48 protein-coding genes (2 of these 48 running past the window's edge) are annotated in these 56438 nt (G+C 70.9%); 25 read left to right on the forward strand and 23 right to left on the reverse strand.

The features are described 5' to 3' along the window. Nucleotides 1-454: the 5' portion of a universal stress protein gene (locus tag KZJ41_RS06425; RefSeq protein WP_029541725.1), read on the reverse strand. 446 nt of this gene lie to the left of the window's left edge; the window shows 454 of its 900 coding nt (coding positions 1-454); its start codon is at nt 452-454; its stop codon lies beyond the left edge, outside the window. 129 nt (nt 455-583) lie between these two features. Between KZJ41_RS06425 and KZJ41_RS06430 the strand changes: the two genes are divergently transcribed. Both KZJ41_RS06430 and KZJ41_RS06435 read left to right on the forward strand, forming a co-directional pair. Further along, on the forward strand, nt 584-1585 hold the full coding sequence (locus KZJ41_RS06430; protein WP_174824773.1) for an alpha/beta hydrolase family protein: 1002 nt from the start codon (nt 584-586) through the stop codon (nt 1583-1585). Then, a complete protein-coding gene (locus KZJ41_RS06435; RefSeq protein WP_006946928.1) occupies nt 1578-2456 on the forward strand; it encodes an oxidoreductase in 879 nt (292 codons plus the stop codon). Before KZJ41_RS06430 ends, KZJ41_RS06435 begins: the two co-directional genes overlap by 8 nt. On the opposite strand, the gene KZJ41_RS06440 is transcribed toward KZJ41_RS06435, so the two are convergent. The 3 genes from KZJ41_RS06440 to KZJ41_RS06450 all read right to left on the reverse strand — a co-directional run bounded on the left by KZJ41_RS06440 (nt 2431) and on the right by KZJ41_RS06450 (nt 5622). Continuing rightward, nucleotides 2431-3177: an aspartate/glutamate racemase family protein gene (locus tag KZJ41_RS06440; protein WP_029541727.1), complete on the reverse strand. Its 747-nt coding sequence runs from the start codon at nt 3175-3177 to the stop codon at nt 2431-2433. The genes KZJ41_RS06435 and KZJ41_RS06440 overlap by 26 nt on opposite strands. A 5-nt stretch (nt 3178-3182) precedes the next feature. Beyond that, the gene (locus KZJ41_RS06445) at nt 3183-4754 is read right to left on the reverse strand and encodes an NCS1 family nucleobase:cation symporter-1 (protein WP_029541729.1); all 1572 of its coding nucleotides are present in this window, start codon (nt 4752-4754) and stop codon (nt 3183-3185) included. A gap of 127 nt (nt 4755-4881) precedes the next feature. Further along, nucleotides 4882-5622, reverse strand: a complete 741-nt coding sequence (locus KZJ41_RS06450) for a GntR family transcriptional regulator (protein ID WP_029541731.1) — start codon at nt 5620-5622, stop codon at nt 4882-4884. Between the two features lie 167 nt (nt 5623-5789). Between KZJ41_RS06450 and KZJ41_RS06455 the strand changes: the two genes are divergently transcribed. Further along, a complete protein-coding gene (locus KZJ41_RS06455; protein ID WP_006946917.1) occupies nt 5790-6659 on the forward strand; it encodes an oxidoreductase in 870 nt (289 codons plus the stop codon). 64 nt (nt 6660-6723) lie between these two features. Here the strand turns inward: KZJ41_RS06455 and KZJ41_RS06460 are convergent, their stop codons facing one another. The 4 genes from KZJ41_RS06460 to gvpJ form a co-directional block, all read right to left on the reverse strand. Continuing rightward, the gene (locus KZJ41_RS06460; protein WP_006946916.1) at nt 6724-7794 is read right to left on the reverse strand and encodes a TrkA family potassium uptake protein; all 1071 of its coding nucleotides are present in this window, start codon (nt 7792-7794) and stop codon (nt 6724-6726) included. 96 nt (nt 7795-7890) lie between these two features. After that, complete coding sequence (locus tag KZJ41_RS06465) at nt 7891-8529, reverse strand: TrkA family potassium uptake protein (RefSeq protein WP_029541736.1); 639 nt, start codon at nt 8527-8529, stop codon at nt 7891-7893. Nucleotides 8530-8548: 19 nt separating this feature from the next. After that, a complete protein-coding gene (locus KZJ41_RS06470; protein WP_065923529.1) occupies nt 8549-9880 on the reverse strand; it encodes a TrkH family potassium uptake protein in 1332 nt (443 codons plus the stop codon). A gap of 159 nt (nt 9881-10039) precedes the next feature. After that, nucleotides 10040-10459: a gas vesicle protein GvpJ gene (gene gvpJ / locus KZJ41_RS06475; protein ID WP_006946912.1), complete on the reverse strand. Its 420-nt coding sequence runs from the start codon at nt 10457-10459 to the stop codon at nt 10040-10042. A gap of 395 nt (nt 10460-10854) precedes the next feature. On the opposite strand from gvpJ, the gene KZJ41_RS06480 reads away from it, so the two are divergent. Beyond that, a complete protein-coding gene (locus tag KZJ41_RS06480) occupies nt 10855-12240 on the forward strand; it encodes a wax ester/triacylglycerol synthase family O-acyltransferase (RefSeq protein WP_043799852.1) in 1386 nt (461 codons plus the stop codon). Here the strand turns inward: KZJ41_RS06480 and KZJ41_RS06485 are convergent. The 3 genes from KZJ41_RS06485 to KZJ41_RS06495 all read right to left on the reverse strand — a co-directional run bounded on the left by KZJ41_RS06485 (nt 12200) and on the right by KZJ41_RS06495 (nt 15548). After that, nucleotides 12200-14515, reverse strand: a complete 2316-nt coding sequence (locus KZJ41_RS06485) for an RNA helicase (protein WP_006946907.1) — start codon at nt 14513-14515, stop codon at nt 12200-12202. The genes KZJ41_RS06480 and KZJ41_RS06485 overlap by 41 nt on opposite strands. 122 nt (nt 14516-14637) lie before the next feature. Then, the gene (locus KZJ41_RS06490; RefSeq protein WP_050034692.1) at nt 14638-15060 is read right to left on the reverse strand and encodes an organic hydroperoxide resistance protein; all 423 of its coding nucleotides are present in this window, start codon (nt 15058-15060) and stop codon (nt 14638-14640) included. Further along, nucleotides 15057-15548: a MarR family winged helix-turn-helix transcriptional regulator gene (locus KZJ41_RS06495; protein WP_006946904.1), complete on the reverse strand. Its 492-nt coding sequence runs from the start codon at nt 15546-15548 to the stop codon at nt 15057-15059. Before KZJ41_RS06495 ends, KZJ41_RS06490 begins: the two co-directional genes overlap by 4 nt. A gap of 149 nt (nt 15549-15697) precedes the next feature. Here KZJ41_RS06495 and KZJ41_RS06500 point away from each other — a divergent pair, with 149 nt between their 5' ends. From KZJ41_RS06500 to KZJ41_RS06525, 6 genes are all read left to right on the forward strand, one after another. Beyond that, a complete protein-coding gene (locus KZJ41_RS06500; RefSeq protein ID WP_029541747.1) occupies nt 15698-18124 on the forward strand; it encodes an ATP-dependent Clp protease ATP-binding subunit in 2427 nt (808 codons plus the stop codon). Nucleotides 18125-18443: 319 nt separating this feature from the next. After that, the gene (locus KZJ41_RS06505; RefSeq protein WP_006946898.1) at nt 18444-19439 is read left to right on the forward strand and encodes an MCE family protein; all 996 of its coding nucleotides are present in this window, start codon (nt 18444-18446) and stop codon (nt 19437-19439) included. Between the two features lie 364 nt (nt 19440-19803). Further along, nucleotides 19804-20943, forward strand: a complete 1140-nt coding sequence (locus tag KZJ41_RS06510; protein WP_232334103.1) for a type III polyketide synthase — start codon at nt 19804-19806, stop codon at nt 20941-20943. A gap of 10 nt (nt 20944-20953) precedes the next feature. Continuing rightward, nucleotides 20954-21469 (forward strand): isoprenylcysteine carboxyl methyltransferase family protein, encoded by a 516-nt coding sequence (locus KZJ41_RS06515; protein ID WP_006946895.1) that lies wholly within the window; start codon nt 20954-20956, stop codon nt 21467-21469. Beyond that, the gene (locus KZJ41_RS06520) at nt 21462-22478 is read left to right on the forward strand and encodes an NAD(P)/FAD-dependent oxidoreductase (protein ID WP_029541754.1); all 1017 of its coding nucleotides are present in this window, start codon (nt 21462-21464) and stop codon (nt 22476-22478) included. The genes KZJ41_RS06515 and KZJ41_RS06520 overlap by 8 nt, the downstream gene beginning before the upstream one ends. Before the next feature lie 37 nt (nt 22479-22515). Further along, nucleotides 22516-24894 carry an MMPL family transporter gene (locus tag KZJ41_RS06525; RefSeq protein WP_065922951.1) on the forward strand — a complete coding sequence of 793 codons (2379 nt, stop codon included), beginning with the start codon at nt 22516-22518 and terminating at the stop codon, nt 24892-24894. On the opposite strand, the gene KZJ41_RS06530 is transcribed toward KZJ41_RS06525, so the two are convergent. Both KZJ41_RS06530 and treS read right to left on the reverse strand, forming a co-directional pair. Then, on the reverse strand, nt 24860-26257 hold the full coding sequence (locus tag KZJ41_RS06530; protein ID WP_065922950.1) for a hypothetical protein: 1398 nt from the start codon (nt 26255-26257) through the stop codon (nt 24860-24862). The two genes, KZJ41_RS06525 and KZJ41_RS06530, sit on opposite strands and share 35 nt — an antisense overlap. After that, entirely contained in the window at nt 26254-28092 is a 1839-nt protein-coding gene (treS, locus tag KZJ41_RS06535; RefSeq protein ID WP_006946891.1) for a maltose alpha-D-glucosyltransferase, read from the reverse strand. Before treS ends, KZJ41_RS06530 begins: the two co-directional genes overlap by 4 nt. Nucleotides 28093-28397: 305 nt before the next feature. Between treS and KZJ41_RS06540 the strand changes: the two genes are divergently transcribed. Both KZJ41_RS06540 and KZJ41_RS06545 read left to right on the forward strand, forming a co-directional pair. After that, nucleotides 28398-29480, forward strand: coding sequence for a 3-deoxy-7-phosphoheptulonate synthase (locus KZJ41_RS06540; protein WP_029541763.1), 1083 nt, complete (start codon nt 28398-28400; stop codon nt 29478-29480). A 142-nt stretch (nt 29481-29622) separates the two neighbouring features. Further along, nucleotides 29623-30504, forward strand: a complete 882-nt coding sequence (locus KZJ41_RS06545; RefSeq protein ID WP_065922948.1) for a glycosyltransferase family 2 protein — start codon at nt 29623-29625, stop codon at nt 30502-30504. Between the two features lie 75 nt (nt 30505-30579). Here the strand turns inward: KZJ41_RS06545 and thpD are convergent, their stop codons facing one another. Continuing rightward, nucleotides 30580-31467, reverse strand: a complete 888-nt coding sequence (gene thpD, locus KZJ41_RS06550; RefSeq protein WP_029541769.1) for an ectoine hydroxylase — start codon at nt 31465-31467, stop codon at nt 30580-30582. Between the two features lie 168 nt (nt 31468-31635). Here thpD and KZJ41_RS06555 point away from each other — a divergent pair, with 168 nt between their 5' ends. Next, complete coding sequence (locus KZJ41_RS06555; protein WP_006931096.1) at nt 31636-32679, forward strand: zinc-binding dehydrogenase; 1044 nt, start codon at nt 31636-31638, stop codon at nt 32677-32679. 30 nt (nt 32680-32709) lie between these two features. Then, nucleotides 32710-33135 (forward strand): VOC family protein, encoded by a 426-nt coding sequence (locus KZJ41_RS06560; RefSeq protein WP_029541773.1) that lies wholly within the window; start codon nt 32710-32712, stop codon nt 33133-33135. 10 nt (nt 33136-33145) lie between these two features. On the opposite strand, the gene KZJ41_RS06565 is transcribed toward KZJ41_RS06560, so the two are convergent. Continuing rightward, the gene (locus KZJ41_RS06565) at nt 33146-34144 is read right to left on the reverse strand and encodes an AraC family transcriptional regulator (RefSeq protein WP_006931106.1); all 999 of its coding nucleotides are present in this window, start codon (nt 34142-34144) and stop codon (nt 33146-33148) included. Nucleotides 34145-34146: 2 nt separating this feature from the next. Continuing rightward, nucleotides 34147-35340, reverse strand: a complete 1194-nt coding sequence (locus KZJ41_RS06570; RefSeq protein ID WP_080688542.1) for a pyridoxal phosphate-dependent aminotransferase — start codon at nt 35338-35340, stop codon at nt 34147-34149. A 117-nt stretch (nt 35341-35457) separates the two neighbouring features. Between KZJ41_RS06570 and KZJ41_RS06575 the strand changes: the two genes are divergently transcribed. Next, nucleotides 35458-36060, forward strand: a complete 603-nt coding sequence (locus KZJ41_RS06575; protein WP_006931110.1) for a carboxymuconolactone decarboxylase family protein — start codon at nt 35458-35460, stop codon at nt 36058-36060. Here the strand turns inward: KZJ41_RS06575 and KZJ41_RS06580 are convergent. Next, the gene (locus tag KZJ41_RS06580; RefSeq protein WP_006931112.1) at nt 36042-36455 is read right to left on the reverse strand and encodes a VOC family protein; all 414 of its coding nucleotides are present in this window, start codon (nt 36453-36455) and stop codon (nt 36042-36044) included. The genes KZJ41_RS06575 and KZJ41_RS06580 overlap by 19 nt on opposite strands. Before the next feature lie 113 nt (nt 36456-36568). Between KZJ41_RS06580 and KZJ41_RS06585 the strand changes: the two genes are divergently transcribed. Further along, entirely contained in the window at nt 36569-38914 is a 2346-nt protein-coding gene (locus KZJ41_RS06585; protein ID WP_065922947.1) for a galactose oxidase-like domain-containing protein, read from the forward strand. Nucleotides 38915-38955: 41 nt separating this feature from the next. On the opposite strand, the gene KZJ41_RS06590 is transcribed toward KZJ41_RS06585, so the two are convergent. Further along, a complete protein-coding gene (locus KZJ41_RS06590; protein ID WP_065922946.1) occupies nt 38956-39885 on the reverse strand; it encodes a sigma-70 family RNA polymerase sigma factor in 930 nt (309 codons plus the stop codon). A gap of 358 nt (nt 39886-40243) precedes the next feature. Between KZJ41_RS06590 and KZJ41_RS06595 the strand changes: the two genes are divergently transcribed. The 6 genes from KZJ41_RS06595 to KZJ41_RS06620 all read left to right on the forward strand — a co-directional run bounded on the left by KZJ41_RS06595 (nt 40244) and on the right by KZJ41_RS06620 (nt 46014). Beyond that, nucleotides 40244-41332: an ABC transporter substrate-binding protein gene (locus tag KZJ41_RS06595; RefSeq protein WP_050034701.1), complete on the forward strand. Its 1089-nt coding sequence runs from the start codon at nt 40244-40246 to the stop codon at nt 41330-41332. Further along, nucleotides 41329-42153, forward strand: coding sequence for an ABC transporter ATP-binding protein (locus KZJ41_RS06600; RefSeq protein ID WP_029541783.1), 825 nt, complete (start codon nt 41329-41331; stop codon nt 42151-42153). The genes KZJ41_RS06595 and KZJ41_RS06600 overlap by 4 nt, the downstream gene beginning before the upstream one ends. Continuing rightward, nucleotides 42146-43018: an ABC transporter permease gene (locus KZJ41_RS06605; protein ID WP_006931126.1), complete on the forward strand. Its 873-nt coding sequence runs from the start codon at nt 42146-42148 to the stop codon at nt 43016-43018. The genes KZJ41_RS06600 and KZJ41_RS06605 overlap by 8 nt, the downstream gene beginning before the upstream one ends. A gap of 33 nt (nt 43019-43051) precedes the next feature. Then, complete coding sequence (locus KZJ41_RS06610; RefSeq protein WP_065922945.1) at nt 43052-44404, forward strand: LLM class flavin-dependent oxidoreductase; 1353 nt, start codon at nt 43052-43054, stop codon at nt 44402-44404. A 154-nt stretch (nt 44405-44558) separates the two neighbouring features. After that, the gene (locus KZJ41_RS06615) at nt 44559-45020 is read left to right on the forward strand and encodes an MFS transporter (RefSeq protein ID WP_373566477.1); all 462 of its coding nucleotides are present in this window, start codon (nt 44559-44561) and stop codon (nt 45018-45020) included. A 7-nt stretch (nt 45021-45027) separates the two neighbouring features. Continuing rightward, entirely contained in the window at nt 45028-46014 is a 987-nt protein-coding gene (locus KZJ41_RS06620; protein ID WP_006931130.1) for an LLM class F420-dependent oxidoreductase, read from the forward strand. Between the two features lie 25 nt (nt 46015-46039). Here the strand turns inward: KZJ41_RS06620 and KZJ41_RS06625 are convergent, their stop codons facing one another. The 3 genes from KZJ41_RS06625 to KZJ41_RS06635 all read right to left on the reverse strand — a co-directional run bounded on the left by KZJ41_RS06625 (nt 46040) and on the right by KZJ41_RS06635 (nt 47695). Next, nucleotides 46040-46603, reverse strand: a complete 564-nt coding sequence (locus KZJ41_RS06625; protein ID WP_006931131.1) for a GNAT family N-acetyltransferase — start codon at nt 46601-46603, stop codon at nt 46040-46042. A 2-nt stretch (nt 46604-46605) separates the two neighbouring features. Then, nucleotides 46606-47274: a DUF3239 domain-containing protein gene (locus tag KZJ41_RS06630; RefSeq protein WP_006931132.1), complete on the reverse strand. Its 669-nt coding sequence runs from the start codon at nt 47272-47274 to the stop codon at nt 46606-46608. Between the two features lie 136 nt (nt 47275-47410). Beyond that, entirely contained in the window at nt 47411-47695 is a 285-nt protein-coding gene (locus KZJ41_RS06635) for a hypothetical protein (RefSeq protein WP_232334102.1), read from the reverse strand. A 1010-nt stretch (nt 47696-48705) separates the two neighbouring features. Here KZJ41_RS06635 and KZJ41_RS06640 point away from each other — a divergent pair. The 3 genes from KZJ41_RS06640 to KZJ41_RS06650 all read left to right on the forward strand — a co-directional run bounded on the left by KZJ41_RS06640 (nt 48706) and on the right by KZJ41_RS06650 (nt 52497). Then, entirely contained in the window at nt 48706-50106 is a 1401-nt protein-coding gene (locus KZJ41_RS06640) for a CitMHS family transporter (protein ID WP_065922944.1), read from the forward strand. A 67-nt stretch (nt 50107-50173) separates the two neighbouring features. Next, nucleotides 50174-51847: a sensor histidine kinase gene (locus KZJ41_RS06645; RefSeq protein WP_006936181.1), complete on the forward strand. Its 1674-nt coding sequence runs from the start codon at nt 50174-50176 to the stop codon at nt 51845-51847. After that, entirely contained in the window at nt 51829-52497 is a 669-nt protein-coding gene (locus tag KZJ41_RS06650; protein ID WP_006936178.1) for a response regulator, read from the forward strand. Before KZJ41_RS06645 ends, KZJ41_RS06650 begins: the two co-directional genes overlap by 19 nt. A 12-nt stretch (nt 52498-52509) precedes the next feature. On the opposite strand, the gene KZJ41_RS06655 is transcribed toward KZJ41_RS06650, so the two are convergent. Continuing rightward, nucleotides 52510-54168 (reverse strand): DNA repair helicase XPB, encoded by a 1659-nt coding sequence (locus KZJ41_RS06655; RefSeq protein WP_006936177.1) that lies wholly within the window; start codon nt 54166-54168, stop codon nt 52510-52512. Nucleotides 54169-54244: 76 nt separating this feature from the next. Continuing rightward, nucleotides 54245-56438, reverse strand: the 3' portion of a protein-coding gene (locus KZJ41_RS06660; protein ID WP_251550387.1) for a helicase-associated domain-containing protein. 95 nt of this gene lie beyond the right edge of the window; the window shows 2194 of its 2289 coding nt (coding positions 96-2289); the start codon falls outside the window, past its right edge; the stop codon is at nt 54245-54247.

Raw genomic sequence — 56438 nt, forward strand, 5'->3', positions numbered from 1 at the left:
GGACCGGATCGCCCCGCCAGAGCACGACCGGGCAGGTGGACCGGTTGGCGACCCGCAGCGCGGTGGAGCCGGTGAGCAGCGAACCGAGCGCACCCGTGCCGGTGGCTCCGAGCACGAGCATCCGGCTGCGGTCGCCGTGTTCGAGCAGCGCCAGGTCGGGTGGGCCGTCATGGACGGTTGTGACCACCTCGAGATCCGGGTGCCGCCGGTGCAGCGCCGCCGCGGTGTCGTCGAGCAGTTCACGGCCGATTTCGGCGAGGCGCTGGGTGTATTCGGTCCGCGCGCGCAGCGCGGCGTCACTGAAATAATTCCGGGGGCCCGGCAGCGAATGGACGAGCTGCAGGTTCGTGCCGAGCCGCGCGGCGACGGCTGCGGACCAGGTCGCAGCCTGTTTCGCGGCGTCGGAGCCGTCGATTCCGACGGTGACCGGCCGCCTGCCGAGGTCGCTGCTCATTGCGCCTGCCTTTCGGTTCGGCTTTGCTCGATAACGATTATGTGCAAGCCTCGTACAGGCCGACGTGGACCTCTACCGTGTTGTTGCGTAACTGTCGGGGCCACAGTTGTTGTTGCTACAGATGTGCTGATGGAGCCTGGTGTGACTCATACTTCCAGAACCAAGGCCGGACGCCGGGGGGTTCGGGCGCTCGTCCGATTCCTGATCGCGGCGCTCGTGCTGCCGCTCGCGGTGGCCTTCGCCGGCGCGGGCACCGCCTCGGCGGACCCCTACTCCCGCCTGCGGGAACACTGGGTGCCGGCGCCGGGCGGGGTCGGCCAGATCAAGGTCCGCATCTGGCTGGCGAACAACGGCAGCAACAAGGCCATGTACCTGCTCGACGGCCTGCGCGCCACCAACGACGTGAGCGGCTGGGAGCACGAGACGAACGCCGCGTGGCTGTCGGATCACGGCGTCAACGTGGTGATGCCGGTCGGCGGCCAGTCCAGCTTCTACACGGACTGGTACGCGCCGAGCAACCTCAACGGCCAGCGCTACACCTACAAGTGGGAGTCCTTCCTCACCCAGAACCTGCCGGACTTCCTGGCCGGTACGTACGGCATCGACCGTTCCAGCAACGCGATCGTGGGCCTGTCGATGGGAGGCAACGCGGCGCTGATCCTCGCGGCCTACCACCGCGACCAGTTCCGCTTCGCCGGTTCCATGTCCGGTTACCTGAACCTGTCCGCGCCCGGTATGCGGGAGGCGATCCGCCTCGCGATGATCGACTCCGGCGGCTACAACGCCGACTCGATGTGGGGCCCGCCGTGGAACTCGGCGTGGCTGCGCAACGACCCGTTCGTCGCCGCGCCCAGCATGCGGGGGCTGCCGATGTGGATCTCCGCGGGCAGCGGCCTGCCCGGCCAGCACGACCGGCCGAACTCCGCGATCGGGGTGTTCAACACGGGTAACGCGATGGGACTCGAGGCGCTCGCCCTGGCGCAGAACCGCGCGTTCCAGGTGCGGTTGGCGACCCTGGGCATCAACTCCGCCCACTTCGACTTCCCGGCCGCCGGCACCCACACGTGGGGTTACTGGCAGGACCAGCTGTGGGCGATGCTGCCCATGATGAAGTCCTCCATCGGTGCCTGAACGGTTCTCCCCGCCGGCACCCGGCACCCTGCGGGGCCGCACCTTCGTGGTGACCGGCGCGAACAGCGGCCTCGGTGCGGCCACCGCCCGGGCGCTCGGTGCCGCCGGTGCCGACGTGGTGCTCGCGTGCCGGAACGTGGCCAGGGGCGAGGCGGTCGCGCGGGATATCGGCCCGCACGCGCAGGTGCGCCGGCTCGATCTCGCCGACCTGGCGTCGGTGCGGGAGTTCGCGTCGGGCATCGAGACCGTCGACGTGCTCGTCAACAACGCCGGCGTGATGGGTGTGCCGCTGAGCCGCACGGTGGACGGCTTCGAGATGCAGATGGGCACCAACCACCTCGGGCACTTCGCGCTGACCGGGCTGCTGCTCGATCGGCTCACCGACCGCGTGGTCACCGTCTCGAGCATGAGTCACCGGTTCGGGCGCATCCATCTCGACGACCTGAACTGGGAGCGCCGCCGGCACTACAGCCGCTCGCTGGCCTACGCGGAATCCAAGCTGGCGAACCTGATGTTCAGCCTCGAGCTCGGGCGCCGGCTGGCGGCCGCCGGATCGCCGCTGCGGGCGGTGGCCGCGCATCCGGGCTACGCGGCCACCGACGTCGGCACGCACACCGGAACGTGGTTCGACCAGTTGTTCCGCCTCGGGAAGAGAGTGCTCGAGCGCACCCCGGCCCAGGGCGCCGAATCCGTGGTGGTGGCCGCCGCCGATCCCGAGGTGACCGGCGGCTACATCGGGCCGGACCGCTTCTTCGAGCTGTACGGCCCGCCGACCGTGGCCGCCTACAGCCGCCGCGCCGGAGATCCGGACACCGCCCGGCAACTGTGGGAGCTGTCGGAGAAGCTCACGGGCGTGCGGTTCGAGCTCTAGCGAACGGCGCCAGCAGGCCCGCGTACGGCTTCGCCGGCGGGACGGCGAACTCGCCCCGTTTGCCGGTGCGCAGACCCAGCGTGACCAGGGACTGGACGAACAACGTCGCCGCGGCCACCCCGTCCACGACCGGGGCGCCGAGCTCCTCGGAGATGTGTGCGCACAGGTCGGCCATGCCGGCACACCCGAGCACGACGGCGTCGGAGCCGTCCGAGTCGAGCGCCTCGAAACAGGCCTCCGTGACGATCTTGCGGGCGTCGGGATCGGTCTCGAGGTCCAGCACCGGCAGCTCGCACGCGTGCACGCCGAGGCAGGACCGGCGCAGGCCGTACCGTTCGGCCAGATCCCACGTCCGGCCGGTGGTCCGGCCCAGCGTCGTGACGACGGAGAAGCCACGACCCAGGAGCGCGGCCGCGTGCATGGCGGCCTCCGCGATGCCGACGACGGGCCCGGCGGCGATCTCCCGCGCTGCGTCGAGCCCCGGGTCGCCGAAACAGGCGATGACGTATCCGTCGACGCCGGCCTCCTCGCCCGCGGCGATCTCGGCGAGCACACCCGGTACGGCGAGCGCCTCGTCGTAGTGGCTCTCGATCGAGGCGGGACCCATCGTGGGGCTGACCGCCTCGACATCGGTGCCCGGGCCGGCGACGGTCCGGGCACACGCCTCGATGGTGGCGGTCATCGACCGGGTGGTGTTCGGGTTAACGACCTTGATGCGCATTCCGATCAGCCCACGCTCACCGGTTCGGCGGAACCGTCGCCGACGCGGACCGCGAGGGCGGTGCGGGTGGCGAGGACGTAGTAGACGGCCAGGCCGAGGCCGCACCCGATGAACCAGCTGTACTGCGCGGCGGTGTGCATGCCGGGCGCGGACTTGACCAGCACCGGGATCACCGCGACGGCGGCGCCGACGACGGTGGCGATCACCGCGGCGGGGTTGTAGCCCTTGCGGTACCAGTACGCGCCGCGCTCGGACATGGTGAACAGATCGTCGACGATCACCTTCTGCCTCCGCACCAGGTAGTAGTCCGCGATCAGGATGCCGAACAGCGGACCGATGAACGCGCCGAGCGTCTCGAGGGTGTAGTGGATGACATCGGGGTTGTTGTACAGGTTCCACGGGGTGATCAGCACCGAGCCGACGGCGGCGATCATTCCGCCGGCGCGCCAGCTGATCCGCTGGGGGCTGACGTTGGAGAAGTCGAAGGCGGGGGAGATGAAGTTGGCGACGATGTTGATGCCGATGGTGGCGACGGTGAACGTCAGGGCACCGAGCACGATCGCGAAGGTCGAGTCGATGCGGGCGACCGTTTCGACGGGATCGGTGATCAGCTCGCCGTACACGGGCAGGGTCAGCGACGCGGTGATCACCACGAGCAGCGAGAACACCAGGAAGTTGACCGGCAGGCCGAGGAGGTTGCCCTTCTTCACCGCGGCGAAGGACTTTCCGTAGCGGGAGAAATCGCCGAAGTTCAGCATCGGTCCGGAGAAGTAGGACACCACCAGCGCAATCGCGCCCAGCATCACCGGAATCGCATCCAGGCCCGTGTAGGTCACCGAGCCGAGATTCAGATCGATTGCGCTCCAACCGGCCTGGGAGATCAGGTAGCCGCACAGCAGGAACATCACGACATAGACTGCGGGACCGCAGAAGTCGATGAACCTACGGATCGACTCCATGCCGCGCCAGAATACGCAGGCCTGCACGATCCACAGGGTCAGGAAGCTGCCCCAGCCCAGGGCGGAGAGTCCGGCGAAGCCGTAGTCCTCCACCACCGCGTACGGGGCCAGCGACGGGAACAGCTTGATCAGCACCACATCGAGCGCCGCCGAGGCGAGGAACGTCTGGATTCCGTACCAGGCCACCGCGATCAGGCCGCGGATGATCGCGGGTATGTTCGCGCCGAGCACCCCGAAGACGCTGCGGCAGATCACCGGATAGGGCACGCCGGTCACCTGACTGGGCTTGGCGACGAGGTTGCAGAAGAAGTAGACGATCGTGATGCCGGCGAGCAGGGCCACCAGCACCTGCCAGCTGGCCAGGCCGAGGGCGAAGAGGCTGCCGGCGGTGACGTAGCCCCCGACGCTGTGCACGTCGGACATCCAGAACGCGAAGATGTTGTACGAGCCCCAGCTCTGCTTCTTCAGCGGGGCGAGGTCCTCGTTGGTGAGCCGCGGGTCGTAGTCCGGCTCGACCAGCCCGCCGCCGACGGGGTGGCCCGCCGCTTCGACGAGGTCGTCGGCGCCGAGCACGGCGCCGCGCGGCAGATCACGGCGGGGAGAGATCAATTCGGTCATGGGTACTCCTGGACGTCGACGACCGGCGGGGCGCCGATCGGTTCGGCACGGCGCAGGTCCGCGAGGAAGGCAGTGGACCCGGAATCTCAGCGACGGTGGTGAATTCCGATGAGGAGAACGGTAACGATCAGGTGTTGCCGGTGGGTTTCCCGATCGGTATATCTTCCGGGGTCAGCAACCCGGCGTCGGCGGGCAGCGTCGCGATCACGGAATCGAGCCGATGGTTGTGGGCGTCGGCGGCGGCGAGGAGCCCCGCCGTGTCCCGGGCCAGGAACGCGGTCAGCATCCGCTCGTGCTCGGCATGCAGAACCGTCCGCTGCACCGCGGACACGTGCACCATCGGTTGCACGGGTTCGGTGATGTTCCAAGCCGATTCGAGCATGTGCAGCAGCCGGTGCATGCGCGACGGGCCGGCCAGCGCCAGGTGGAACTCGCGGCTCTCGCGGTGGTAGGTGTGCGGATCGTCGTCGGCGACGGCGCGTTCGAGGCGTGCGTGGACCCATGCGGCGTGGGCGTGATCGGCTTCGGTGGCCAGCGCCACCGCCGCCGTCAGTGCTGCCGTCTCGAGGGTTTCCCGCACGAGATACATCTCGCGGAGTTCGGCGGCGGTCAGCCGGGCGACGGTGTATCCGTGGTTCCGCCGGTGGTCGACGAGTCCCTCGCCGATGAGGGTTTTCAGCGATTCTCGGATCGGGATGCGGCTGACGCCGAACAGTTCCGCCACCTCGGGTACCGGGATGGGGGTTCCCGGCGGGACGGCGCCGGAGAGGATGACGCGGCGCAGTTCGTCGAGGATGGCCTGCTGGGGACGGCCGGGGGTCCCGGATTCGAGCCGGTCGAGCAGTATCGACCTGCGACGTGGCGGCACGGGACCCCTCCTACTGCTCCCTTCGGAATTCCGGCGCGACGGGCGACGGAAGCGAGGCGACCCTATCGCCGGCCTGTTTCGGGAACGTGTCGGCGACGTGTCGGCGCCGGGCGGGTGGCCGAGCGGGTTCCTTTCCCGGATGTCCCGTTCCCCGTAGGGTGGCCGACATGACGGCTTGGACCACACGCGACATCCCGAAGCAGGACGGCCGCACCTTCGTGGTGACGGGCGCCAACAGCGGCCTGGGCGAGGTGGCGGCCCGCGCACTCGGGGCCGCGGGGGCGCGGGTGGTGCTGGCGTGCCGGAACGTGGCCAAGGGCGAGGCCGTGGCCCGGGAGATCGGGCCCAACGCGCGGGTGCGGCGCCTCGATCTGGCCGACCTGGCATCGGTGCGTGAATTCGCCGGGGGCGTCGACGAGGTCGACGTGCTGGTCAACAACGCCGGCGTGATGGCAGTACCGCTGCGCCGCACCGTCGACGGATTCGAGATGCAGATCGGAACCAATCACCTCGGCCACTTCGCCCTCACCGCCCTGCTGGGCGAGCGCGTCACCGACCGCGTGGTGACGATGTCGAGCGGCATGCACCGGATCGGTCGCATCGATCTCGACGACCTGAACTGGGAGCACCGTCGCTACGACCGGTGGCTGGCGTACGGGCAGTCGAAGCTGGCCAACCTGCTGTTCACCCACGAGCTGCAGCGCCGGCTCACCGAGCAGCAGTCCCCGGTCGTGGCGGTGGCCGCGCACCCGGGATACTCCTCGACGAACCTGCAGTCACACACCGAGTCGATCCAGGACGTGTTCCTGGGCGTGGCGAACCGGCTGGTGGGGCAGTCCCCGCAGACCGGAGCGCTGCCGCTGCTGTACGCGGCCACCGCGCCCGGCGTCGAGCCCGGCGGGTACTACGGTCCCGGTGGCCTGTTCGAGCTGCGGGGCGCCCCCGAGCGTGTCGAATCCAATTCGCGCTCGCACGACGAGGCTGTCGCCCGCGGACTCTGGGAGCTGTCGGCGCGGCTGTGCGCCCCGGCCGGATAGCGGAACCCGGGACGGCAACCGCACGGTCGGTCCGAGACGCCCCGGCCGGTCCGGGACGTTCCGATCAGTCCGAGACGCGCCGGAGGTAGAGCAGCCGGTCGCCGGCCTCCACCGCCTCGACCTCCGGGGACCCGACACGCAGCAGGCGGCCGTTGCGTTCGACGCCCAGGACGATGTCGGGGAGGTGCCGCGGTGAGCCGCCGACCTCGCCGGGTTCGACCTCGCGTTCGGCGATCGCGAAGCCTTCCTCCGGGGTGAGCAGGTCCTCGATCATTTCCACGACGTTCGGGGTGATGGTGGCGGCTCCGAGCAACCGGCCCGCCGTCTCGGAGGAGATCACCACCGTGTCGGCGCCCGACTGGCGGAGCAGATGGGTGTTCTCCGATTCGCGGATGGCCACGACGATCTTGGCGGCGGGGGCGAGTTCACGGGCGGTGAGGGTGACGAGCACCGCGGTGTCGTCGCGGTTGGCGGCGACGACGATCGAGTCGCAGTGCGGCACCCCGGCCAGGCGCAGCACGTCGGACTTGGTCGCCGAGCCCTGGACGGTGACCAAGCCCTGGCCGCTGGCGGCGTCGAGCACCACGGGGTCGGTGTCGACGACGACGATGTCCGAGGGCGCGGCGCCGTCGCCGAGCATCGCCTCGACCGCGGTGCGGCCCTTGGTGCCGTAGCCGGCGACGACGGTGTGGTTGCGCACGCGGTGTCGCCAGCGTTGGATGCGGAAGGTTTGGCGGGAGCTCTCGGTCAGGGCGGAGAGGGTGGTGCCGACCAGGATGATGAGGAAGAAGATCCGCAGCGGGGTGATGACCAGGACGTTGACGAGGCGGGCCTGCGGTGTGATGGGGGTGATGTCGCCGTAGCCGGTGGTCGAGAGCGACACCGTCGCGTAGTAGAGGCAGTCCAGCAACGACAGTTCGTTGTCCTGGGCGTCGGAGTAGCCGTCGCGGTCGAGGTAGACGACGAGCACCACCAGGGCCAGGGCGATCAGGGCGTATCCGATCCGGCGCACGATCGCCCGGCCCGGGCTGGTCTGTAGCTGCGGCACCCGCAGGATGCCCACCAGCGCGAAGTCGGGTCGCTCGGTCAGGGCGTCGGAACGGCTGAACCGGGTCCTCAGCGTGCTACCGGGCACGACCGGTGCCGTTCGGTGCCGCGGCCGGGTGGGGGTCCGGTCGCTCCTGGTGCGCTGTCGGTGACATCGTCTGCAGCCTACGTCGTTCCGGTGCTGTCAGGTGAGTTCGCTGAATCGTTCGGTGTTCCGGACCCGCCCGGAGACGATGATGGTGTCCCCGGGGGCGAGGACGGTGTCGGCGGTGGCGTAGGTGAAGTCCTCGCCGGGACGTTTGATCGCCACGACGGTCACGCCGAAGTCGGAGCGGACGGCGGTGTCGCCGAGGCGCCGGCCGATCGCGAACGCCGGCGGGGTCGTCTTGACCATCGCGAAGCCGTCGTCGAACTCGATGTAGTCGATCATCCGGCCGCGCACCAGGTGGGCGACCCGCTTGCCCATGTCGTGCTCCGGCCGGACGACGTGGTGCACCCCGATCTGGGTGAGGATCTTCGCGTGCGCGTTGCTGATCGCCTTGGCCCAGATGTTGTGCACGCCCAGGTTGATCAGGGCGGAGGCGGTGAGCAGGCTGGCCTCGAGATCGGAACCGATTCCCACGACGGCGCGGCCGTACTCGTGCACCGACAGTTGCCGCAGCGATTCCTCGTCGGTGGTGTCGGCGACCACGGCGTGGGTCAGGCGGTGGGCGACCTTCTGCACCACGGCGTCGCTGGAGTCGATGCCGAGGACCTCGGTGCCCTGGCTCATCAGCTCGAGCGCGAGCGACTTGCCGAACCGCCCGAGCCCGAGCACGACCACCACGTCGGCGGCGGATTTCCTAGCCAATGAAGGGCCTTTCTTCCGGGAGTTCGTAGCGCCGGCCGCGATCGCGGGCGGCGAGAGCGCTCACGAGGGTGATCGATCCGATGCGGCCCAGATACATCAGGAGCACCAGGATCAGCTGCCCCCAGACGGGCAGCTGGGCCGTGATCCCGGTGGACAGGCCGACGGTGGCGAACGCGGAGGTGACCTCGAACAACAGGACGTTGAGGTCGAACGAGGTCCCCGCCAACAGGGCGATGGTCGGCACCATCACCAGGGCGACACCGATCAGGGCCACCGACAACGCCTGACGCTGGACCCGGGTGTCGATGCGCCGGTCGAAGACGCTCACCGAGCGCTCGCCGCGGGCCTCGGCGAGGATGACGAACAGCAGAAGGACGAAGGTGGTGACCTTGATTCCGCCGGCGGTGCCGCCGCTGCCGCCGCCGATGAACATGAGCACGTCCGTCACCAGGAGGGTGGCCGGGTCCATCTGGGCGTAGTCGACGCTGTTGAAGCCGGCGGTGCGGGGCATCACGCCCTGGAACGCGGCGACGAGCAGCTTCTGGCCGAAGTGGTAGTGCTGCAGGGTGCGGGTCCACTCGAGCACCAGCACCAGCACCGGTCCCACCACCAACAGCACCGCGGTGACGGTCACGGTCAGGCGGGTGTGCAGGCTCCAGCGGTGGCTGCGGCCGCGCAGGTGCCGGGTCACTTCGAACAGGACCGGGAACCCGATGCCGCCCAGGATCACCGCGAGCATCAGCGGCACGCAGATCCACGGATCGTCGGCGAAGCCGATGATGTTGTCGCTGTAGAGCGCGAAGCCGGCGTTGTTGAACGCCGAGACGGAATGGAACACTCCCAGCCACACCGCACGCAGGGGCGGCTCCTCGTAGCCGAGCGCAAACCGCAGGGCGAGCGCCACCGCGGTGACCGACTCGATGAACACGCTCATCCGCACGACGCCGACGACGACCGAGCGGACGTCGCCGAGCCCCGACGCACGCACCTCGGCCGCGGTATTCAATCGGGCCTTGAGGCCGATCCGGTTCGCGAGCAGCAGGCCGACGAGCGAGGCCATGGTCATGATCCCGAACCCGCCGGCCTGGATCAGGGCCAGGATGATGCCCTGGCCGAAGCCGGACCAGTGCGTGGGCGTGTCGACGACGACCAGGCCCGTCAGGCACATCGCCGAGGTCGCGGTGAACAGGGCGTCGACGAGGGAGGTCGCGGTACCGGGCAGGCTCGCCGCGGGCGTGAGGAGCAGGAGCGTGCCGACGGCGATCGCGGCGGCGAAGCTCAGCGCCACGACCCGGACAGGAGTGAGCGTCGCCCGCGCCGCCATGCGCCGCAGCAGGGACGGCGCGAACGCACCGGTGCGTGTCCTCACCCGGAGGAGACTAGACCCGCTCCGGGCCGCCGGGGAACCGGACGGCGGTGGCCGGAGTTCGGACCCATGCCGTGACGGCGGCGGGTGCGGGCCGCCGATCGGCGGAGGTGAACGTCACCGGTCTCTGCTGCGGGATCGGCGTGGCGCCGGCTCCCGTTCGTCCTCGTTGCCGGCGAGCAGGCCACGGACCCGTTCGCCGGCGGAGTCCAGTGCGCCCTTCGTCTTGTGCTCGGCGGCCTTCTCGACGACGTTCCCGGCCACGCCGCCGACGACGTCCGTCAGGCCCTTCGGCTCGGTCGTGGAGATCTCGAGCCTGTTGACTGCCTCGGCGAAACGCAGGTAGGTGTCGACGCTCGCCACCACGACCCGTGCGTCGATCGTGATGATCTCGATGCCCACGAGCGAGACGCGGACGAATGCGTCGATGACGAGTCCCTTGTCGAGGATGGTGTCGATGACGTCGGCGAGGCCGGACGAGTTCGGCCGTGCCATCGTGCCGCCGCCCCCACCTCCGCCTGCGGATTGGATGGTCATGGTCCGCGCTCCTGTCGCTCCAACGGTCCGCGAGCCGCCGCGCCGCGCGGGAGACCTCTCGTGGGGCGGTGCCCGTGTAAGGGCTATAGCCACGCGCTCCCGAGTCGAAACACGCCCGCGCGGAGAAATACGGGCGGGACCAGCTCCAAAGACATACCGTGCGACCGGTTTGTTGCTATCGTCGCTTCGGGCCGCGATCCCGGCAGGGAGGTCACTCCGCCTGGCATGCGAGCGGGGAGTCCCGGCCCCCTACGTCTCCGCGTCGTCCGGGACTGGACGAGGGGTAGTCCCCGCGGCGCGGAGACGTCACACCATTTCCGCGCGTCGCGGGCACGTCCCTGCGGAGATGGCCGGGTTACCGCACGCGCGGGCTGTTTCGGCGCCACGATGGGGGAATGCAGGTGATGAGCCTTCCCGAGGCGCTGTTCGTGCTGCTCGAAACCTCGTCGCGTCCACTGCACCTCGGGGCTCTCGCGTTGTTCGAGCCCCCGCCGGATGCCGGGGACGACCATGCCCGTCGCATGTACGAGACCCTGCTCGCCCACGACGAGGTGGCGGATGCGCTGCGCCGGCGTCCGGTGCGGACGCTGCGCGGGGCCGGCTACCCGTGGTGGTCGCGTCCCGAGGACGTCGACCTGCGGTTTCACGTACGTCACACCGCCGTGCCCGGATCCGGTTCGATGGCCGACCTGCTGGCCCTCGTCTCCCGGATCCACGGCTCCCCGCTCGACCCGCTCCACCCGATGTGGGAGGTGTACGTCATCGAGGGACTCGAGGACGGGCGCACCGCGATGTACGCGAAGATCCACCTGTCCCTCGCCGACGGCCCGGCCGGCCTGCGCCTGCTGCACCGGAGCATGTCCACCGACCCCGGCGCCCGCGACTGCCCCGCGCCGTGGAGCCCGGAGGTGGTGGCCCCCCGGGCTCGGCTGTCGCCCCTTCCCACCTCGTGGCTGCGCGCCGGGCTCCGGGTCGGCGCGGAGGTGTTCGCGATGACCCCGGAGATCGGCAGGCTGGTCACGGAGGGCGTGCGCCGGCACCAGGTGGCGCTGCCGTGGCAGACGCCGCCCACGATGTTCAACGTCGCAGTGGGGCGGGGCCGGACCCTCGCGGCGCGCTCCTGGCCGATCGAGCGGCTCCACTCGGTTGCGACGTCGGCGGACACCACGATCGACGCGGTCGTGCTGACGATGTGCGCCGGCGGCCTGCGCGCGTATCTGTCCGAGCGGTACGCGCTCCCGGAGGCACCGCTGACCGCGATGCTCCCGGTGCCGATGAACCTCGGTGGCGCCGCGGTCGGTCCCGGCGGCCGCGAACCCGGCGTCGGAGCGATGGTGATCGGCCTGGCCACCGACGAACCCGATCCCGCGGTGCGGCTCGCCCGGATCGCCGACTCGCTCGTCCACACCGACCGGGTGGTCACCGCGCTGAGCGGAACCCAGTTCCTGATGCTCAGCGCGTTGTCGCTGAGCCCGCTCGCGCTCGAGCCGGTGCGGCGGTTCGTCGACGAGATCCCGCCGCCGTTCAACGTGCTGATCTCCTACCTGCCGGGACCTTCCCGCACCCGGTACTGGAACGGTGCGCGGCTGACCGGCATCTACCCCGTGCCGGCCGTGCTGAACGGGCAGGCACTGAGCATCACCCTCACCGGGAACGACGGCCGGCTCGATCTCGGGGTGGTCGGCGACCGCCACGCGGTGCCCGCCCTCGACCGGCTGGTCGAGCTCCTCGAGGGCGCGCTCACCGAACTGGAGAGCGCTGTGGGTACCCGGCCGCGGTGAAGCCGGCCGGCTCCACCGGGCACTCGCCCCTGCCGATCTGCCCGAGCAGGTCGAGGGTGCGCAGGTAGCGCCGGACGAGATCGCCCGCCGACAGATCCGACTCCGCCGCCTCGCGCAGGGCCGCGGACACGCCGTCGCCACGGGCCCACCGGTGGATCGCGCGCATCGCCACCGGATCCGGTTCGGGGCCCGCGGGCAGGCCGTGCCGGCGCTCCGCGTCGGACAGTTCCCGCCACAGCCGGACCGTCGCGCGGTACGCGGCGTCGACACCGGCCGTGGGGGCTCCGCCGCCGGGCGCCGGCCGTCGCGATTCGCCGAGCACACTCGACACGACGGCGGCCAGCTCGGCCGGATCGAGGCCCGCCCACACGCCGGTTCTCAGGCACTCGGCAACGAGAAGGTCGCTGCCGCAATAAATCCGGCCCAGCATCCGGCCGTGGTCGGTGGCCACCGCCTCGCCGGTGTACGGGTCGGACAGGATGTACCCGCGTTCGTCGAGCAGCCCGAGGACACGGTCGAACGTCTCCACGAGCCGGCCGGTGGCGGCGGCGACCTGCCCGCGCAGCACCTCGGTGTCGGCGGCCAGCGCGCGACGGCGCTCGGCGACGGTGATCAGGCGTTCCCGATCGGCGTGCCGGTGCCCGGGGTGCGAACGCACGGCCCGCGCGAGAGCGGTCACCGCGTCGGCGGTGCCGCTGGTGCGCGCCGCGGCCAGCCGCTCGCGCAACTGCTGGTACTCGGCGAAACCCTCGGCGTCCCCGAGTTCGTCGTCGAGCCGGTGGAGCGTCGCCGCGTTCGTCGTCGCCGCGGTGGCCAGCGCGGCCACCGAATGCTCCGCCTGGAACTGGGCGAAGGACCGGCCGAGCAGGTCCCGGGCTCCGGCGACGCCGAGCCGGTCGACGAGGTTGACAGCGGTGTTGTAGCCCACCCGCAGGGAGCTGTTCAGCGGGTAGGTGCGGGTGGAGGCGAGCCCCGCGACGGTGGCCGGCTGCACCTCCGGGCTCCACAGCACGACCGCGTGGCCCTCCCGATCGATGCCGCGACGGCCGGCCCGTCCCGTCAACTGGGTGTACTCGCCGGCGGTGAGGCGGACCGGCCCGGCGGTGGTGTGCTTGACGAGGCGTTCGAGCACGACTGTCCGTGCGGGCATGTTGACGCCCACGGCGAGGGTCTCCGTGGCGAAGACGATCCGGACGAGGCCGAGGCCGAACAGCTCCTCCACGGCGTGCCGGAATACCGGCACCATGCCCGCGTGATGGGCGGCGAAGCCGCGTTCGAGTCCGTCGAGCCAGTCGGCGAATCCGAGCGCGTCGAGGTCGGCGGGGGAGAGGCCGGCGGTGTGCCGGTCGACGATGCGGCGGATGCGGGTGACGTCGGCGGCCTCGGTGAGCCGCAGCGACGAGCGCAGGCATTCGGCGACGGCCTCGTCGCAGCCGCTGCGGCTGAAGCGGAACCAGATCGCCGGCAGCAGCGACTCGGCCTCGAGCCGCGCGACGAGCTCGGGCCGGTCGACGCCGGCCGGGCCGGGCGTGGCCGTGCGGCGGCGCCGGCGACGCGACGGGACGGCGGGGGCGGCGTCGACGAGCTGGCGATGCGCGACGTACCGCACGAGGTTCTCGTCGATCGCACCGGTGGTGGGGGAGAACAGGTCGAACAGCCGGCCCCCGGCGAGCACGTGCTGGTGCAGCGGAACCGGCCGGGTCTCCTCGACGACGACGGTGGTCGCGCCGCGGACCCGGCCCAGCCAGGCACCGAACTCCTCGGCGTTGCTGACCGTCGCGGACAGGCTCACCAGGCGCACGGTGCCGGGTAGATAGAGGATGGCCTCCTCCCACACCGCGCCGCGCTCGCGGTCGGCGAGGTAGTGGACCTCGTCCATCACGACGTGGGTGAGCCCGTCGAGCAGGGGCGAGCGGCCGTGCAGCATGCTGCGCAGCACCTCGGTCGTCATGACGACCACGGGTGCGTGCGGGTCGACCGAGACGTCTCCGGTGAGCAGGCCGACCCGCTCGTCCCCGAGTTGCGCGGCGAGGTCGGCGTGCTTCTGGTTGCTCAGGGCCTTGATGGGCGTCGTGTAGAAGCACTTGCCGCCGGCGGCGAGCGCCAGGTGCACCGCGAACTCGCCGACGATCGTCTTGCCGGCGCCGGTGGGGGCACAGACGAGCACGTCCCGGCCCTCGTCGAGAGCGCGACAGGCGCGGACCTGGAAGTCGTCGAGCGTGAAGCCGAGTCCCGCGGTGAACTGCGCGAGCCGCGGCCCGTCCTGCCTGCACACGCAATCCACGCTACGCGTGCCTGGGGACGGACCGCGGCGAGCCGCGCGAGAGTGACCGCGGCGAGCCGCGCGAGAGTGACCGCGGCGAGCCGCGCGAGAGTGACCGCGGCGAGCCGCGCGGGTCAGTCCTCGGTGACCTCGAGGTCGACCTCGATGTTGCCGCGGGTGGCGTTCGAGTACGGGCACACCTGGTGGGCCTTCTCGGTCAGTTCGAGGGCTTGTGCGCGCGGCACGTGGGGCAGCGACACCTCGAGCGTGACCTTCAGGCCGAAGCCGCCGCCGTCGGTGCGGCCGATGCCGACGCGTGCTCCGACCGCCGAGTCGGCGACGTCGGCCTTGTCCTGCCGGGCGACGAGCTGCAGCGCCGAGTGGAAGCAGGCGGCGTATCCCGCGGCGAAGAGCTGCTCGGGATTGGTGCCCTCGCCGGTGCCGCCCATTTCGGTGGGGATGGCGAGGCCCAGGTCGAGCTTGCCGTCGGAGGTCCGGGCGCGGCCGTTGCGACCCTCTCCGGTGGCGAGTGCTTCGGCGGTGTAGAGCACGTTCATGGCTTCTCCTGTGGGGTGGCGGGATGGGGATCGGGTGTTTCGGGGCGGTGCAGCGCCTCGGTCATGCGGTGGAGCGTGTCGCGAAGGGCGGCCAGCTCGTCGGCCGCGAGGCCGCTCGCGCGGGCCATGCGCGCGGGGATGTCCTCGGCGCGGGCGCGCAGCTCGCGCCCGGCCTCGGTGAGGTGGATCTGCACGCGGCGCTCGTCGCTGCTCTGCCGCCGGCGTTCGAGCAGTCCGGCGCTCTCGAGCCGCTTGAGGAGCGGGGAGAGGGTGCCGGTGTCGAGGTCGAGGGCGTCGCACAGGTCGCGGACGCCGCGGCCGCTGTGGTCCCCGCGGCTTTCCTGTTCCCACAGGGCCAGGAGTACGAGGTACTGCGGGTAGGTGACGCCGAGCCGGTCGAGCATGCCGCGGTAGGCGGCGGTGGTGGCCCGGGAGGCGGAGTAGAGCGCGAAGCAGACCTGCCGGTCGAGCGCGAGATCGTCGGACACGAGAAATAAAGTAGCGCACCGCTATGTTGTGCACAACTGAAATTCGGGCCTCAAGGATATGGCGCACATCACACCATCTGTGGAATTGACAGGGGACCCGACACGTTAGTTGAGTGAGAAAGACTCAAGTCCGAGAGAGAGGCTTCGGAATGCCGGCATTCTTCGGGCCTGGTGGCCCTGGGCGTATCGACATCACCCGCTACCTGAGCCGTGGCACCCAGGAACTCATGGCCGCTGCGGCCCGATTCGCCGCCGAACGCGGCGACACGGACCTCGACGCGCTCCACGTCCTGCACGTGATGGCGGAACAGGACCCGGTCCGGTCGGTCATGACCCGCGCCGGGGCCGATCCCGCCGAGGTCCTGGCCGCGGTGGAGCAACGGCTCCCGCAGGAACAGACCCGCACCGCGGTCACCGCTCCCGCCCTCACCGGCGCGATCAAGACGGTGCTGCTCGAGGCGCACCAGCTCACGCGCGCCCTCGGCGCGACCTACATCGAACCCCAGCACCTGTTCGTGGCCCTCGCCGCCGACCAGGAACACGGGGTCGGAGGGCTGCTCGTCTCGGCCGGGATCACCGCTCAGTCGCTCCAGGCCGCCCTGCAGCCCGCCGCGCCCGCCGAGGCGGCGCAGGAGCAGTCCGCCACCCCCACCCTGGACAAGTACGGCGTAGACCTGACCGAGCGTGCCCGCGGCGGCGGCATCGACCCCGTCATCGGCCGTGCCGACGAGATCGAGCAGACCGTCGAGATCCTCTCCCGCCGCACCAAGAACAACCCGGTTCTGGTCGGTGAGGCCGGTGTCGGCAAGACCGCGATCGTCGAGGGTCTGGCCCAGCGCGTCGTCGACGGCGACGTCCCGGACAGCCTGCGCGGCAAGCGGATCGTGCAGCTCGACCTGACCGGTATGGTCGCCGGCACCCGGTACCGCGGCGACTTCGAGGAGCGGCTGACCAAGGTGCTCGACGAGATCGCCGCGCACTCGGACGAGCTGATCGTCTTCGTCGACGAGATCCACACCGTCGTCGGCGCGGGCGGCGGCAACGAAGGCGCGATGGATGCCGGCAACATTCTCAAGCCCAAGCTCGCCCGCGGGGAACTGCACATCGTCGGCGCCACCACGCTCGACGAGTACCGCAAGCACATCGAGAAGGATCCGGCGCTCGAGCGCCGCTTCCAGCCGGTCACCGTCGGCGAACCCGGCCACGACGACGCGGTCGCGATCCTGCGCGGCCTGCGGGACCGCTACGCCGAACACCACGGTGTGCGGTACACCGACGACGCGCTCGACGCCGCCGTGGACCTGTCGGTGCGGTACCTGCCGGACCGGCACCTGCCCGACAAGGCGATCGACCTGATCGACCAGGCCGGTGCCCGGCTGCGGCTGCGCTCACCGCGCGTCGACGAGAAGGCGTTGCGCGAGCAGCTGGCCCGGCTCGAGGCCGACAAGGACCGGGCCGTCGCGGCGGAACGCTACGAGCAGGCCTCGCGACTGCGCGACCAGATCACCGAGGTGCAGGCCCGTCTCGATGCCGGCGCCCCCGCCGGTGCCGAGGTGCCCGAGGTGACCGCGGAACTGATCGCCGAGGTCGTCTCCCGCGCCACCGGCATCCCGGCGACGCGGATGACCCAGGCGGAGAAGGAGCGGCTGCGCGGCCTCGAGGACGAACTGCACCGGCGCGTCGTCGGGCAGGACGAGGCCGTCCGGGCCGTGGCCCGGGCCGTGCGGCGCAGCCGCGCCGGCATGAGCGATCCGCATCGGCCGGTCGGCAGCTTCCTGTTCCTGGGTCCCACCGGCGTCGGCAAGACCGAGCTGGCGAAGGCGCTGGCGGAGGTGCTGTTCGGCGACGAACGCAAGATGCTGCGGGTGGACATGAGCGAGTTCGGCGAGCGGCACACCGTCAGCCGCCTCGTGGGGGCGCCCCCGGGCTACGTCGGCTACGGCGAGGCGGGTCAGCTCACCGAGCAGGTGCGGCGCAACCCGTACTCGGTCGTGCTGCTCGACGAGATCGAGAAGGCGCACCCGGACGTGTTCAACACCCTGCTGCAGGTGCTCGACGACGGCCGGCTCACCGACGGCCAGGGCCGCACGGTCGACTTCACCAACACCGTGGTGATCATGACCAGCAACCTCGGCTCGGACATCATCTCGAGCCGCGGCGGGGCGCTGGGCTTCAGCACCGGGGACGCCGAGGCGGCCGAGAAGCCGCTGCGGGACCGGGTGATGGGTCGTCTGCGCGAGTCGATGCGGCCGGAGTTCCTCAATCGCATCGACGAGATCGTGATCTTCCGCAGGCTCGACACCGAGCAGCTGCACCGGATCACCGACCTGCTGTTGGACGACAGCCGCAAGCGACTGCACGCCAAGGGAATCGAGATCGAGTTCACCGAGGCCGCCGTCGACTGGATTGCCGAGCACGGCCACCAGCCGGAGTTCGGGGCGCGGCCGTTGCGCCGGTCCATCCAGCGCGCCGTGGACGACCGCATCGCCGACCTGCTGCTCGACGACGTGCTCGTCGAGGGTGGGCAGGTCCGAGTCGACGTCGCCGACGACGAACTGGACCTGATGGTGCGCTGACGCTGCCACCGACGCGCAGGCACGCGGGGCGGTGACCGGAACCGGTCACCGCCCCGCGTGCTGTGCAACGGGTCCGCGGGTCGTCGTCGAGCCCGGCTCCGACCGGGCGTCGGCGACGCGGCCCTGTTCCACCGGCCCCTGCGGCATTTGTCCGTTGTCCGGGCGCGCAACTTGTCACCCGCAGTGACAGTGATCACACTGACTGGGCAGCGGTCTGCGATCCCGTGCGGGCCCGGGGTCGCAACGAAGGAGCCGCCCAGGTGGATGTGCAGCAGGGGGAGACGCGGATCGCGGTCGACGAGGAGGAGTTGCAGACGCCATGGCCGAACCTCGCAGCCCGGCCGCGGTGGGGGCCCTCGCCATCCTCGTGATGCTGTTGGCGACGCTGGCGGTCTTCTCCTTCGATTCGCTACCGCTCCTGGGAGCCGGCGCCCTCTACCGTGCCGAGTTCACCGAAGCAGCGGGCCTGAGACCTGGCAACGAAGTCCGGATCGCCGGTGTCAAGGTCGGCAAGGTCATGTCGGTCGAACTCGAAGGCGACCACGTCGAGGTGACGTTCGGAGCCAAGGACGCGTGGATCGGTGACAACACCTCCGCCTCCATACAGATCAAGACGATCCTGGGGCAGAAGTACCTGGCCCTCGACCCCCGTGGCTCCGAGGTCCTGAATCCGCGGGAGGTGATCCCACGCGACCGCACCACGTCTCCCTACGACGTGCTCGAGGCCTTCTCGGCGGCGGCACAGACCATCGGGGAGATCGACTCCACCCAACTCGCCCAGAGCCTGACGGTGTTGTCCCAGGCATTCGACAACACCTCCGACGACATCCGCGCCTCCCTCGACGGCGTCACCCGACTCTCACAGACCATCGCGAGCCGCGACCGAGAATTGCGCAGACTGCTCGACGCGACCGAGCACACCACAGGGGTGCTGGCCGACCGCAATGCCGAATTCACTCAACTGATCACCGACGCCGGACTGCTCATCGGGGAACTGAACAGCCGGCAGCAGGCGATCTCCCAGCTGCTCACCGGAACCCAGCGCCTGTCCCGGCAACTGACCGGACTCGTGCGCGACAACGAAGCCACCATCGGACCGGCACTCGAACAACTCCGCGGCGTCGTGCAGATCCTCGACGCCCGCAACGACGACCTGAACCGGGCGCTGGAGCTGTACTACCCCTTCATCCGCATGTACACGAACATCATCGGCAACGGGCGCTGGTTCGAGGGAGTCATCGTGAATCTCACCCCGCCCGGGTTGCCGGATATTTCGGCGCCGCGCAGTCCCATTCGCACGATGGAAGGCAATTGACCGGCAGACGTCGCATGAGGCCGCAGCGCAGACAGGTCACGCCGCTTCGCCCGCACCGCCACCGGCCCACCTCCGCTCGCCGACACGGGACTGCACATCCGAGCAGTTGCACCGGCATCCCCAACCGAGAGATGATCGTTCGGTCCGGCGCCCACGTCCCATAGCGGCCGCACGCTCCGAAGACGTGGCCCCGGCGGCGGGACGCCGTTCCGGGTTCCGAACCGGACGTCCCCGCGCTCCCGGCTCTCACCCCAGGGTCACACTTCTCACCCCTAGGGTGGCTATCGAGGCTCCCGATCCCGGACAAGTGTCGAGCTGGGTAAGTGGCGCGGCGCCACAAGCCGCGCGATGCGAGGAGTCACTCATGAGCATCGTCAACCTGCAGGCAGACCCCCGGGCCGCTCCGGGGCAGCGCTCCACACCGAAACCCCTCGTCGAGGGGACGACGCTGGCGGGGGTGTGCGGCGTCGTACCACCGCACCGTTACGCTCAGGCCGAGCTCACCAAGATGTTCGCCGACTACTGCCTCGGCGAGGACGGCGACATCAGGTTGCTGCAGCGGCTGCACGCCAATGCCGAGGTCCGGACGCGGCACCTGGTGCGCCCGCTCGAGCGCTATCCGGAGCTGCACGACTTCGACGATTGCAACAACACGTTCATCGAAGGTGCGATCGAGTTGGGTGCGGCCGCCGTGACCGGCGCGCTCGCCCAGTCCGGGATTCGACCCGACGAGGTGGACTTGATCATGTCCACCACGGTCACCGGTGTCGCCGCCCCGTCGATGGAGGCCCGGATCGCGTATCGGGTCGGGCTGCGACCCGACGTCAAACGGGTGCCGATCTTCGGGCTCGGGTGCGTTGCCGGTGCGGCGGGAACAGCGCGTCTGTACGACTATCTGCTCGGGCACCCCGACGACGTGGCCGTCCTGCTGTCCGTGGAACTGTGTTCGCTGACGGTGCAGCGCAACGATCACTCCATCGCCAATCTCGTGGCGACCGGGCTGTTCGGCGACGGTGCGGCAGCGGTGGCGGCCGTCGGTGCCCGGCGCGCCGAACGGACCCGGGCGCGCGGGCCCCGGGTGATCGCGTCGCGCAGCCACCTGTACCCGGACACCGAGCGGACCATGGGGTGGGATGTGGGGTCGAGCGGCCTGAAGATCGTCCTCGATGCCCAGGTGCCCGCCGTGATCGAAAAGTACCTCGGTGCGGACGTCCGCTCGTTCCTGGCCGAACACGGATTGCGGACGGACGACATCACCGCCTGGGTCTGCCATCCGGGAGGGCCGAGGGTGATCCGCGCGGTCGAGTCCGTGCTCGGTCTGTCGTCGCAGGCGTTGGAGATGACCCGCCGGTCGCTGGCCGCGGTGGGGAACCTGTCCTCGTCGTCGGTCCTGCACGTGCTGCGGGACACGCTCGAACAGCGCCCCCCGGAACCGGGCACTCCGGGGCTCATGATGGCCATGGGGCCGGGGTTCTGCTCCGAACTCGTCCTCCTCGAGTGGTAGCGCGGACGCCATGTTCTATCTCCTGCTCGTCGCCGCGGTCGCCACGGAGCGGCTCGCCGAGCTGGTGGTGTCCCGGCGGAACCTGGCGTGGAGCATGGAGCGCGGGGGCCGGGAGAGCGGCCGCGGACACTATCCGGTGATGGCGTCACTGCACGCGGGGCTGCTGGCCGGATGCCTGATCGAGACGTTCGGCGTCGGCCGCCGGTACGTGCCGGCTCTCGGCCGGCCGATGCTGGCACTCGTCCTGGCGTCGCAGTGCCTGAGATGGTGGTGCATCCTCACCCTCGGACACCGCTGGAACACCCGCATCGTGATCGTGCCCGGATTGCCCCTGATCCGCCGTGGGCCGTACCGCCGGCTCCGGCACCCCAACTACGTGGCCGTCGTCGTCGAGGGTGCGGCACTGCCGCTCGTCCACTCCGCGTGGGTGACCGCGGTGACCTTCACTGCGCTCGATGCCGTGGTACTTCGGGTGCGGATCCGCGCCGAGAACGCCGCCCTGCGCGAACTGGTGCGCGATGCATGACCTGATCGTCGTCGGCGCCGGCCCCGCCGGGCTGGCCACGGCCCTGTATTCCGCCCGGGCCGGCCTCGATACGGTCGTGATCGAGTCGAGGCCGTCGCCGATCGACAAGGCCTGCGGGGAGGGTCTGATGCCGGGCGCGGTCGCCTGCCTGCGCGAACTCGGTGTGCCGGTCGACGGACATCCCCTCCGGGGGATCCGGTACACGGACGGGCACTGCCGGGCCGAGGCCGTCTTCCGCGACGGCCACGGCTTGGGGGTGCGCCGCACCGATCTGCAGGCAGCATTGCAGTCCGAGGTCGTGACGCGAGGTGTTCCGGTGCTGCAGCGCCGGGTCTCCGAGATCACGCAGGATGCCCGGTGCGTGACGGCCGCAGGCGCCACGGCGCGGTACCTCGTCGCGGCCGACGGGCTGCACTCCGCCATCCGACGGCAGCTGGGCCTGGACCGCCCACCGTCCGGTCACCACAGGTGGGGGTTACGCCGGCACTTCGAGGTGGCCCCATGGACCGACTTCGTGGAAGTGCATTGGGCCCGCGACCGCGAGGCCTACGTCACCCCGGTCGGTCCCCGCCTCGTCGGCGTGGCGCTGCTCTCCGCTACCCGCGGGTCGTTCGCCCGGCAGCTGGCCGAATTCCCCGCCCTTGCCCAGCGGCTCCCCGACACCGCGGCGACCGCCGTCCGGGGGGCGGGACCGATGCGTCAGGACGCCAGGGCCCGCGTCGCGGGCCGTGTGCTGCTCGTCGGCGACGCGGCCGGATACGTGGACGCGATCACCGGCGAAGGCATCGACGTCGCTCTGAAATGCGCACGCGCCCTTGTGCAGTGCCTCGAATGCGGGCAACCGGCACGCTACGAACGGGCATGGTCGCGGGCGTCGCGGCGCTCACGCCTGCTGACCTCCTCCCTGCTGTGGGCGCGTCGGCAACCCCGCCTCGGCCCTGTCATCGTGCCGCTGGCTGCGCGGTCACCACGCCTGTTCGCTGCCGCCGTCCATCAGGTCGCACGATGACGATGTCGACGTCCCCGACCCGGCCTCCGCCACGGCCATGACCCGCTGGGCCGCACTTCTTCTCGCACGCCGGTGGCTCGTGCTGATCGTGACCGTCACCGCGCTGGTGCTCGGCGGCGCATGGGGGCTGGGGGTCTTCCCCCATCTGAGGTTCGAGGGCTTCCTCGACGACGGGAGCGAAGCCGCGCACGTCACGCACCAGGTCGAGGAGCACCTCGGCCGCCGGGAGCCGGACATCGTCGCCATCTACACCGCCCCACCCGGGCAGAGCATCGACGACATCGGACCCGAGGTGGCCGGGCACCTCGCCGCTCTCGATCGCACCCGGGTCGAGCGCGTCGACACCTACTGGACGGTGCCCGTGGTCGAGAAACCGTACTTGCGCTCCGCCGATGGCACCCGAGCGCTCGCGACGGTGACCCTGCAGCATTCCGGGTCGGGTGATCGGCCGCCGTACCACGATCTGCTGTCCGTGCTGCAGGTTCCCGGAGTCGACACCCAGCTGACCGGCAAGACCGTGGTCGACGATTCGTTCAACACGCAACTGAAGACCGACCTCGTCGTCGCCGAGTCGGTGTCGCTTCCGCTGACCCTGATTCTGCTGGTGATGATCTTCGGCGGACTGACCGCCGCGGCGGTGCCGGTTCTCGTCGCCGCGCTGTCGGTGCTCAGCGCGCTCGGGACGCTTCGGCTGCTGACCATGTTCACCGCGGTCAATGCCTTTGCCCTCAACGTCACCTCCCTTCTGTGTCTCGGTCTGGCCATCGATTACGGACTGTTCATCGTCAGTCGGTTCCGGGAAGAACTCCGCTCCGGCGCCTCGCCGAACGACGCGGTCCGGCGGACCGTTCTCACCGCGGGCCGCACCGTGTGCTTTTCCGCGCTGCTGCTCGTATGTGCCTTCGCCGGAATGCTCGTCTTTCCCCAGGAGGTGATCCGGTCGCTGGGTTTGGGCGCCATCTCGGCCGCCCTCAGCGCGGCCCTGCTGTCCTTGACCGCCGTGCCCGCGGCCCTGGCCGTTCTGGGTGCCCGGATCAACAGTCTGACCTGGCGCCGCGGGGCGGTCGAGCGCGGCGAGGTGCGAGCCCACCGATTCTGGGGAGCCGTCGCCGACCGGGTGATGCGCCATCCGCTGCGCGTCGCAGTCCCGATCATCCTCGTGCTGGTGGTGTTCGCGGCCCCGGTCGTTCTGACGCGGTTCGGCTCGATCAGCTACACCTCGCTGCCGCCCGGCAATCCGGTTCGCGCGGCCACCGAACAGCTGGTCCAGGAATTTCGGTCACCTGGTGGCGACATCACCGTCCTGGTGCACGGAACAGCCGGCTCGCCCCCGCCCCTGCATGCGAGCCTCGGGTTCGTGGCACAGGCCGATGCCGTCGACGGGGTCACCGGTGCGCAGCCCATCGCCACGACCTCGGATTTCACCGTCATCTCCGCGGCGGTGACCGACCGATCGGACGTCGAGCGCGCGAACGCGGCCGTCGCAGCACTGCGTGAGCTGGCGCCGCCGGCAGGAACCCGGATCGAGGTCGGCGGACCGTTCGCCCTCGAGGCCGACAACAATCACGCGATCACCGAGGCGCTGCCCACCATGATCGCCGTCATGGTGGGTGCGACACTGCTGCTGCTGTTCCTGGCCTTCGGCACGGTGGTGCTGCCGGTCAAGGCGGTCGCCATGGCGGGACTGAGCCTCGGGGCGACCTTCGGGCTGCTGACCTGGATCTTCCAGGAAGGACACGGCGCCGGTCTCATCGGTGTGGCTCCGGAGCCCGTCCAGCCCACCCTGGTCGTGTTGATCCTCGCCGTCGTGTTCGGCCTGTCGACCGATTACGAGATCTTCCTGATGTCGCGGATGGTCGAAGCGCATGCTGCGGGGGCGTCGACCGAGACGGCGGTGCACACCGGTACCGCCCTCACCGGTCGTGTCGTCACCTGCGCCGCGCTGATACTCGGTACGGTCACCGCGGCCTTCGCGCTCTCCCCGATGACGATCATGCGGTTCATCGGACTGGGAATGATCTTCGCCCTCGTCATCGACGCCACGCTGGTCCGCATGCTGCTGGTTCCCTCACTGATCAAGCTGATGGGCGACGCGAACTGGTGGGCGCCGGCACCCCTGGCACGCCTGCACCGACGCATCATGCACGGATGGTCCGAGGGCCGGGGCCCGCGCCACCGGGCCACCGCGGGAGGCCGGTCGACACCCGCCGCGGGCCGGCACCGGTCCTCCGTGGACCTGCGCCGACCACGCCGGAAAGGGTCCTCCCCGGACCGGGGGGCGGCCGCGATCGACCCGGTCCACCGGCCGCATCGGGGCGGACTCGACGACCCGGCACCCTCGGGTGAGGATCCCCTGGCGGATACCACCGACGGCCACAGCCCTACGTCGCCTGCACCAGCCGACGGATCGCGTTGAGCGGCAGCCGGATCCACTGTGGCCGGTGGCGGGCCTCGTAGACCACCTCGTAAACGGCCTTGTCCAGTTCGTACGCGCGCAGCAGCGCGGCCGACTCGCGCGGATCCGGGCCGGACGCGCCCGCATAGCCGTCGCAGAACGCGGCGGAGTTGCGCTGCGCCCATTCCTGCGCCCGGAACTCGCGTTGCGCGGCGGCGGCCTCCGACGTCGCATCGTGCAGGGAGTGGTGGGCCGCGTAGTCGAACGAGCGGAGCATCCCCGCCACGTCGCGCAGGGCGCTGTCCGGTTCCCGCCGTTCGTCGAGGGACTTGGCGGGCTCGCCCTCGAAATCGATGAGCAGCCAGTGTTCCGGGGTGCGCAGCACCTGCCCGAGGTGCAGGTCCCCGTGGACCCGCTGCACCGTGGTCGTGCCGGTGGCCGCCGCCTCCGCCAACCGCTCCCGCACCGCCGGGGCGAATTCCGCCAGTTCCGGTACGACGGCACCGGCCGCGTCCAGGCGGCGCAGCATGCCGTCGACGATCTCGCCGACGGGTCGTTGCGACGTCCCGAGGGACTGCGCCAGCAGCGCGTGCACCTCGGCCACGGCCGCGCCCATCCGCTGCGATTCGCCGGCGAAGTCCGTGCCCACCTCGTCCGCCCGCAGGTCGGCCTCGAGCAGCAGGTCCCGCACGCTGCCCAGAGCCATCGACCAGCCGTCGGCGGAGTTGGCCGCGAAGTCCTGCACCATCGCCAGCGTCGTGCGCACGCCGCCGATCTCGGCGTCGATCCACGCGCGCACGGGGGCGACCGACCGGCAGCCCGCCTCGCCGAGCGCGAGGTGCAGTTCCACGTCGGGGTTGACGCCCGGAGTGATCCGGCGGAAGAGCTTGAGCAGCAACTGCTCGCCCAGCACGACGGAGGTGTTGGACTGCTCGGCGCTGAGCGCCCGCCCGCGCAGTCCCTCCTCGATGACCGTGCCGGGCACGGTGTGCAGCTCGACCGGGCCGTACACCTGCCCGGTGGCGATCGAGTGCGCGTACAGGTCGATGATCTCCTGGTCGCGCAGGCCGTCGTAGGCGTGGGGGCGGTCGTCGCCGCTCCCGTCGGGCCGCGGCAGCGCCCAGGGTGCCAGCTCGTCGGGCAGGTGCGGGCGATACCCGAGCGGCACCTGGTAGATCTGCTCGGCGTCGGATTCGAACTCGACGGTCACCAGCAGGTGGTCCGCTCCGAACGCGGGGGTGTCGGTGAGCGGTTCCCGCAGCATGATCCGGACGGCGGCGACGGTTCTGCCCTTGGCGGCGAACCAACGCTGGTGGGGAAGCCACTCGGCCAGCAGGGCCTCGAGCTCCGCATCGGAGTAGTGCTGCACGTTCGGATCCCTCATGGCTGCACCGCCGCCTCGGCTTCGCTGCTCACCGGATGTTCGCCGACGCCTTCCCTCGTCGGATCGGGCTGCAGCGCGAACCAATAGAAACCGTGACCGGGCAGGGTGATCATGTACCCCTCCTCCGTGATCGGTGGGAACGGGACGGAACCGGTGAGCTCCACCGGAATCCACCCTGCGAACCGGGACAGGTCCAGGATGACGGCCTGGGGATACCGGGACAGGTTGTTCACACACAGGATGACGTCGCTGTAGTTGCGGTCCGGGCCGAGCGGCATCTCCCGCAGGTACGACAGGACGGCCGGGTTGGCGCTGCCCAATTCGGTGAAGGCGGCCTTGCCGAACGCCGGATGCTGCTTGCGGACCTGGATCATCCGGCGCGTCCAGTGCAGCAGCGTGTTCGTCGAGTTCATCTGCCGCTCGACGTTCACGGACTGGTAGCCGTAGGTCGGATCCATGATCGTCGGCAGGTACAGCCGCGCGGGGTCCGCCCGCGAGAAGCCCGCGTTGCGGTCGGGTGTCCACTGCATCGGCGTGCGCACGGCGTCGCGGTCGCCGAGCCAGATGTTGTCGCCCATCCCGATCTCGTCGCCGTAGTAGAGCACCGGCGAGCCGGGCAGGCTCAACAGCAGAGCCGTGAACAGCTCGAGCTGGTTGCGGTCGTTCTCGAGCAGCGGGGCCAGCCGGCGCCGGATGCCGATGTTCGCCCGCATCCGCGGGTCGGTGACGTACTCGGCATACATGTAGTCACGTTCTTCGTCCGTGACCATCTCGAGGGTCAGCTCGTCGTGGTTGCGCAGGAAGATGCCCCACTGCGCACTGCTCGGAATCGGCGGTGTCTGGGCGAGGATCTCGGAGATGGGGAACCGGTTCTGGCGCCGCACCGCCATGAAGATGCGCGGCATGAGCGGGAAGTGGAACGCCATGTGGCATTCGTCGCCGACCTCCGGCTCGCCGAAGTACTCCACCACGTCGCTGGGCCACTGGTTCGCCTCCGCCAGCAGCACCCGGCCCGGATACTCCGCGTCGATCACCGCGCGGCACTTCTTCAGGAACGCGTGTGTCTCGGGCAGGTTCTCGCAGTTGGTGCCCTCGCGTTCGAACAGATAGGGCACCGCGTCCAGCCGGAACCCGTCGATCCCCAGGTCGAGCCAGAAGCGCAGGACGTCGATCATCGCGTCCTGCACCTCGGGATTGTCGTAGTTCAGGTCCGGCTGGTGCGAGAAGAACCGGTGCCAGTAGTACTGCTTGCGCACCGGATCCCACGTCCAGTTGGAGGATTCGGTGTCGACGAAGATGATGCGCGCATCCGGGTAGCGCTCGTCGGTGTCGGACCACACGTAGAAGTCGCCGTACGGGCCGTCCGGGTCCGTACGCGACTCCTGGAACCACGCGTGCGTGTCGGACGTGTGGTTCATGACCAGGTCGGTGATCACGCGGATACCGCGCTTGTGCGCCTCGTCGAGGAACGTGACGAAGTCGTCGACGGTGCCGAACTCCGGGAGCACCGCCCGGAAGTCCCGGATGTCGTACCCGCCGTCGCGCAGCGGGGAGTCGTAGAACGGTGGCAGCCAGATACAGTCGGCGCCCAGCCAGGCGATGTAGTCGAGCTTCTCGGTCAGCCCGCGCAGATCACCCGTCCCGTCGTGGTTCGAGTCGTTGAAGGCGCGCACCAGGACCTCGTAGAACACCGCGGTCTTGAACCAGTCGGGATCCACCGCGAGGTTTCTGGCATGGGAGAAGTCCTCGGACTGGGCCTCGACGAGATGGCCGTCGGCTGTGTGTTCCGGTTCGTTCGACCGGTCCCTGGACTCGTGTGAACCTTCGAGCGGCATAACACCTCGGCGATCGTCTCGGCGGTACGGGCAGTGTTCTCGGTTCGTTCCGATCGTAGGGGGGTCGGCGCCGTCGCGCTGGCAATGCGGACTCGCCCCGGGCCCCCGATGTGCACCCCCGCGGGGGCTCGGGTAGGGTGTCCGTCATGCAGCGTGCATATTTCTGGTTTAGCAGGCCGGCCCGGGGTGGGTCGGTCGGCGTAACCGCGCGCTGACTTCTTCCACCTACGAGCCGGACACGGACCGGCTCGCTGGGATCTTTCAGGTTCAGCCAGGGTCGGCCCGGGAACAGGAACCGAACCCCGATGACCACCAGCACCTCCATCTCCACCGCGAATCTCGACGAACAGCGGACCGTGCGGATCAGCCCGCTCGTCGCCCCGGCCGTCGTCCGCGGCGAGCACGCCCCCGACGAGGTGGCCGCCGCCACCGTGCGCTCGGGCCGCGCCGACACCGTGGCGATCCTCGACGGCACCGACGACCGGCTGCTCGTCGTGGTCGGGCCGTGCTCGGTGCACGACCCCGCCGCCGCGATGGACTACGCGCGCCGCCTCGCCGCCAAGGCCGACGATCTGCGCGACGACCTGCACGTGGTGATGCGGGTGTACTTCGAGAAGCCGCGCACCACCCTCGGGTGGAAGGGCCTGCTCAACGACCCGCACCTCGACGGCACCTACGACATCAACACCGGTCTGCGCATCGGCCGCAAGCTGCTGCTCGACGTGTCCGGCCTCGGACTGCCGGTCGGGTGCGAGTTCCTCGACCCGATCCTGCCGCAGTACTACGCGGATCTGGTCACCTACGGCGCGATCGGTGCCCGCACCGCGGCCAGCCAGGTACACCGGCAACTGTGCAGCGCCCTGTCCATGCCGGTCGGCATCAAGAACTCCACCGAGGGTGACGTGCAGGTGGCCGTCGACGGCACCCGCGCCGCCGCCGCGAGCCACGTGTTCCCCGGCACCGATCTCGACGGGCAGGCCGCGCTCATCGAGACCGTCGGCAACCCCGACTGCCACGTCATCCTGCGCGGCGGCTCCGCCGGCCCCAACTACGACGCCGGGACGGTCGCCGACACCATGGCCCGCCTGCGCAAGGCCGGTCTGCCCGAGCGCGTCGTGATCGACGCGAGCCACGGCAACAGCAGCAAGAACCACGAGAAGCAGGTCGACGTCGTCACCGACATCGCCGAGCGGCTCGTCGCGGGCGAGAAGGGCATCGTCGGTGTGATGCTGGAGAGCTTCCTCGCGGCGGGCCGTCAGGACCTGACCCTGGGCCGGTCCGACGAGCTCGAGTACGGCAAGTCGATCACCGACGCGTGCCTCGACTGGGCCACCACGGCCGACCAGCTCGACCGGCTGGCCGACGCGGTGCGCCGCCGGCGCGCCTGAGGCCCGCGGTGCGCCGCCGGCGCGCCTGAGGCCCGCGGCGCCCCTGACGCCGGTGCCCGGGAACCGTTTCGGGGGATGTCCCGGAACGGTTCCCGCCCTCGGCGCTCCGCGGCGCGCGGCCGGTCGCGGTAGCGTCGGAGGCATGCATCAGCACACGCTGTCGGTGGTCGTGCCGGCGTACAACGAGGAACGCTACATCGGTCCGTGCCTGGCGGCGCTGTTGGAGCAGGAAGCGGACATCCGCGAAATCGTGGTAGTGGACAACAATTCGACGGACAGGACGGGCGAGATCGTCGACGCGATCGCCGAGCGGTCTCCGATCGTCCGCCGGATCGTCGAGCCCCGCCCCGGCGTCGCATTCGCCCGCAATGCCGGATTCGACTCGGCGGCAGGAGATCTCCTCGGCCGGATCGACGCCGACACGCGGGTGCGGCCCGGATGGGCCCGCGCGATCCTCGACTTCTTCGCGCGTGCAGACACCGAGAGCGTCGGTGCCGTCAGCGGACTCAGCAACTCCTACGACTCGCCGTACCGGGAGCTCAAGCGCCGGTATATCGAGCAGCGCGTGCGCAAGGGCTTCTTCGGCGGTGAGCGCCGCATCGACAACCTGCACGGTGCCAACATGGCCGTGCGCCGGTCGGCCTGGCAGCGCGTCCGCGACGCGGTCAGCACGGATGCCGGGATCCACGAAGACCTCGACCTGGCCCTGTGCCTGCGCGAGGCCGACATCGAGATCGCCCAGCTCTCCGAGCTGTTCGTCGACATCTCCCCACGGCGTGCGCTGACGCCGCCGCGGGAGTACACCAAGTACATCCGCTCCGGAACCGCCACGTTCGAACTGCACGGCCGGATGAATCCGGTGCTTCGCCGAATCCTGCGGGCGCACTGGGCGTTCCACGTGCTCGTGTATCTGGCCTACCGGCCCTACGATCCGGAGCTGGGCCGGTTCACGCTCACCCGGCTGCTGCGCACACCGCGTGCCCGCACGCTGCCGATCGACGTGGCGGACACCGCCCGCGTGTGAGCGCCGCGATGCGGGGTGCGCCCGGCCCGCGCCGGTCGCACCCCGCGTCCGTTCGTGTCAGCACGTCCGTTCGGGTCAGTGCAGGGGAGTGAAGTCCCGGCTGCCGAGGTAGTCCGGCCGCCGGCGCGGCGCCGAGAACGGCTCGACGAGCGCGTTCTCGACACTGTTGAACACCACGAACAGATTCGACCGGGGGAACGGGGTGATGTTGCCGTTCGAACCGTGCATGCAGTTCGCGTCGAACACCGTGGCCGAACCGGCCGAGCCGGTGAACGTGGCGATGCCGTGCTCGGCGGCCATCGAGGTCAGCGTGTCCTCGTCGGGCGAACCGGTGGGGGGCACGTGCGTGACGAGGGACTGCCGGTAGTAGTCGTCGGGGGTGGTACCGGCGCACGAGACGAAGGTCCGGTGCGAACCGGGCATGATCATCAAACCGCCGTTGTAACCGTAGTTCTCGGTCAGCGCGACGGAGATGCTCAGCGCCCGCGGACGCGGCATCCCGTCCTCGGCGTGCCAGGTCTCGAAATCGGAGTGCCAGTAGAACGGTCCGCCGCGGAATCCCGGCTTGACGTTCAGCCTCGATTGGTGGATGTAGACCGCCGAGCCGAGGAGTTGGCGGGCGATTCCGGCGATCTCCGGTCGCCGGACGATCTCGGCGACCGTGCCGGAGAGGCGGTGCACGTCGAACACGGAGCGCACGTCCCCGCTTCCCGCCTCCCGCACGACCCGCTCGTCGTCGGCCAGATCCCGGCCCAGACGTGCCGTCTCGTCGAGCAGATTTCCGACGTCGTGCGCCGGCAGGAGCGCGTCGACGGTGTGGAACCCGCGCCGGTCGTACTCGGCGACGGCCGGGGCGTCCGGCGGCCCCGTTGCCGATCCCCACACCACCGGATCCGGCCGGGACACGCTCACGCAGTTCGTGCGGTTCCGGGTCGGGTAGTCGTCGATGACGGCCGTCTGCATTGTTGCGAATCACCCTCTCGAAGTCGATGACGGTTCCTTCCGACGCTCTCACCCGCCGTGGGCGGATGCAACCCGTCGCGGAGATCCGCGGCACAAACATGCGCAACGCCGCATGCGCCGGGAGTAGGGTCGCCCCTGGCTGCCGCCGCACAACAGGATGAGGGGATCATGACCGAGACGATGCGCGCCGCGCGTTTTCATGCGGACACCAGAACCAATGTGCTGGAAGATGTTCCGATTCCGTCGCCGGGCCCCGGCGAGGTGCTCGTCAAGGTCGCCTTCTGCGGCATCTGCCACTCGGACCTGAGCCTGCTCGACGGCACCTTCCCGGCCCTGCTGCCGGTGGTCACCCAGGGCCACGAAGCCGCCGGGATCATCGCGGCCGTCGGGGACGGCGTGACCGGGTGGGAGGTCGGGGACCGCGTCGTGCCCTCGGCCGGACGACCGTGCATGCAGTGCCGCAAGTGCCGGCGCGGCGACCTGACCAACTGCCTGAACATCCAGTTGATGGCCTTCGCGTACGACGGCGCCTGGGCCGAGTACACCGTCGCACAGGCGGGCGGTCTCACCCTCGTGCCCGACAACGTCCCGCTCGAGCAGGCGGCGATCCTCGCCGACGCGGTGTCCACGCCGTTCGGCGCCGTCGTGCGCACCGGGCAGGTACAGGTGGGCGAGGCCGTCGGCGTGTGGGGGGTCGGCGGAGTGGGCACCCACATCGTGCAGCTCGCCCGGCTGATCGGTGCCGTGCCGGTCCTCGCGTTCGACATCAACCCCGCGGTGCGGGAGCGGGCCCTCGAACTCGGCGCCGACTATGCGTTCGACTCCCGCGACCCGGACCTGGTGCAGAGGGTCGCCGAGGCGACCGGCGGGAAGATGCTCGACGTGGCCTTCGACTCGGCGGGCGTGAAGGCCACCTTCGACCAGGCCCTGCAGTGCGTGATGACGGGTGGCCGCGTCGTGGTCGTCGGGCTGAGCGGGCAGGAGGCCTCCCTGGGCCCCACCGCCACGTTCGGACTGTCGCGCAAGCACGTGATGGGCCACCTCGGCTACAAGAATGTCGACATCGAAACGCTCGCCGCGCTCGTCTCCCGCGGCCGCCTGGACATCTCCCGCTCGATCAGCGAGATCGTGCCGCTGGAGAACATCGCCGAGGGCATCGAGAAGCTGCACAACCACATCGGGGATCCGATCCGGATCCTCGTTCAGCCCTGACCTGTCGGAGTCTCGTCGTACCGTCGCCGCATGGGTTACGAATTCCAGGTGACGGTCGATTCCGACAGCCCGCACACGCTGGCGAAATGGTGGGCGGCCGCGCTGGGCTGGCGGGTGGAGCCGAGCAACGAGGACTTCATCCGCGGCCTGGTCGCGGCCGGCCACGCCCGCGAGGACGACACCGAGATCTTCGAGGGCGTCCTGGTCTGGAAGGCGGGCGCCGCGATCTCCGATCCCGAGGTGCCCGCGCGTCCGCGCGTGCTCTTCCAGCGGGTGCCCGAGGGCAAGACGGTGAAGAACCGGCTGCACTTCGACATCCGGGCCGGGGAGGAACGTGAGGCGCTCGCCGGGCGGCTCGTCGAGGCGGGCGCGACCGTCCTGCACCGGGGCCGGCAGGGGCCGAGCGAGTGGATCACCATGACCGACCCGGAGGGCAACGAGTTCTGCGTCGGGTGAACCGGCGGACCTACCGATACGCGCGCGGGGTCTTGCCCGTCCATCGCTTGAAGGCACGCCGGAACGCGCTCGGCTCGGAGAAGCCGAGGCGGGCCGACAGCGCGTCCACCGGTTCGCCGCGGCGCAGCCCGGCGATCGCCGTGTCGCGCAGCACCTCCTCGCGCAACTGCCCGAGCGAGGTGCCCTCCTGCCGGAGCAGGCGCCGCAGATGCGGTGCGCTCACCGACAGCATCTCCGCGACTTCCTCGGCGGTCGCCGTGCGTCCCTCGATGCCCGACTCGAAGATCCGCCGCACCTGCGACGCGGCGGTGGAGTCGTAGTCGCGTTCCGACATCATCAGATTCGGCGATTCGCGCAGATAGTCCTCGAGCGTCTCCTCGGTCTGGACGATGGGCGACCGCAGTGCCGCGTTGTCGATTTCGAGCGCCGCCCCGTCGGCGTCGAAGGTGACCGGCACCCCGAAGATCGCGTCGTAGTTCTTCGCGAGCACCGGATCGGGCTCGCCGTAGGGAACCGTGACCGACGCCAGCCGTACTCGTCCGCCGACGAGCCAGGCCGCGAAGCGGTGCAGCAGGATGAGCAGGAAATCGATGATGACGCGGGTCTTGTCGTCGCACGGCTCCGGCAGCACCACCTCGAGCCGGGTCGTCTGCGGGCCCGGCGTCAGCCGCAGTCTCGGCAGCGTCGGCAGCACGCGGTTGACCTCGATCATCCGTTCGAGGGCCTGGGCCAGGTCCCGGCAGTGGATCAGCGTCAGGCACATCACGCGGAAGGTGCCGCGGGGCACCGGCCCCGGCCCGAGGCCGAACAACTCGTCACCGGTGAGCTCCCAGGTCTTCTGCGTGAACCGGGTGACCTGTTCGGGGGTGAGGCGCGCGTGCGGGTGCGCGAGCACCGCGCGACTGATCCGGGCCGCGTCCAGGGCCGGGGCCAGATCCACGCCGTTCGCCGCGGCGAGAACCACCGAGCGGCGCACGAAGTCGGAGGGAATGGTGGCGGGGGCGGTCATGTTCAGCCGTGCTCCCGCAGGCTGCGCAGCCGCCGGACGCCCTCGAGGAGGACGTCGTCGCGCTTGCAGAACGCGAAGCGCACCAGATGGTTCCACTGCTGGGGGTCGTCGACGAAGGCGCTGACCGGGACCGCGGCCACCCCGATGCGTTCGGGCAGGGTCCGGCAGAAGGCGACACCGTCCGTCGCGCCGAACGGGGTGATGTCCGCGCACACGAAATACGTGCCGGCCGAGTCCAACACACCGAATCCGGCGTCGGCGAGGGCGCCGGAGAGCAGATCGCGCCTGCGCTGCAGATCGTCGCGCTGGGCGGCGATCCACGGCTGCTCGTGGGTCAGCGCGTACGCGACGGCGGGCTGGAACGGCGCCCCGGCGACGAACGACATGAACTGTTTCGCCGCGCGCACCCCGTCGATCAGTTCGCGGGGGCCGAGCGCCCATCCGATCTTCCAGCCGGTGACGTTGAACGTCTTCGCGGCGCTGGACACGGTGACGGTGCGTTCGGCCATGCCGGGCAGCGACGCGAGCGGGCGGTGCCGGCGGCCGTCGAACACCAGGTGCTCGTACACCTCGTCGGACAGCACCAGCAGGTCCCGCTCGCAGGCCAGTGCCGCGACCGCGGCGAGCGCCGCGTCGTCGTAGACCGTGCCCGTCGGGTTGTGCGGGGTGTTGACCACGAGCATGCGGGTGCGCTCGGTGACCGCGGCGCGCAGCGCGTCCACGTCCAGGACGAACCCGGACCCCGCGCGGGCGAGCGGCACCGTGCGGCGGCTCGCCCCCGCCAGCGCCACGGACGCGGCGTAGGAGTCGTAGTAGGGCTCGGTGAGCAGCACCTCGTCGCCGGGTTCGACGAGACCGAGGATGGCGGCGCTGATCGCCTCGGTGGCGCCGACGGTGACGAGGACCTCGGTGTCCGGGTCGTGCTCGAGCCCGTACCGGGCGGCGCGGTCCGCCGCGATCGCCCGGCGCAACTCGGGCGTGCCCGGCCCGGGCGGGTACTGGTTGACGCCGTCGGCGATGGCCTGGCGCGCGACGTCCAGCATCGCGCGGGGGCCGTCCGTGTCGGGAAAACCCTGGCCGAGGTTCACGGCGTCGTGCGTAACGGCCAGGGCGGTCATCTCGGCGAAGATCGTGGACGCGAACGGGCGCAGCCTGCGGACGGTGCGGACCCGATGTGAGGACGCGATTTCTGCCATTTCTGCAGCTTAGCCGCGCCCTTCCCGGCCTCCGGCAGCGGTCGTGTCACATCCGGCGGGGCTGTCTCGTCCAAAGGATGAACGGTCCCGCTCGGGACCCGAGGAACGGAGAAGGTCATGGCGCGCATTCCCGCGGTGACACCGGCCGAGGCCGGCGTCACGACGAAGATCGCCTACCGGGTGGCCCGGCGCCGCTTCGGGGAGGTGCCCGAGCCGTTCGCCGTCTACGCCCACCATCCGGCGTTGATGCGGGCGAGCGCCGTGCACGAGATGCTCGTCGAGCGCGCCTCGACGGTGCTGCCGGCGCACGTCCGCGAGCTCGCGGTGTACCGGGTGGCCTGGAGCGTCGGGTGCTCCTGGTGCGTCGACTTCGGCGCGATGCTGCAGCGGCTCGACGGACTCGACGTGGACCGCCTCGAGCACATCGCCGACTACGCGACCTCCGACGCCTACAGCGACGACGAGCGTGCGGCGATCGCGTACGCCGACGCGATGACGGGAGCCGGCGGTGCGGCCGTCGCGGTGACGGACGAGCAGGTCGCCGACCTCGAGCGTCGCTTCGGGCGGGCCGGGGTGGTGGAACTGACGTACCAGATCGCGCTCGAGAACATGCGGGCCCGGATGAACTCGGCCCTGGGCATCCACGAGCAGGGATTCAGCACCGACGCGTGCCGGGTGCCGTGGCTGCAGGACGACGCGGCTCAGGGCAGCACGAGCTGACCGATGGGACCCGGATTCCAGGCGATCTCCCACCGGAATCCGTCGGGGTCCGCGAAATACCCTGTGTAGCCGCCCCACTCACGTTCGACCGCGTCGGAGACCGGATCGGCTCCGGCGCGGCGGGCGGTGTCCAGCACCCGGTCGACGTCCGCTCGGTCGGCGACGTTGTGGGCGAGCGTAACGGGCGGGACGCCGCCCCGCTGCACGGGGCCGACCTCGGCCGCGAACTGCCGTTCGTCCCACAGGGACAGGACGAGGTGCGGGCCGACCTGGATCATCACCACCTCGCCGGGGACGTCGACGACCGGGGTCCAGCCGAGTCCGTCGACGTAGAAGCGCCGGGTGCGCTCGAGGTCGGCGACGGCGAGAGTGACGAAGCTCAGTCGTTGCTCCATGGCCGAAGCCTAGGCGTGTCCGTCCCGGACACGCGAGTGCGGATGGGCGACACTGTTCGTGGTGTCTCGTTCGCGGACCCGACCGCGGCCGGACCCGGATACTGGGAGGCGCCATGGCCGGTGGTTTCGTGCCTGTTCCGGACTGGTTCAGCTGGGAGAATCACGACTGCGGCGTCGCCGTCGCCGACCTCGACGGTGACGGCGCACCGGACGTCGTCGCTCTCATGATCGACAACCCGCGAGAGCAGAACACCGGCTGGTACCGGGTCGGACACGGGCTGGCCGCCGACGGAACGGTGCGCAACTGGGAGTCCTGGATCCCCGTTCCCGATTGGTGGGGCTGGGAGAACCAGGGCGCCGGTATCGCCGTCGCGGACCTCGGCGGTACCGGCACGCTCGACCTCGTCGTCTTCGTCGTCGACAACCCGTCCGGTCAGAACTCCGGATACTTCCGCATCGGCCGCGACCTGGCCGCCAACGGAACGGTCACGGGAGGGTGGACGCCGTGGATCGCGGTCCCGGACTGGTACGGGTGGGAGAACCAGGGCGCCGACATCGCGATCGCCGACCTCGACGGCCTGCCCACCCTCGTGGTCTTCGTCGTCGACAACCCGCCCGGCCAGAACAGCGGACAGTTCCGGCTGGGCCGGGGGTTGACTCCCGAGGGAACGCTGACCGCCGGCTGGACGCCCTGGGTGCCCGTACCGGACTGGTACGGCTGGGAGAACCAGGGTGCGGGCATCGCCGTCACCGACCTCGACGGCGACGGTCGGCCCGAACTGATCGTGCTCGCCGTCGACAATCCGCCGGGGGAGAACGGTGGTCACTACACGATCGGCTGGGGTCTGGACGGATCCGGTCACGCCCTCGACGGCTGGAGCGTGTGGTCCACCATCCCGGCGTGGGGCTTCTGGGAGAACCAGGGTGCGGCAGCCGCAGTGCTGGATCGGGGCGACGGTTCCCGGCCCGAACTGGTCGTGCTCGCGACGGACAACCCACCGCAGCGCAACACCGGATACCTCCGCGTGGTCGAACTCGTCACGGACGTCGACGAGGCGCCCGACATGGGCCTCTGGCGGCTGCTCGACTTCGGCACCGAGATCAATCCCGTGCACGCGGCGCTGCTGCACACCGGGGACGTGCTCTTCTTCGCAGGCTCCGGGAACGATCCCGACCACCATGCAGCCCATCGATTCCGCACCAGAGTCTGGCACTATCCCGCTCCCGAACTCGACGCTCCGGCCACACCGATCGACCTGTTCTGCGTCGGGCAGGCGTTTCTTCCCGACGGGCGCCTTCTCGCGGCCGGGGGCACCGAACGGTACGACCCGTTCTACGGTCTGAAGGACGCGCTCGTCTTCGATCCGGTCACGGGGGAGTGGTCGGCGACCGCCGACATGACGTACGGGCGGTGGTACCCGACGCTGCTCACCCTCGGCGACGGGAACGTGGTCGCGGTGTCCGGACTCGGCGCCGACAACCATCTTTCGGTCGTCCCCGAGCGGTACACCGCGGCGACCGCGACGTGGTCGGAACTGCCGTCGCCGGGCCCGATCCCGATGTATGCGCACCTGTTCCTGCTCGCGGACGGCCGGATCTTCTATTCCGGAGGTCAATACGGCGGGAACAACGGCATGCGGCCGTCCGTGTGGGATCCCGATACGGGTCACGTCACCGCCGTGGCCGGCCTGGCCGTGCCCGGTTCCCGCAATCAGGCGGCGAGCGTGCTGCTGCCGCCGGCCCAGCAGCAGAGGGTCATGATCCTCGGCGGCGGAGGATTCGACCTGCACAGTCCCGCACCTGCACTCGCCGACACGCGGATCGTCGACCTCACCGACCCGGAGCCCGCCTATCGGCCCGGTCCCCCGATGGCCCATGCCCGCATGCATCTGAGCGCGGTGCTGCTCCCGGACCGCACGGTGCTCGCCACGGGCGGTTCGGCGGTGGAGGAGACGGCGCACGGCGCACCGCCCCATGCGGAGATCTACCGGCCCGCCACCGGCGTGTGGACGCACACCGCGCCCTCTCGGGTGCCCCGGCTCTACCACTCGGTCGCCTTGCTGACCCCCGACGGGAAAGTGGTCACCGCCGGCTCGAATCCGGCCCGCAAGACGGAGGACCTGCGCATCGAGATCTACTGGCCCCCGTATCTGTTCCACGGCGACCGGCCGACCCTCGAGCTGGCCGCCGCCGAGGGCGGGTACGGGGGAACCGTTGCCGCGACCGTGCACCCGCGCGGCGCCGTACAGACCGTCGGCCTCGTCCGTCCGGGCGCCTGCACCCACTCGTGCGACAGCGAGCAACGCCTGGTCGACGTCGCGTTCACCACCGGGGCGGGTGGATCGGTCACGCTGCATCTGCCCACCGACCCCGACCTCGCGCCGCCGGGGTGGTACCTCGTGTTCGCGGTCGACGAGCACGAGGTGCCGTCGATCGGCCGATGGCTGCACCTGGGGTGAAACCGATCGCACCGTCCGGTCGGCGGATTCGGCCCGGTTCGCTACGCTCGGTGGTCGTCCCCGCGGGCGAGCAGGACGCCGCGGAGCTTGTCGGGATTCGCCATGTCGTAGGCCGCCCAGACCCGTCCGTTGCGGACCGTGCAGCCGACGACCCGGCCGGCGAAGGCCCGGTGGGTCTCGTCGCCGGGGCCGCCCCCGCTGACGAACCCGAGTTCGCCGTTGACGAGCGCCGGTGTGCCGGCCAGGAACGCCTCGGCGCCGTAGCGCTGCATCAGGCCCAGGAAGAACCGGGCGAACCGCTCCGCGCCGACGACGACGTTGACGGCCGTGCGGGTCACCCCGTTGGCGTCTCCGATCACCCGGGCATCGGGATCGAGCGCCGCGACCACCGCCGCGAGGTCCCCGGAGGCGAGGGCGGTCATCAGCCGCTGCACCGCCTCGACGTGCTCGGCGGCCGGCACGGGGGGCGGCGCGGCCGCGACGGCCCGCCTACCGCGGGAGGCGAGCTGGCGCGCGGACGCCGGCGTGACGTCGAGAATGCCGGCGATCTCGTCGAACGGCACGGCGAACCCGTCGTGCAGGACGAAGGCGACGCGCTGGGCGGGGGTGAGCGTGTCCAGCACGACCATCGCCGCCATCCTGCTGTCCTCCTGCCGCACCACGGCTTCCAGTGGATCCGGGGCCGGCGATCCGCCGAGCGGGGTGACGATCGGCTCGGGCAGCCACTGGCCGACATAGTTCTCCCGGCGCGCCGTCGCCGACCGCAGCCGGTCGAGGCACAGGCGTCCGACGACGGTGGTCAGCCATGCCCGCAGATCGTCGATCCGGTCGGTGTCGGCGCCGTCGAGGCGCAGCCACGCGTCCTGGACCGCGTCCTCGGCGTCGGCGACGCTGCCCGTCAGCCGGTAGGCGACGGAGAGCAGGTGCGGCCGATGCTGCTCGAAGGCGTCGGCGAGCACGGCGGTGCGCATGGGGCGATCGTACCGACCGACGGCGCGATCGCGACCGGTACGGCACCGGACCGAACATGTCAAGGGATCCGCACACGGATGCGCCGAAGCGTTGACCCGTCGCGGCGGCCCGGGACAGACTTCCGGAGTCCGATCGCCGCAGAAGGAGTCCACCGTGTACGAGTGTCCGGACTGTTGTCGCTGACCCTCCCGGTGTAGCCCGGCGTGCCGGCCCGTCCGGCCGGCCGCCGTCGCGCGATCTTCCGTTGCCGCACCGCGAATCCCGGTGTCGCGTACGCCTTCACTGTCGCCGCGCGCCGCATTTCTCCGTGCCCGCCGTGCCGGGCCTCTTCGTCGAACGTAAGGGACAACTCTCGCGATGTCGTATTCCACGCTGCGCAGCCGACTGGTCCGGTCGGCTGCGGTCGCAGCCACTCTCGTCACCCTCGCCGCGGGGGTCGCGGCCTGCTCCTCGGGGTCGGAGACCACCACCACCGAGGACGGTCGCACCGTCCTGCGCTACCAGGGCTCGGCCGGCCAGGTCACCTATCCCGAACTCGCGGAGAACCTCGGTTACTACGAGAACGTCGCGCTGGACTGGGTGGGCGACACCACCAGCGGTCCGCAGGACATCCAGTCCGCGGCCACCGGCCAGACCGAGTTCGGCGGCGCATTCAACGGCGCCGTCATCAAGCTCGCCGCCGCCAACTCGCCGATCACGTCGGTCATCAGCTACTACGGCTCCGACAAGGAGTCGTTCAACGGCTACTACGTGCTCGAGGACAGCCCGATCCGCACCGCCCGGGATCTGATCGGCAAGAAGGTGGGGATGAACACGCTCGGTGCCCACCACGAGTTCCTCGTCCGCGAATGGCTCGCCCAGCAGGGACTGACCCCGGACGAGATCAAGCAGGTCGAACTGATCGTCGTGCCCCCGGTGAACACCGAGCAGGCGCTGCGGGAAGGGCAGATCGACGTCGGCACCCTCGGCAGCGTGTTCCGCGAGACCGCGGTCTCGCGCGGCGGGATCCGTCCGCTGTTCACCGACGAGTCCCTGTTCGGGGCGTTCAGCTACGGCACGTACGTCTTCCGAGACGACTTCATCGCCGAGAACCGGGACGCGGTGGCGGATTTCGTGCAGGGCACGGCGCGGGCCATTCGCTGGGCGCAGACCACCCCACGCGACGAGGTCATCGCCGAGTACAAGGAGATCATCAACGGCCGCGGCCGCAACGAGAACACCAACCTCGTCGAGTTCTACAAGAGCCCCGGCGTCGCCGGCCCGGGCGGGACGATCACCGAACAGGAGATCCAGACCTGGCTCGACTGGCTCGCCCGGAACGGCGAACTGCCCGAGGGCACGTTCACCCCGGCCGACATCTACACCAACGAATTCAACCCCTACGCCAACGGCACCTACGAACCGTCGAGCGGTCCGAACGGTGAACCCGTCGAGGAGGCGAAATGAGCACCACCCCGAAGCTCCGTCTCGAGCACGTGACCAAGCAGTTCCCGGTCCGCGGTACGGACACCGCGTTCACTGCCCTCGACGATGTCAGCCTCGACCTGGCCGACGGTGAGTTCCTCGTCCTCGTCGGCCCCAGCGGCTGCGGCAAGTCCACGCTGCTCGACCTTCTCGGCGGGCTGAGCAGCCCGACGTCGGGACGGATCCTGCTCGACGGACAGCCGATCTCCGGGCCGGGCCTGGATCGGGGCATCGTCTTCCAGCAGTACGCGCTCCTGCCGTGGCGCACCGCGCGGCACAACATCGAATTCGGCCTCGAGGCGAAGGGCCTGCCCCGGCGTCAGCGCCGCGCGCTGGCCGAGCACTACCTCGAGCTGGTGGGGCTGCGCGGGTTCGGCGATCGCTATCCGCACGAGCTGTCCGGCGGCATGAAACAGCGCGTCGCGATCGCCCGGAGCCTGGCGTTCGACCCCGAGGTGCTCCTCATGGACGAGCCGTTCGCCGCCCTCGACGCGCAGACCCGGGAGTCGTTGCAGGACGAGCTGTTGCGGATCCGGCACGAGACCGGCAAGACCATCCTGTTCATCACCCACGGCATCGACGAGGCGATCTACCTCGGACAGCGCGTCGCCGTGCTCACGTCCCGGCCCGGGCGGATCAAGACCGTCGTGGACATCGACATCGATCGCACCGTCGACGACGTCCGGTCCGGCGAGGCGTTCCGACACTATCGACACCGGATCTGGTCGTTGCTGCACTCGGAGGTCGAGCGCGCGCAGCACCACGAGTTCGGTGCCGCAACCCAGGAGGTGCAGCATGTCTAGTCCGAGCGCCACGCTGATCGACCCCGTCGAGCTCGACGGGGCCCTCGCGGAGCAGCGACCCGCGCCGGCCGTGCCCGCCCCGGGCGCCGGGACCGGACGCCGGGTCGGTGCCGTCGTATGGCGCGGTGTGAAGCCGGCCCTCGCGATCCTCGCCTTCCTCGCGGTCTGGGAGACCGCGCCCCGGCTCGGGCTCGTCGACGAGGTGTTCCTGCCGCCCTTCACCGTGGTCGCGGAGGCCTTCACCCAGCTGATCGGTAGTGGCCAGCTCGCCGAACACCTCGGCGCCAGCCTGTCCCGGGCCGTCACCGGATTCGTGATCGCAGTGCTCGTCGCGATCCCGCTCGGGGTGGCGATCGGCTGGTACCGGCCGGTGGCCGAGTTCCTCAACCCGATCCTCGAGCTGTTCCGCAACACCGCCGCGCTCGCACTGCTGCCCGTGTTCATCCTGATCCTGGGCATCGGCGAGACCTCGAAGGTGGCGCTGGTGATCTACGCGAGCACCTTCCCGATCCTGCTCAACACCATCTCCGGCGTGCGCACCGTGGATCCGCTGCTGGTCAAATCGGCCCGTTCCCTCGGTCTGCCTTCCTACCGCCTGTTCCAGAAGGTGATCCTGCCGGCTGCCGTGCCGACGATCTTCACCGGCATCCGGATGGCTGCGGCCTCGTCGATCCTCGTGCTCATTGCGGCCGAGATGGTCGGCGCCAAAGCAGGTCTCGGCTATCTCATCACCGCCTCGCAGCTCAACTTCCAGATCCCGAACATGTATGCCGGCATCGTCGCCATCTCCCTCGTCGGTCTGACCTTCAACGGGATCCTCGTCGCAGTCGAGCGCCGACTGTCCCGCTGGCGCGCAGACCAGTAGTCCGTCCGTTCCCACGTACTCGGATAGGTTGTCATGTCCCAGTCTCCGAAGCAGTTCCACCTCAACGCCTTCCTGATGGGGGTCGGCCACCACGAGGCCGCCTGGCGGCACCCGCGCACCGACGAGCGCCGCGTCCTCGACGTCGCACACTTCCAGGAGCTCGCGCAGATCGCCGAACGCGGCAAGCTCGACTCGGTGTTCTTCGCCGACGGCCTCGCGACCGGTCCCCGCGTGGAACACAACATCCAGGCGGTCTTCGAGCCGATCACCCTGCTGTCCGCGATGGCCGTCGTCACCGAGCGGGTGGGCCTGATCGCCACCGCGTCGACCGGCTACAACGAGCCGTTCAACCTCGCCCGCAAGTTCGCCTCGCTCGACCACATCAGCCACGGCCGCGCCGGCTGGAACATCGTGACCTCGGGTGGCGCCGACGAGGCGGCCAACTTCGGCTACGACGAGACACCGGACCACGCCGGCCGTTACGACCGCGCCGCCGAGTTCGTCGACGTCGCCGTCGACCTGTGGGACAGCTGGGACGACGATGCCGTCGAGCTGGACGTCGACAGCGGCCGCTTCGCCGACCCGGCCAAGGTACACACCATCGACCACGACGGCGCGCGGTTCACGGTGCGCGGCCCACTGAACTCCCCGCGCTCACCCCAGGGCCGTCCCGTGCTGGTACAGGCCGGATCCTCGGAGAGCGGAAAGGATTTCGCCGCCCGGTACGCCGAGGCGGTCTTCACCGCGCAGCGCACCCTGGCCGAGGGGCAGGCGTTCTACCGCGACCTGAAGGCCCGCGTGGCCGAGGCGGGGCGGGATCCGCACTCCCTGAAGGTGCTCCCCGGGATCGTGCCGTTCATCGGCGACACCGAGGCCGAGGCCAAGGCGCTCGAGCAGGAGTTCACCGACCTGATCTCACCGGCGTACTCGTTGCGCCAGCTCTCCGGGATGGTGGGAGTTGATCTCACCGAGCATGCCCTGGACGCGCCCCTGCCTCCGCTGCCGCCGATCGACCGGATCCAGGGCAACAAGAGCCGCTACGAACTGGTGAGGAACCTCGCCGAGAGCGAGGGCCTGACCGTGCGCCAGCTCATCGGGAAGCTCGGCGGCGGCCGCGGTCACCGCACCTTCGCCGGCACCCCCGAACAGATCGCCGACGAACTGCAGCTGTGGTTCGACAGCGAGGCCGCCGACGGCTTCAACGTCATGCCGCCGTATCTGCCCGGCGGACTCGAGGACTTCACCACCCGCGTGGTGCCGATCCTGCAGGAGCGCGGGCTGTTCCGCACCGAGTACACGGCGACGACGTTGCGCGGCCACTACGGGCTCGACCGCCCGGCCGGTCGCCTCGCGGCCACCGCATACGCGGGTGCCGCGACGGCGTGAGTCCGCCCCTCGAACCGACGTCGCTCGTCCGGACGGTGTTCGTCCCGTCCGCGATCTTCGGGATCGGGCAGGGTGCCGGGGCCCCGGTGGTTGCGCTTCTCGCGCGCGACCTCGGGGCCCCGGTGTCCGTGGCCGGGTTGATCGTGGCGTCGACCTGCTCTGTTCGTATCCGGCGGGACAGATGATGGACCGCTTCGGCCGCCGCGTCGTGGCGGTGCCGTCGCTGCTCGTGATCGGTGTGGCGTTTCTGGCGCTCCCGATCGCGGACGATCTCATCTCCCTCGTGGCGGTGGCCGTGCTCCTCGGAATCGGCAACGGCCTGGGCAACGGCGTCATCATGACGCTCGGGGCCGACACCGCCCCGCCGCGGACGCGTGCGGAGTTTCTCGCGGCCTGGCGACTGATGCACGACAGCGGTATGTTCGCCGGCCCGTTCGCGGTCGGAGCCGTCGCCGCGCTGTCGCTGGCGGCCGGCGCACTGACCGTCGGAGGACTCGCGATGCTCGGTGCCGCCGTCATGTACCGGTACATTCCGCGATACTCGGCTTGGCCGCGTCGCACGCTGCAACCGGCGTCGGCGTCCGAGAAGGCAGCACACACCACGACACCGAGTTAGGACCCACATGCGTTTCGGATTCTTCGTCCCCCAGGGCTGGCGGCTCGACCTCGTCGGCATCGATCCCGCCGAGCAGTGGCGGGTGATGCGCGACCTGGCGCAGCGCGCCGACGCCGGCCCGTGGGAATCGATCTGGGTGTACGACCACTTCCACACCGTGCCTCTGCCCACCGAGGAGGCCACCCACGAGGCCTGGTCGCTGGTGTCGGCATTCGCCGCGGTCACCGAGAACGTGCGCATCGGACAGATGTGCACCGCCATGAGCTACCGCAACCCCGCCTACCTGGCGAAGGTCGCCGCGACCGCGGACATCATCTCCGGCGGCCGCATCGAGATGGGCATCGGCGGCGGATGGTACGAGCACGAGTGGCGCGCGTACGGATACGGCTTCCCGCCCGCCGCCGAACGGCTGCGCCGGCTCGACGAGGGCGTGCAGATCTTCCGGCAGGCCTGGACCACCGGCACCGCGACCCTGCACGGCAGGCACTACCAGGTGGACGGCGCCGTCGTGCGCCCCCTGCCGCTGCAGGACGGCGGCATCCCGCTGTGGATCGCCGGCGGCGGGGAGAAGGTGACCCTGAAGATCGCGGCCAAGTACGCGCAGTACACCAACTTCGACGGCACCCCGGAGGGCTTCGCCCACAAGTCGGAGATCCTGCGCGGGCACTGCGCCGACGTGGGCACCGACTTCGACGCCATCGTCCGCTCGGCGAACTACAACGTCGCGATCGGCCGGACCGAGGCCGAGGTGCAGGAGCGCCTCGATGCGCTGCGCGCGCGGCTCGAACCGTACGTCGGGCCGGAGAAGGCCGACAGCGCGCTCGACGCGTTCCGGGGGCTGCCCGCCGTCGGCACTCCCGAGCAGATCGTGGAGAACTTCACCGCGCTGAAGAAGCAGGGCATGACCTACGCGATCCTCTATTTCCCCGAGGCCGCGTACGACACCTCGGGCATCGAGTTGTTCGAGAGGGAAGTCCTGCCCGAACTGCGCTGACCGGGGTCGCCGGCGGCCGTGCCGATCACATCGGCCACCCGTCGGCCGGCACGCGTGGGTCGTCGGGCAGCAGACCCGCGACCCACGCGTCGTGCCGCACCCCGCGCTGCAGCACGCCGCGCCGTTGCACCCCCTCGAAGCGGAAGCCGACGCGCCGCGCCACCGCCGCCGACGCGAGATTGGCGGCCAGCGCCCGCCATTCGATACGGCCCAGTTTCAGACCGTCCGCGCGGAAGGCGAAGTCGCACAACACGTTCACCGCGGCCGTCGCGAGCCCGCGGGTGCGTGCGGCCGGAGCGATCCAGTACCCGATCTCCGCGGCCGACGGGTCGCGCGCGATCAGCCCGATCGTGCCCAGCAGCGGGCCGTCGGCGGTGGTCCGCACCGCCCACACCGGACTGTGTCCCTCCCAGCCGGCGGGCACCACGTCGCCGACGAACCGTTGCGCGTCGGCGCGGGTGTAGGGGTCGGGGACCGTCGTCCACCGGACGATCGACCGGTCCCGGCAGGCGGCCGTGATCGCGTCGACGTCGTCCGGGCCCGGCACCGTGAGAACGACGGTGCTTCCGGCGAGGACGACGGGTCGCATGGTCAGCGGAGGTCGGGGGGCAGGTCCTTCGGGTCCAGCACGAGCCGGCGCTCGTCGCTGGCCGCGACCTCGTCCGAGAGGGACAGCTTGCCTTCGACCACCTTCCACTCGGTCTCGTCGATGGCGGCCGCGGCCTCCCGCAGCACCGAGGCGTCGCGGGTGCCCCACGCGATCGGCATCGGGCTGACCATCTGCCACGCGCCGCTCGTGTTGCGGGTGGTGCGGTCCGACAGCACCGCGACGCACGGCACGCGCTCGCCGACCTGCACCCGGTGCCCCGGTACGGCCGTGACGTCCCGGGCGACCAGCGCATAGCGGTGGACGCCGGTCTCCGGCTTGGCGATGTCGACGAGCGCGAGCAGCGTCATCCCGCGCGGCCGGAGCTCGGAGACCACGGCCGGCACCAGGGGACTGTCCCGGTACAGGTGCTGGATCGTGCCCACCTTGCGCGGCGCCCATACCGCAACCCACGCAGCGGTGAGTGCGGCGACGATCACCACCGCCGCGACGACGAAGGACCACGCCTGGCCGATCAGGAGCAGCCACACCGCGGCCGCCGCGAACAGCACCGCCAGCACGATCCCCGAGACCCGCAGCCGCCGCACCTCGGCGACGGTCTGATTGACGGCCTTGGCGTGGGGCAGGTCCACGGGGAAGTCGAAACGGCGCACGCCGTCAGCTTATGCGACCGGCTGGTCGGCGGTGGAGCCCTGTAGGGGGGCCGCAGCGGTGGTGAGGGGGGCGTTGCTGTGGAGCCCTCTCGCGCGATGGCGCAGGATCCACCCCTTCGACACGAGGACCTTCGGATCACTGCGTAGCGGCCCGTACCGCCGCGATCACCCCGGCGACGAGCAGGGCCAGCAGGGCGACCACGAGCAGGACCGGAGCCAGCAGCGCCACCAGGACGACGGCGAGAGCAAGGAGGATCTTGGCCTTGATGCTCAGTCCGGACAGCAGGCCCTTGAACGCTGCCCACACGACGTTCTTGCCGGTCAGGAAGGCCCGGATCCCCTCCAGGACGGCACCTTTGATCGGGTGGCCCTCGGTGACGGAGTCGGTGAGCTGATCCGTCCACCCGGGGATCTTGCGCATCACCGCGGCTCCTTGCCTCCGCGCCGCGCGCGCAAGTCGGCGAACGCGGATCTTCAGCCACTCGACGAGGGCCGCGAAGGGTCCGGGCTTGCGGCTCGGAAGAGGCTCGCCGCGACCAGTGGGTCCGGGGCGTTGCGAGGTCGAGGCCGGCCGGCGGGGCGTGCGCTCCGGCGACGAGGGCCGGGATGCCGACGAGGGCCGGGATGTCGTGGAGGTGCGGGACTGCTCGCGGGGCCGCTGCCGTGCCTCCCCCGCGGCGGCGGTCCGCGTCCGCGGACGGGCCGGGCGCGTGGCGGCTTCCTGCCCCGGGCGGCGGGGGGTCTCCGACGTCGATCGGCGGGGGGCCGTTGCCCGTTCGGTGCGCGGCTTCGACGCCGTCCGCCGCGGTGCCGCCGTGGTGGTCGATTTCGTGGCGGCCTCCTGCCCCGGGCGGCGCCGGGGGGCATCCGACGTCGATCGGCGGGGTGTCTCCGGCGCCGATCGACGGGGGGCCGTTGCCCGTTCGGTGCGCGGCTTCGACGCCGTCCGCCGCGGTGCCGCCGTGGTCGATTCCGTGGCGGCCGACTTCGTGGCGGCCGACTTCGCGGCGGTCGGTTTCGTGGCGGACGAGCGTCTGCGGGGCGCTCGTTCCCGGCCGGCGGTGGCCGACGCCGTCGGCCTTTTCGCCGTCCCGGACGACGGGGCCGCACGACGCGGCCGCTCGGTCGTCCTGGTCGAGCTGCCCCGGTCCGCGGCCTTGGTAGCCGTTCGGCCGGGGCTGCCGGATGCGGTCCGGCCACCCTTGTCGCCCCGTGCGCCCATGCGGAAGGCGTACCCCTCATGCGGTCCCGGTAAACCCGCCGACCGGGGCGAATGCACTCGAGCAGAATGCGCACAACGGCGCTATCGCACGCAACGGTGACCACCCGCAGTGGCCTGCCCCACACTTCCGTGTAGCAGAGATCACACCGGGCGACGACCCGGATTCTCGAACCTCCTCCGCACCGTCCACCGACGAAAGCGAGCAGATCGTGCTTGTCTTCCTCGGCTTCCTCATGGTCGCCGTCTTCATGTATCTGATCCTGTCCAAGAGGGCCACTCCCGTCGTCGGGCTGATCCTCGTTCCGGTCGCCTTCGGCCTGTTCGCCGGTGCGGGCGCCGATCTCGGCGACATGATCGTCGACGGGGTCACCGACCTCGCCCCGACGGCCGCGCTGCTGTTCTTCGCGATCATCTTCTTCGGGATCATGATCGACGTGGGGCTGTTCGACCCCCTGGTGCGGCTCGTCCTGCGGCTCGTCCGGGACGACCCGGCGCGGCTCGTCGTGGGGACGGCAGTGCTGGCGATGGTCGTCTCCCTCGACGGCGACGGCTCGACCACCTTCATCATCACCACGTCCGCGATGCTGCCGCTGTACCTGAAGCTGCGGGTGAGCCCGGTGGTGCTGACGGTTGTCGCGGGCCTGTCGAACGCGACGATGAACATCATCCCGTGGGGCGGCCCGACGGTCCGCGCCGCCAGCGCGCTCGGCCTGTCCCCGTCGGATGTGTTCGTCCCGATGATCCCGTCGCTGCTCGTCGGCCTGGTCGTCGTGCTCGGGTTCGCGCTGCACCTCGGTGTCATGGAGCGCCGGCGCCTCGGCAAGCTGGTGTGGACCGCTGAGCCGGTCCTGGCCGGCGCCGGCCGCGGCGGCTCCACGGGAGCGGGTCGTTCGGGTTCGCGTGGCGCCGGCAGCGGATCCGGCCCGGACGCGCCCGGCGACGACGAGACCGGCGGTTTCGTCGCAGGTCTCGACCCGACCCGCGCGACCCTGCGACCGAGGCTGCTGCCGTTCAACGCGCTGCTCACCGTCGCCCTGCTCGTCGTCCTCGGGCTCGACATCCTGCCCATCCCCGTCCTGTTCATGATCGCCGCAGGCCTGGCGCTGGCCGTGAACTTCCCGCGCGTGTCGGAGCAGTCCGAGGCGATCGTCCGGCACTCGTCGAGCATCGTGTCGGTCGTGGCCATGGTGTTCGCGGCCGCCGTCCTGACCGGTGTGTTCCAGGGCACCGGCATGGTCGAGGAGATGGCGCAGTGGCTGACCGGCGCGATCCCGGACGCGCTCGGCCCCTACCTGGCGGTGATCACGGGCGTGCTCAGCATCCCGTTCACCTTCTTCATGACCAACGACGCGTTCTACTTCGGCGTGCTGCCGGTCCTGGCCGAGACGGCCGCCCAGTACGGGATCGAACCGGTCGAGATGGCCCGCGCCTCGATCACCGGCCAGCCCGTGCACATGCAGAGCCCGCTGGTGCCCGCGATCCTGCTGCTCGTCACCCTCGCCGGCGTCCAGCTCGCCGACCACCACCGCAAGGTGCTGTGGCGTGCGACGCTCGTGTCGCTCACCATGTTGGCCGTCGGCATCCTCCTGGGCCAGATCCCGCTCGGCTGAGCTCCGCACCGACGTACCGTCGCGAGAAACGGATCAACGTGTCGGACCCCGAACTGCCGGAGGCGTCGTGAGGCTGCGCACCCAGGTGCTGCTGTTGCAGTCCGCCGTGGTGGCGGTGGCGCTCGGCCTCGGGTTCGCGGCGTTCGTCACCACCACCGAGGACCGCGTCACCGACGAATACGGACAACGCGCCCTCGCCGTCGCCCGGACCGTCGCAGCCGATGCCACGGTCCGGGCCGAGGTGGCCCGGCTCGCGGCCGCCGACGACGGAGTCGTCGCACCCGGCAACCCGGAGCTCGCGACCGGCACGGTCCAGCAGGCCGCCGAGGCGGTGCGCGCGGCCACCGGCGCGTTGTTCGTGGTGGTCACCGACGAGCAGGGACTGCGGCTGGCTCACCCCGACGCGCGGCTGCTCGGTCTGCGGGTCAGCACCGACCCGGACGAGGCCCTGGCCGGACGGGAGGTGGTGCGCAGCGAGCGCGGCACCCTCGGCGACTCCGTCCGGGCCAAGGTGCCCGTCGTCGCCCCCGGCTCGGAGCGGGTCGTCGGCGAGGTCAGCGTCGGCATCGCCACCGACCGCGTCCGGTCGGAGCTGCGCGAGGACGTCGCGCAGGCGGCGCTCGTCGCGGCCGGCGCCCTGGCGTGCGGCGCCGCGGGATCGGCGCTGCTGGCCCGCCGGTGGAAGCGGCTGACCCTCGGCCTCGAGCCCGAGCAGCTCGCCGAGCTGGTCCGGGAGCAGGAGGTCGTGCTGCACGGCATCGGGGAAGGGGTGATCGGCGCCGACACCGAGGGGGTGGTCACCGTCGTCAACGCCGAGGCCCGGCGGCTGCTCGACCTGCGCGGCGGAGTGGGGGACCGGCTCGAGGACGTCGGGCTCACCCCGCGCCTGCTCGACGTCGCGCGCCGCCCCCGCGACGAGCCGGTGGCCGCCGCCGCGGGCGACCGGATCGTGCTGGCCGTCGCGCGCCGGGTCCTGCGCGACGGCCGCGACCTGGGCACCGTGATGTCGGTGCGCGACCGCACCGACGTCGAGAAGCTCACCCGCGAACTCGACGCCGTGCAGTCGCTGACCACCGCCCTGCGGGCCCAGCGGCACGAGACCGCGAACCGCCTGCACCTGCTCTACGGCCTGCTGCAGCAAGGCCGCAGCGCTCAGGCCACCGAGTACCTCGAGCAGCTCCTCGGATCCGGGCCCACCGGCCGGCCCCTCGACGGGCTCGACGCCGTCGCCGACCCGTACCTGCACGCCTTCCTCACCGCCAAGGCCGCCCACGCGCGGGAGAGCGGGGTGACGCTGGTCCTCGGCGAGAACACCTGGGTGCGCGGCACCGTCCGCTGCCCCGTGGACGTCACGACCGTGCTGGGCAACCTGCTCGACAACGCGATCGAGGCGGCCCGCGAGCACGGGCACGACCCCGCCGAGGTGGAGGTCGAACTCGTCGAGGCCGGCCGCGACCTGCACCTGGCCGTCGCGGACACCGGTGCCGGCATCGCCGCCGGCCGCGCCGGGGAGGTCTTCGGGGAGGGTGTCACCACCCACGCCGACGGTGCCGTCCCGGGCGGTCGCGGAATGGGCCTGGCGCTGGCGCGGCAGGTGGCCCGGCAGCACGGCGGCGACGTGATCCTCGCCGATCCCGGCGGGCGGCGCACCCCGGACAATCCCACCGGGGGCGCGGTGTTCGTCGCCACGCTGATCGACGTACTCGACGAAGGAGACACCGCGTGGGCGGATCCGATCTGACGGTGCTCGTCGTCGACGACGACTTCCGCGTCGCGGAACTGCACGCGAGCGTGGTCGCCGCGGTGGCCGGGTTCCGCGTGGCGGCGGTCGCCGGTACCGTCGCGGCCGCGCGCGACGCGGTCCGCGAGGCCCCGGTCGACCTCGCGCTCGTGGACGTGTACCTGCCCGACGGCTCCGGCATCGACCTGATCCGTGAACTCGACTGCGACGCATTCGTACTCGGCGCAGCCGCCGAGGGCACGACGGTGCGGGCCGCGCTGGCCGCCGGCGCCTCGGGGTATCTGGTCAAGCCGTTTCCCAACACCGAACTCGCGCGGCGGTTGTCGGCGTACGCGCAGTACCGGCGTCTCGTCGCCGGCGCCGAACTCACCCAGGCCGAGATCGACTCGGCGCTCGCCGCGCTGCGCCCGGCGCCGTCGGGCGCCGGCGACAGGGCGCCCCGATCGGTGACCAAAGAACTTGTCCTGCAAGCTCTCTCGTCCTCGAATACGCCCATGTCGGCGGGGGAGGTGGCGGCCACGATCGGGGTGTCCCGCGCGACCGCTCAGCGTTATCTCGCCGCGCTCGTCACCAAGGGGCAGCTGCGGATGCAGCTCCGGTACGGCAGCACGGGACGACCGGAACAGGAGTACCGCCTCCCGCCCGGCTGAACCGGCCGGCGGTCAGCCGATGGTGGGGCCGAGCAGATCGTCCGCGTCGGTGATCCGGTACGCGTAACCCTGCTCGGCGAGGAACCGCTGCCGGTGCGCGGCGTACTCGGCGTCGAGGGTGTCGCGCGCGACGACCGAGTAGAAGTGCGCCTGCCCGCCGTCGTGCTTGGGGCGCAGCAACCGGCCGAGGCGCTGCGCCTCCTCCTGGCGCGAGCCGAACGTGCCCGACACCTGCACCGCCACCGACGCCTCGGGCAGGTCGATCGAGAAGTTCGCGACCTTCGACACGACGAGCACCTTCAGCTCACCGGCGCGGAAGCGGTCGAACAGCTCCTCGCGCTCCTTGTTCCGGGTCGAGCCCTTGATCACCGGGGCGTCCAGCGCCTCGCCGAGCTCGTCGAGCTGATCGAGGTACGCCCCGATGATCAGGGTGGGGGAGTCGCGGTGCCGGTCCAGGATCGACTTCACCACCGCGATCTTCGTGTGCGCGGTCGAGCACAGCTTGTACCGCTCCTCGGGCTCGGCCACCGCGTACGTCATCCGTTCCGCGTCGGTCAGGGTCACCCGCACCTCGACGCACTCCGCGGGCGCGATCCAGCCCTGCGCCTCGATGTCCTTCCACGGTGCGTCGTAGCGCTTGGGGCCGATGAGCGAGAATACGTCGCCCTCGCGGCCGTCCTCGCGCACGAGGGTCGCGGTGAGGCCGAGCCGGCGCCGGGACTGCAGGTCGGCTGTCATCCGGAACACCGGGGCGGGCAGCAGATGCACCTCGTCGTAGATCATCAGCCCCCAGTCGCGGGAGTCGAACAGCTCGAGGTTGCGGTACTCGCCCTTCGACTTGCGGGTGATGACCTGGTAGGTGGCGATGGTGACCGGGCGGATCTCCTTCTTCTCCCCGGAGTACTCGCCGATCTCGTCCTCGGTGAGCGACGTGCGGGCGATCAGCTCGCGCTTCCACTGCCGGCCCGCGACGGTGTTGGTCACCAGGATCAGGGTGGTGGCGCCCGCCTTGGCCATCGCGGCCGCACCCACCATCGTCTTCCCCGCCCCGCACGGCAGCACCACCACGCCGGAGCCGCCGGCCCAGAACGAGTCCGCGGCCATCTCCTGGTAGTCCCGCAGGTGCCAGGGGTTGGTCTCGAAGTCGAGGTTGATCGCGTGTGCCTCACCGTCGACGTAGCCGGCGAGGTCCTCGGCCGGCCAGCCGACCTTGAGCAACATCTGCTTGAGCCGGCCGCGCTCGCTCGGATGCACGATCACGGTGTCGTCGTCGAGCCGGGCGCCGAGCATCGGCGCGATCTTCTTGTTGCGCATCACCTCCTCGAGCACCGCCCGGTCGAGGCTGACCAGGGTCAGGCCGTGCGCGGGGTTCTTCACCAGCTGCAGCCGGCCGTAGCGGGCCATGGTGTCGACGATGTCGACGAGCAGCGGCTGCGGGACCGCGAACCGGGAGTGGGTGACCAGGGCGTCGACGACCTGCTCGGCGTCGTGTCCCGCGGCGCGGGCGTTCCACAACGCCAGCGGGGTGACCCGGTAGGTGTGCACGTGCTCGGGGGCGCGTTCGAGCTCGGCGAACGGCGCGATGGCCTGCCGGGCCTCGTTCGCGAGGGCGTGGTCGACCTCGAGGAGCAGGGTCTTGTCGGACTGGACGATCAACGGTCCGTCGGCCACGGACGCCTCCTAGCACGGGAACAGGCAGAACCTCCCCATTCTCCAGGTGCGGCGGCAGGCCCGCCACCGGCCGCCGTCACTCCACGAGCGCGACCGTGGTGATGCGGTGCAGCACGAAGCTGCGGACCGTGCCCGCGGCGGGGTCGAACGCCTCGAGCTGCCCCCCGCCGACGGCGACGGGATCGACGATGCGGTGAGTGGCGACGCCCTGCGCGTCGACGTAGCCGATCCGGACGCTGCGCTTGCCGTGCGCGGCGAGTTGCAGCAGCGCCATCGTCGCGGCACCGCCCGTGCGGGTGCCGTCGCCGCGGACGGTGGTGCCGCGCGGGGCGGCCGCGGCCCGGTCCCCGGCGCGCAGCGTGCGGATCAGGGTGTCGAGTTGCTCCCCGGTGGGCGGCGTCGGTCCGATGTAGCGGGGCCGTGCCCGCGGCACCGACACCCGGGCGCCTCGTGGCCGCAGGTCCAGCACCGCGCCGGTGGCGTCCTCGCCCGCGGGCGCGAAGCCCGCACCGCGCAGCTCGGCGAGCACCTCCGCCAGCGGCGCCTGCGACACCGCGACCGTCGGCGCGACGGCCCGCAGGGCGAGGTGGCCGGCGACGGGGTGACCGAGCACCTCGGCCAGCAGCGCCGGGTCGTCGGAGCGGACGAACGAGGCGGCGATCCCGGCGCGGAGCCGGCCGTGGCGGCGGGCGACGTCGTCGATCAGGTAGGTCAACGCCTGGGGGACGGGAGTGCGCGAATGCGTGGCGAACAGGGCGTGCAGCTCGGCGGCGCCGGTGCCCGCGTCCAGAGCGCGGCGCACGCCGGGCTCGCTCACCCGGTACACCGTGGCCGCGCCCGCCGACTCGACGTCGGCGACGAGGGCGATGCGGTCCGCGAGTTCGGGCACCAGGGGGCCGGGCGCCACCACCGTCAGGTCGGCCTGGACCAGCACGTAGTCGACCGGTTCCGGCAGGACCGCGGCCATCTCCGCCTCGGGGTCGCCGCCGTGCAGCAGCGCCTTGCCGGGCGAGGCGAGAGCCCCGTGCGCGACGACGGCCAGCGCCGTCGCCTCCCGCAGCGTCTCGGCCACCGTGTCGGCGCCGAGCCGGGCCGCCCACCGCGGCCGCCGCCAGGCCAGCACGGCTCGCGCCGCATCCGCGCCGGGCGCCGACCCGGGCACCTCGGCGAGCAGCTCGAGCAGCAGGCGCCGCTCGCGCGGTGCGGCGGTGGACTGGCACTCGTCGGACAGTGCGGCGATCGGCTTGTCCGTCGCGTCGCGGCGCCCGACGAGCCACGGACGTCGCGGCGCGTCGAGCCACGCGCCCGCGAGCACGGCCCAGCGCTGCGCGGGCGGCGCGTTCGACCAGCCGTCGGCGGCGGTGGTCGGCGCCCAGTAGTCGTCGATGTCCGTCGGGGGCGGCGGCTGGGGCACACCCCGCGAGATCAGGCCGGCCGCGGCGAGCACCTCGACGAGCAGCGCGGCGAGTTGCTCGTCGACGTCGACGGTCTTGGCGAGGCGGCGCAGTTCGCGCACTCCGAGTCCCCCGGACTTGAGCGCGGGGGCGGGCAGCGCGGCGAGCGCGTCGATCAGGTTCTCGCAGTGCCGCAGCAGTTCGAGGGCGGCGCCCGCAGCGGTGGCGTTGACCTCGGCGACGACGTGCGTCGCGGGCAGCGGCCGGGGCGGGGTGAGGGCGGCGGGGTCGAAGGGGGCCTCGCCGCGCAGCGCCTGACCGACCCGGTGCGGCAGCTCGACGGTCTCGTCGTCGAGCCGGATCAGCAGCCCGGCGGTGAGCAGGCGCTGCACGGGCCGGTCGGCGGGTGTGCCCGCCGCGGCGTCGCGGGTACGCCCGACGGGCGAGGTGCGCGCGAGGGTGTCGAGCAGGCTGCGCTGCGCCGGATCGAGGTCGGCGAGCAGGGCGCCGACCTCGGCCGGGGCCGGCAGCTGCTCGGGGTCGGGACTGCGGCCGATTCGCCACGGCACCGCCTCGGCCGCGGCCTTGACCAGCCGCAGCCCGTCGGCGGGACCCCACACGAGCGACAGGCGGCGCAGGCGGTCGAGGGACCGGTCGACGTTCTTGGCGGTGACGCGGCCGGACACGGAGTCGAGCAGCGCCCGGCGGGTCACCGGCTCCCGGTCGGCGCCCAGCCGGGTCAGCGCGTCGACCACACCGAAGTCGAGGACGGTGAGTTCGTCGGCGGCGCGGAACACCGAGGCACGTTGCTGCGCGCGGCCGGCCAGGACGGCCATCGTCGCGGGTGGCGGGACCACCAGGTCGGGGCGCGCGCGC

This window comes from Rhodococcus sp. 11-3 (assembly GCF_023704055.1).
GTDB classification, from domain to species: domain Bacteria; phylum Actinomycetota; class Actinomycetes; order Mycobacteriales; family Mycobacteriaceae; genus Rhodococcus; species Rhodococcus aetherivorans.

What these genes read in the sequence shown, in the direction of transcription:
- KZJ41_RS06430 (WP_174824773.1), top strand. Translation starts at nt 584, where the DNA reads ATGGAGCCTGGTGTGACTCATACTTCCAGAACCAAGGCCGGACGCCGG.
- KZJ41_RS06440 (WP_029541727.1), bottom strand. Translation starts at nt 3,177, where the DNA reads ATGCGCATCAAGGTCGTTAACCCGAACACCACCCGGTCGATGACCGCC.
- KZJ41_RS06445 (WP_029541729.1), bottom strand. Translation starts at nt 4,754, where the DNA reads ATGACCGAATTGATCTCTCCCCGCCGTGATCTGCCGCGCGGCGCCGTG.
- KZJ41_RS06455 (WP_006946917.1), top strand. Translation starts at nt 5,790, where the DNA reads ATGACGGCTTGGACCACACGCGACATCCCGAAGCAGGACGGCCGCACC.
- KZJ41_RS06470 (WP_065923529.1), bottom strand. Translation starts at nt 9,880, where the DNA reads ATGGCGGCGCGGGCGACGCTCACTCCTGTCCGGGTCGTGGCGCTGAGC.
- gvpJ (WP_006946912.1), bottom strand. Translation starts at nt 10,459, where the DNA reads ATGACCATCCAATCCGCAGGCGGAGGTGGGGGCGGCGGCACGATGGCA.
- KZJ41_RS06480 (WP_043799852.1), top strand. Translation starts at nt 10,855, where the DNA reads ATGCAGGTGATGAGCCTTCCCGAGGCGCTGTTCGTGCTGCTCGAAACC.
- KZJ41_RS06490 (WP_050034692.1), bottom strand. Translation starts at nt 15,060, where the DNA reads ATGAACGTGCTCTACACCGCCGAAGCACTCGCCACCGGAGAGGGTCGC.
- KZJ41_RS06500 (WP_029541747.1), top strand. Translation starts at nt 15,698, where the DNA reads ATGCCGGCATTCTTCGGGCCTGGTGGCCCTGGGCGTATCGACATCACC.
- KZJ41_RS06505 (WP_006946898.1), top strand. Translation starts at nt 18,444, where the DNA reads ATGGCCGAACCTCGCAGCCCGGCCGCGGTGGGGGCCCTCGCCATCCTC.
- KZJ41_RS06510 (WP_232334103.1), top strand. Translation starts at nt 19,804, where the DNA reads ATGAGCATCGTCAACCTGCAGGCAGACCCCCGGGCCGCTCCGGGGCAG.
- KZJ41_RS06515 (WP_006946895.1), top strand. Translation starts at nt 20,954, where the DNA reads ATGTTCTATCTCCTGCTCGTCGCCGCGGTCGCCACGGAGCGGCTCGCC.
- KZJ41_RS06520 (WP_029541754.1), top strand. Translation starts at nt 21,462, where the DNA reads ATGCATGACCTGATCGTCGTCGGCGCCGGCCCCGCCGGGCTGGCCACG.
- KZJ41_RS06525 (WP_065922951.1), top strand. Translation starts at nt 22,516, where the DNA reads ATGACCCGCTGGGCCGCACTTCTTCTCGCACGCCGGTGGCTCGTGCTG.
- KZJ41_RS06530 (WP_065922950.1), bottom strand. Translation starts at nt 26,257, where the DNA reads ATGAGGGATCCGAACGTGCAGCACTACTCCGATGCGGAGCTCGAGGCC.
- treS (WP_006946891.1), bottom strand. Translation starts at nt 28,092, where the DNA reads ATGCCGCTCGAAGGTTCACACGAGTCCAGGGACCGGTCGAACGAACCG.
- KZJ41_RS06540 (WP_029541763.1), top strand. Translation starts at nt 28,398, where the DNA reads ATGACCACCAGCACCTCCATCTCCACCGCGAATCTCGACGAACAGCGG.
- KZJ41_RS06545 (WP_065922948.1), top strand. Translation starts at nt 29,623, where the DNA reads ATGCATCAGCACACGCTGTCGGTGGTCGTGCCGGCGTACAACGAGGAA.
- thpD (WP_029541769.1), bottom strand. Translation starts at nt 31,467, where the DNA reads ATGCAGACGGCCGTCATCGACGACTACCCGACCCGGAACCGCACGAAC.
- KZJ41_RS06555 (WP_006931096.1), top strand. Translation starts at nt 31,636, where the DNA reads ATGACCGAGACGATGCGCGCCGCGCGTTTTCATGCGGACACCAGAACC.
- KZJ41_RS06560 (WP_029541773.1), top strand. Translation starts at nt 32,710, where the DNA reads ATGGGTTACGAATTCCAGGTGACGGTCGATTCCGACAGCCCGCACACG.
- KZJ41_RS06565 (WP_006931106.1), bottom strand. Translation starts at nt 34,144, where the DNA reads ATGACCGCCCCCGCCACCATTCCCTCCGACTTCGTGCGCCGCTCGGTG.
- KZJ41_RS06570 (WP_080688542.1), bottom strand. Translation starts at nt 35,340, where the DNA reads ATGGCAGAAATCGCGTCCTCACATCGGGTCCGCACCGTCCGCAGGCTG.
- KZJ41_RS06575 (WP_006931110.1), top strand. Translation starts at nt 35,458, where the DNA reads ATGGCGCGCATTCCCGCGGTGACACCGGCCGAGGCCGGCGTCACGACG.
- KZJ41_RS06580 (WP_006931112.1), bottom strand. Translation starts at nt 36,455, where the DNA reads ATGGAGCAACGACTGAGCTTCGTCACTCTCGCCGTCGCCGACCTCGAG.
- KZJ41_RS06585 (WP_065922947.1), top strand. Translation starts at nt 36,569, where the DNA reads ATGGCCGGTGGTTTCGTGCCTGTTCCGGACTGGTTCAGCTGGGAGAAT.
- KZJ41_RS06590 (WP_065922946.1), bottom strand. Translation starts at nt 39,885, where the DNA reads ATGCGCACCGCCGTGCTCGCCGACGCCTTCGAGCAGCATCGGCCGCAC.
- KZJ41_RS06595 (WP_050034701.1), top strand. Translation starts at nt 40,244, where the DNA reads ATGTCGTATTCCACGCTGCGCAGCCGACTGGTCCGGTCGGCTGCGGTC.
- KZJ41_RS06600 (WP_029541783.1), top strand. Translation starts at nt 41,329, where the DNA reads ATGAGCACCACCCCGAAGCTCCGTCTCGAGCACGTGACCAAGCAGTTC.
- KZJ41_RS06605 (WP_006931126.1), top strand. Translation starts at nt 42,146, where the DNA reads ATGTCTAGTCCGAGCGCCACGCTGATCGACCCCGTCGAGCTCGACGGG.
- KZJ41_RS06610 (WP_065922945.1), top strand. Translation starts at nt 43,052, where the DNA reads ATGTCCCAGTCTCCGAAGCAGTTCCACCTCAACGCCTTCCTGATGGGG.
- KZJ41_RS06620 (WP_006931130.1), top strand. Translation starts at nt 45,028, where the DNA reads ATGCGTTTCGGATTCTTCGTCCCCCAGGGCTGGCGGCTCGACCTCGTC.
- KZJ41_RS06625 (WP_006931131.1), bottom strand. Translation starts at nt 46,603, where the DNA reads ATGCGACCCGTCGTCCTCGCCGGAAGCACCGTCGTTCTCACGGTGCCG.
- KZJ41_RS06635 (WP_232334102.1), bottom strand. Translation starts at nt 47,695, where the DNA reads ATGCGCAAGATCCCCGGGTGGACGGATCAGCTCACCGACTCCGTCACC.